At 62.9% G+C, this 57,671-nt stretch carries 51 protein-coding genes (2 of these 51 only partly in view); 25 read left to right on the top strand and 26 right to left on the bottom strand.

What is annotated here, in order from left to right:
• Window positions 1-544, bottom strand: partial view of an AraC family transcriptional regulator gene (locus NLY37_RS05020; RefSeq protein WP_023742989.1) — the 5' portion only. 287 nt of this gene lie to the left of the window's left edge; only the first 544 of its 831 coding nucleotides appear in the window; it begins with the start codon at window positions 542-544; its stop codon lies beyond the left edge, outside the window.
• 51 nt (window positions 545-595) lie between these two features.
• Between NLY37_RS05020 and NLY37_RS05025 the strand changes: the two genes are divergently transcribed.
• From NLY37_RS05025 to NLY37_RS05045, 5 genes are all read left to right on the top strand, one after another.
• A complete protein-coding gene (locus tag NLY37_RS05025; RefSeq protein WP_023742988.1) occupies window positions 596-982 on the top strand; it encodes an iron chelate uptake ABC transporter family permease subunit in 387 nt (128 codons plus the stop codon).
• A gap of 24 nt (window positions 983-1,006) precedes the next feature.
• Window positions 1,007-1,477 carry a MarR family winged helix-turn-helix transcriptional regulator gene (locus tag NLY37_RS05030; RefSeq protein WP_023705728.1) on the top strand — a complete coding sequence of 157 codons (471 nt, stop codon included), beginning with the start codon at window positions 1,007-1,009 and terminating at the stop codon, window positions 1,475-1,477.
• The gene (locus tag NLY37_RS05035; RefSeq protein ID WP_023705729.1) at window positions 1,474-2,667 is read left to right on the top strand and encodes an HlyD family secretion protein; all 1,194 of its coding nucleotides are present in this window, start codon (window positions 1,474-1,476) and stop codon (window positions 2,665-2,667) included. Before NLY37_RS05030 ends, NLY37_RS05035 begins: the two co-directional genes overlap by 4 nt.
• A 349-nt stretch (window positions 2,668-3,016) precedes the next feature.
• Window positions 3,017-4,552, top strand: coding sequence for a DHA2 family efflux MFS transporter permease subunit (locus tag NLY37_RS05040; protein WP_023705730.1), 1,536 nt, complete (start codon window positions 3,017-3,019; stop codon window positions 4,550-4,552).
• 334 nt (window positions 4,553-4,886) lie between these two features.
• Window positions 4,887-7,505: an EAL domain-containing protein gene (locus tag NLY37_RS05045; protein WP_023742987.1), complete on the top strand. Its 2,619-nt coding sequence runs from the start codon at window positions 4,887-4,889 to the stop codon at window positions 7,503-7,505.
• A 29-nt stretch (window positions 7,506-7,534) separates the two neighbouring features.
• Here NLY37_RS05045 and NLY37_RS05050 read toward each other — a convergent pair whose 3' ends face one another.
• From NLY37_RS05050 to NLY37_RS05065, 4 genes are all read right to left on the bottom strand, one after another.
• Window positions 7,535-8,065: a CAP domain-containing protein gene (locus NLY37_RS05050; protein WP_023689553.1), complete on the bottom strand. Its 531-nt coding sequence runs from the start codon at window positions 8,063-8,065 to the stop codon at window positions 7,535-7,537.
• A 146-nt stretch (window positions 8,066-8,211) separates the two neighbouring features.
• A complete protein-coding gene (locus NLY37_RS05055; RefSeq protein ID WP_023742986.1) occupies window positions 8,212-8,844 on the bottom strand; it encodes a LysE family translocator in 633 nt (210 codons plus the stop codon).
• 155 nt (window positions 8,845-8,999) lie between these two features.
• Window positions 9,000-10,973: a pilus assembly protein gene (locus NLY37_RS05060; protein ID WP_023742985.1), complete on the bottom strand. Its 1,974-nt coding sequence runs from the start codon at window positions 10,971-10,973 to the stop codon at window positions 9,000-9,002.
• Window positions 10,974-11,169: 196 nt separating this feature from the next.
• Window positions 11,170-13,065 carry a TadE/TadG family type IV pilus assembly protein gene (locus NLY37_RS05065; RefSeq protein WP_031246514.1) on the bottom strand — a complete coding sequence of 632 codons (1,896 nt, stop codon included), beginning with the start codon at window positions 13,063-13,065 and terminating at the stop codon, window positions 11,170-11,172.
• A 335-nt stretch (window positions 13,066-13,400) separates the two neighbouring features.
• Here NLY37_RS05065 and NLY37_RS05070 point away from each other — a divergent pair, with 335 nt between their 5' ends.
• Together NLY37_RS05070 and NLY37_RS05075 are read left to right on the top strand one after the other, a co-directional pair.
• Window positions 13,401-14,261 carry a TIGR01459 family HAD-type hydrolase gene (locus NLY37_RS05070; protein WP_286441684.1) on the top strand — a complete coding sequence of 287 codons (861 nt, stop codon included), beginning with the start codon at window positions 13,401-13,403 and terminating at the stop codon, window positions 14,259-14,261.
• Window positions 14,262-14,270: 9 nt separating this feature from the next.
• On the top strand, window positions 14,271-15,254 hold the full coding sequence (locus NLY37_RS05075; protein WP_023742982.1) for a bifunctional riboflavin kinase/FAD synthetase: 984 nt from the start codon (window positions 14,271-14,273) through the stop codon (window positions 15,252-15,254).
• Between the two features lie 28 nt (window positions 15,255-15,282).
• Here NLY37_RS05075 and NLY37_RS05080 read toward each other — a convergent pair whose 3' ends face one another.
• Complete coding sequence (locus NLY37_RS05080) at window positions 15,283-15,837, bottom strand: HdeD family acid-resistance protein (protein WP_023742981.1); 555 nt, start codon at window positions 15,835-15,837, stop codon at window positions 15,283-15,285.
• Between the two features lie 208 nt (window positions 15,838-16,045).
• Between NLY37_RS05080 and NLY37_RS05085 the strand changes: the two genes are divergently transcribed.
• From NLY37_RS05085 to NLY37_RS05095, 3 genes are all read left to right on the top strand, one after another.
• On the top strand, window positions 16,046-16,852 hold the full coding sequence (locus NLY37_RS05085; protein WP_031246509.1) for a MipA/OmpV family protein: 807 nt from the start codon (window positions 16,046-16,048) through the stop codon (window positions 16,850-16,852).
• Between the two features lie 234 nt (window positions 16,853-17,086).
• Window positions 17,087-20,068 carry an isoleucine--tRNA ligase gene (gene ileS, locus NLY37_RS05090; protein ID WP_023712763.1) on the top strand — a complete coding sequence of 994 codons (2,982 nt, stop codon included), beginning with the start codon at window positions 17,087-17,089 and terminating at the stop codon, window positions 20,066-20,068.
• Window positions 20,069-20,269: 201 nt separating this feature from the next.
• Entirely contained in the window at window positions 20,270-20,953 is a 684-nt protein-coding gene (locus NLY37_RS05095; RefSeq protein WP_023682973.1) for a hypothetical protein, read from the top strand.
• 28 nt (window positions 20,954-20,981) lie between these two features.
• On the opposite strand, the gene NLY37_RS05100 is transcribed toward NLY37_RS05095, so the two are convergent.
• The gene (locus tag NLY37_RS05100) at window positions 20,982-21,434 is read right to left on the bottom strand and encodes a nucleoside deaminase (protein ID WP_023724815.1); all 453 of its coding nucleotides are present in this window, start codon (window positions 21,432-21,434) and stop codon (window positions 20,982-20,984) included.
• 180 nt (window positions 21,435-21,614) lie between these two features.
• On the opposite strand from NLY37_RS05100, the gene NLY37_RS05105 reads away from it, so the two are divergent.
• The 5 genes from NLY37_RS05105 to NLY37_RS05125 all read left to right on the top strand — a co-directional run bounded on the left by NLY37_RS05105 (window position 21,615) and on the right by NLY37_RS05125 (window position 28,271).
• On the top strand, window positions 21,615-23,783 hold the full coding sequence (locus NLY37_RS05105; RefSeq protein ID WP_023742979.1) for a pseudouridine synthase: 2,169 nt from the start codon (window positions 21,615-21,617) through the stop codon (window positions 23,781-23,783).
• 47 nt (window positions 23,784-23,830) lie between these two features.
• On the top strand, window positions 23,831-24,385 hold the full coding sequence (gene rsmD / locus NLY37_RS05110) for a 16S rRNA (guanine(966)-N(2))-methyltransferase RsmD (protein WP_023671544.1): 555 nt from the start codon (window positions 23,831-23,833) through the stop codon (window positions 24,383-24,385).
• Window positions 24,386-24,481: 96 nt separating this feature from the next.
• Window positions 24,482-25,837 (top strand): M16 family metallopeptidase, encoded by a 1,356-nt coding sequence (locus NLY37_RS05115; RefSeq protein ID WP_023747744.1) that lies wholly within the window; start codon window positions 24,482-24,484, stop codon window positions 25,835-25,837.
• A 188-nt stretch (window positions 25,838-26,025) separates the two neighbouring features.
• Window positions 26,026-27,402, top strand: a complete 1,377-nt coding sequence (locus NLY37_RS05120) for a M16 family metallopeptidase (protein WP_023742978.1) — start codon at window positions 26,026-26,028, stop codon at window positions 27,400-27,402.
• On the top strand, window positions 27,399-28,271 hold the full coding sequence (locus tag NLY37_RS05125) for a patatin-like phospholipase family protein (protein WP_023742977.1): 873 nt from the start codon (window positions 27,399-27,401) through the stop codon (window positions 28,269-28,271). The genes NLY37_RS05120 and NLY37_RS05125 overlap by 4 nt, the downstream gene beginning before the upstream one ends.
• A gap of 140 nt (window positions 28,272-28,411) precedes the next feature.
• Here the strand turns inward: NLY37_RS05125 and NLY37_RS05130 are convergent, their stop codons facing one another.
• The 10 genes from NLY37_RS05130 to NLY37_RS05175 all read right to left on the bottom strand — a co-directional run bounded on the left by NLY37_RS05130 (window position 28,412) and on the right by NLY37_RS05175 (window position 38,902).
• Window positions 28,412-29,239, bottom strand: a complete 828-nt coding sequence (locus NLY37_RS05130; protein ID WP_023742976.1) for a 4'-phosphopantetheinyl transferase family protein — start codon at window positions 29,237-29,239, stop codon at window positions 28,412-28,414.
• A complete protein-coding gene (locus NLY37_RS05135) occupies window positions 29,236-29,694 on the bottom strand; it encodes a GNAT family N-acetyltransferase (RefSeq protein WP_023742975.1) in 459 nt (152 codons plus the stop codon). Before NLY37_RS05135 ends, NLY37_RS05130 begins: the two co-directional genes overlap by 4 nt.
• Window positions 29,694-33,782: a Pls/PosA family non-ribosomal peptide synthetase gene (locus NLY37_RS05140; RefSeq protein WP_023742974.1), complete on the bottom strand. Its 4,089-nt coding sequence runs from the start codon at window positions 33,780-33,782 to the stop codon at window positions 29,694-29,696. Before NLY37_RS05140 ends, NLY37_RS05135 begins: the two co-directional genes overlap by 1 nt.
• Window positions 33,783-34,090: 308 nt before the next feature.
• Window positions 34,091-34,489, bottom strand: coding sequence for an MFS transporter (locus NLY37_RS05145; protein ID WP_023742973.1), 399 nt, complete (start codon window positions 34,487-34,489; stop codon window positions 34,091-34,093).
• 2 nt (window positions 34,490-34,491) lie between these two features.
• Window positions 34,492-35,241 carry an MFS transporter gene (locus NLY37_RS05150; RefSeq protein WP_023742972.1) on the bottom strand — a complete coding sequence of 250 codons (750 nt, stop codon included), beginning with the start codon at window positions 35,239-35,241 and terminating at the stop codon, window positions 34,492-34,494.
• Between the two features lie 76 nt (window positions 35,242-35,317).
• Window positions 35,318-35,734, bottom strand: a complete 417-nt coding sequence (locus tag NLY37_RS05155) for a lipocalin-like domain-containing protein (protein WP_023742971.1) — start codon at window positions 35,732-35,734, stop codon at window positions 35,318-35,320.
• A 54-nt stretch (window positions 35,735-35,788) separates the two neighbouring features.
• Complete coding sequence (locus tag NLY37_RS05160; protein ID WP_023742970.1) at window positions 35,789-36,805, bottom strand: zinc-dependent alcohol dehydrogenase family protein; 1,017 nt, start codon at window positions 36,803-36,805, stop codon at window positions 35,789-35,791.
• Between the two features lie 24 nt (window positions 36,806-36,829).
• Complete coding sequence (locus tag NLY37_RS05165; protein WP_023742969.1) at window positions 36,830-37,225, bottom strand: (R)-mandelonitrile lyase; 396 nt, start codon at window positions 37,223-37,225, stop codon at window positions 36,830-36,832.
• A gap of 19 nt (window positions 37,226-37,244) precedes the next feature.
• The gene (locus NLY37_RS05170) at window positions 37,245-37,715 is read right to left on the bottom strand and encodes a cyclophilin-like fold protein (RefSeq protein WP_023742968.1); all 471 of its coding nucleotides are present in this window, start codon (window positions 37,713-37,715) and stop codon (window positions 37,245-37,247) included.
• Window positions 37,712-38,902: an MFS transporter gene (locus tag NLY37_RS05175; protein ID WP_031246507.1), complete on the bottom strand. Its 1,191-nt coding sequence runs from the start codon at window positions 38,900-38,902 to the stop codon at window positions 37,712-37,714. Before NLY37_RS05175 ends, NLY37_RS05170 begins: the two co-directional genes overlap by 4 nt.
• Window positions 38,903-39,050: 148 nt before the next feature.
• Between NLY37_RS05175 and NLY37_RS05180 the strand changes: the two genes are divergently transcribed.
• From NLY37_RS05180 to NLY37_RS05190, 3 genes are all read left to right on the top strand, one after another.
• On the top strand, window positions 39,051-39,944 hold the full coding sequence (locus NLY37_RS05180; RefSeq protein ID WP_023742966.1) for a LysR family transcriptional regulator: 894 nt from the start codon (window positions 39,051-39,053) through the stop codon (window positions 39,942-39,944).
• Between the two features lie 13 nt (window positions 39,945-39,957).
• Entirely contained in the window at window positions 39,958-40,353 is a 396-nt protein-coding gene (locus NLY37_RS05185; protein WP_286441714.1) for a hypothetical protein, read from the top strand.
• Window positions 40,354-40,587: 234 nt separating this feature from the next.
• Window positions 40,588-41,115 carry a hypothetical protein gene (locus tag NLY37_RS05190; protein WP_156933974.1) on the top strand — a complete coding sequence of 176 codons (528 nt, stop codon included), beginning with the start codon at window positions 40,588-40,590 and terminating at the stop codon, window positions 41,113-41,115.
• Between the two features lie 185 nt (window positions 41,116-41,300).
• On the opposite strand, the gene NLY37_RS05195 is transcribed toward NLY37_RS05190, so the two are convergent.
• The 6 genes from NLY37_RS05195 to NLY37_RS05220 all read right to left on the bottom strand — a co-directional run bounded on the left by NLY37_RS05195 (window position 41,301) and on the right by NLY37_RS05220 (window position 45,510).
• Window positions 41,301-41,933 (bottom strand): hypothetical protein, encoded by a 633-nt coding sequence (locus tag NLY37_RS05195; protein ID WP_023742963.1) that lies wholly within the window; start codon window positions 41,931-41,933, stop codon window positions 41,301-41,303.
• A gap of 49 nt (window positions 41,934-41,982) precedes the next feature.
• Window positions 41,983-42,204 (bottom strand): DCL family protein, encoded by a 222-nt coding sequence (locus NLY37_RS05200; RefSeq protein WP_023742962.1) that lies wholly within the window; start codon window positions 42,202-42,204, stop codon window positions 41,983-41,985.
• A gap of 78 nt (window positions 42,205-42,282) precedes the next feature.
• Complete coding sequence (locus tag NLY37_RS05205) at window positions 42,283-44,229, bottom strand: AAA family ATPase (RefSeq protein WP_023742961.1); 1,947 nt, start codon at window positions 44,227-44,229, stop codon at window positions 42,283-42,285.
• Window positions 44,216-44,737: an ABC-three component system middle component 5 gene (locus NLY37_RS05210; protein ID WP_023742960.1), complete on the bottom strand. Its 522-nt coding sequence runs from the start codon at window positions 44,735-44,737 to the stop codon at window positions 44,216-44,218. The genes NLY37_RS05205 and NLY37_RS05210 overlap by 14 nt, the downstream gene beginning before the upstream one ends.
• Window positions 44,734-45,315 carry an ABC-three component system protein gene (locus NLY37_RS05215; protein ID WP_023742959.1) on the bottom strand — a complete coding sequence of 194 codons (582 nt, stop codon included), beginning with the start codon at window positions 45,313-45,315 and terminating at the stop codon, window positions 44,734-44,736. The genes NLY37_RS05210 and NLY37_RS05215 overlap by 4 nt, the downstream gene beginning before the upstream one ends.
• 24 nt (window positions 45,316-45,339) lie before the next feature.
• On the bottom strand, window positions 45,340-45,510 hold the full coding sequence (locus NLY37_RS05220; RefSeq protein WP_198020714.1) for a hypothetical protein: 171 nt from the start codon (window positions 45,508-45,510) through the stop codon (window positions 45,340-45,342).
• Between the two features lie 461 nt (window positions 45,511-45,971).
• Between NLY37_RS05220 and NLY37_RS05225 the strand changes: the two genes are divergently transcribed.
• The 5 genes from NLY37_RS05225 to NLY37_RS05245 all read left to right on the top strand — a co-directional run bounded on the left by NLY37_RS05225 (window position 45,972) and on the right by NLY37_RS05245 (window position 52,446).
• Entirely contained in the window at window positions 45,972-47,027 is a 1,056-nt protein-coding gene (locus NLY37_RS05225; protein ID WP_023742956.1) for a LacI family DNA-binding transcriptional regulator, read from the top strand.
• A 67-nt stretch (window positions 47,028-47,094) separates the two neighbouring features.
• Entirely contained in the window at window positions 47,095-48,333 is a 1,239-nt protein-coding gene (locus NLY37_RS05230) for an ABC transporter substrate-binding protein (RefSeq protein WP_023715223.1), read from the top strand.
• Between the two features lie 330 nt (window positions 48,334-48,663).
• A complete protein-coding gene (locus NLY37_RS05235) occupies window positions 48,664-49,584 on the top strand; it encodes a carbohydrate ABC transporter permease (RefSeq protein ID WP_023705752.1) in 921 nt (306 codons plus the stop codon).
• Window positions 49,584-50,441, top strand: a complete 858-nt coding sequence (locus tag NLY37_RS05240; RefSeq protein ID WP_023705753.1) for a carbohydrate ABC transporter permease — start codon at window positions 49,584-49,586, stop codon at window positions 50,439-50,441. Before NLY37_RS05235 ends, NLY37_RS05240 begins: the two co-directional genes overlap by 1 nt.
• 37 nt (window positions 50,442-50,478) lie before the next feature.
• Entirely contained in the window at window positions 50,479-52,446 is a 1,968-nt protein-coding gene (locus NLY37_RS05245) for a glycoside hydrolase family 127 protein (RefSeq protein ID WP_031246506.1), read from the top strand.
• A 1-nt stretch (window position 52,447) separates the two neighbouring features.
• On the opposite strand, the gene NLY37_RS05250 is transcribed toward NLY37_RS05245, so the two are convergent.
• From NLY37_RS05250 to efp, 3 genes are all read right to left on the bottom strand, one after another.
• Window positions 52,448-53,248, bottom strand: coding sequence for an endonuclease/exonuclease/phosphatase family protein (locus NLY37_RS05250; RefSeq protein ID WP_023671569.1), 801 nt, complete (start codon window positions 53,246-53,248; stop codon window positions 52,448-52,450).
• Between the two features lie 26 nt (window positions 53,249-53,274).
• Window positions 53,275-54,735 carry a phospholipase D-like domain-containing protein gene (locus tag NLY37_RS05255; protein WP_023742953.1) on the bottom strand — a complete coding sequence of 487 codons (1,461 nt, stop codon included), beginning with the start codon at window positions 54,733-54,735 and terminating at the stop codon, window positions 53,275-53,277.
• Window positions 54,736-54,806: 71 nt separating this feature from the next.
• Window positions 54,807-55,376 carry an elongation factor P gene (gene efp / locus NLY37_RS05260; protein ID WP_023682947.1) on the bottom strand — a complete coding sequence of 190 codons (570 nt, stop codon included), beginning with the start codon at window positions 55,374-55,376 and terminating at the stop codon, window positions 54,807-54,809.
• Between the two features lie 129 nt (window positions 55,377-55,505).
• On the opposite strand from efp, the gene epmA reads away from it, so the two are divergent.
• Together epmA and NLY37_RS05270 are read left to right on the top strand one after the other, a co-directional pair.
• Window positions 55,506-56,552 (top strand): EF-P lysine aminoacylase EpmA, encoded by a 1,047-nt coding sequence (epmA, locus tag NLY37_RS05265; protein ID WP_031246505.1) that lies wholly within the window; start codon window positions 55,506-55,508, stop codon window positions 56,550-56,552.
• Between the two features lie 202 nt (window positions 56,553-56,754).
• A protein-coding gene (locus tag NLY37_RS05270; RefSeq protein WP_023712780.1) for a TldD/PmbA family protein crosses the window boundary here: on the top strand, window positions 56,755-57,671 show its 5' portion. It continues 427 nt past the right edge of the window; 917 of the gene's 1,344 nt are visible here — the first part of the coding sequence; the start codon lies at window positions 56,755-56,757; its stop codon lies off the right edge, out of view.

Genomic DNA, 57,671 nt, shown 5'->3' on the forward strand with positions numbered 1-57,671 from the left:
CATTGACGCAGACGCCATAGGCGACGTCGCCGGTCTCGCCCGGGATGTTGCCGATATAGGGCCCAAAGCGTTGCCACTGCATCGGAATGGCCGCGCTGGTTTCGCAGCTGTAGCGCTCGCCGAGGCCGGCAATGAGGAAGGGACGGCCGGTCTCGAAGCGCGGCGGCGGCAGTGAGGCGAGAAAGGACTGGTCCATCAGGATCGGCTCCACGAGATCGAGATTGCTGAGGCTGCCCTGCGCGCGCACCAGTTCCGGCGTCGTGCCGAACTGGTCGCGGAAGGCGCGGGTGAAGGCTTCGTGCGAGGCGTAGCCGGCATCGAGCGCGACCGCGAGGATGTCGGGCGCGCCGGAAGCCAGCTTGCGCGCCGCTTCGGTCAGCCGGCGCGCGCGCATATAGCCCATCACCGAACGGCCGGTGGCGGCGCCAAAGGCGCGCGTCACATGAAAGCGCGAGACGCCGCTGCTTTGCGCGACATCTTCAAGCGAGATCGCTTCCGGCAGATGGCTCTCGACAAACCACAGCGCTTTCTCGGTCGGGTTCATAGGTCTCCTCGCATTTGGCGGCACATTTTGTCGGCTTTTTGCGAGGCCAGTTTGATCGAAATTGCGCCTGTCGTAAAATCGAAGGGCGCTGGTCGACTGTGGCAGGTCACCATCGTGGAAAGCCGCTGCTGGGCGGCCTCGGCCTGGCTCGCTGGGACAATATCCGGGCGCGCTGGGTGCGGGCACCATCCTGCCTATGCCCTGTGGAACCACCGCCGGCTCGATGCCTTCCCCGCCGGCGAAAATGCCGCCGAAAGCCTAGGTGTGCCGGTGGAGAGGACGCGCAAGACGACCTTTCTTCTCGCGGCGTTCTCGACGGCAATTCACGTCTCGGTCGGGAGGTCATCCGCAACCGTCATTGACAGCGCCATGACCGCATCTGCATGGCTGCCATCCCTCTTTTTCGGCTCTGGCGCAATGCGGCACCTTGAATGGTAAGCACGCTTATAATATATACCGCTCATGGTTTCCGACGGCATAGATAGATTGGGCTTTTTGATCCACGACGTGCAGCGCCTCATGCGCAAGCGCTTCGAGGCGCGCGCCAGCGGTCTTGGCCTTTCCTCGGCACAATGGCGGCTTCTGGTTCGCGTCGCCAAGGAGGCCGGCGTCGCCCAGGCTCGCCTCGCCGAACTTCTCGAAATCGAGCCGATCAGCGTTTCACGCCTCGTCGACCGGATGGAGGAGGGCGGCTGGATCGAACGGCGCTCCGATGCAACTGACCGGCGCGTGCGCATGATCTTCCCGACAGCCAAGGCGAACGCGGCCTATGCCGAGGTCAAAAGCCTTGCTGGCGAAGTTTATGAGGAATCGCTGGTCGGCGTTTCGCCGGACGACCGCCGCGTCCTGATCCGGGCGCTGGACACCATCGTGCAAAACCTGGCGGACGGCGAGACGTCGTCCTTGAAGAGTACGGAAGGGGCAGCAGCATGAACGCGGCAGCCAAGCTAGACGAGAATGTAACCAAGATCGAGACGCCGGCACAGCCTGCCGCCGAAGCGCCTGCACAGCCGGCCGCAGCACCTGTCGCTGTGGCTCCCCCGGTGCAGCCCGCTCCGGCTCCGGTCAAGAAGCGCCGCCTCGGCCGCCTGCTGCTGATGGTCGCCCTGCCGGCGGCACTGGCCATTGGCGGGGGCTACGTCTGGGTGACTGGCGGCCGCTATCAGGAGACCGAAAACGCCAATTTGCAGCAGGCCAAGGTGTCGATCGCCTCGGACACGGCCGGCCGCATCGTTCAGGTCGGCATCTCAGACAATCAGCAGGTCAAGCAGGGCGATGTGCTGTTTGCCGTCGACCCCGAGCCCTACCGGATCGCGTTGGCGCAGGCCGACGCGGCGGTCGCAGTCGCACGCGTCGGAATCGAACAGCTGCGCGCCGCCTACAGCCAGGCACTGGCGCAGGAAAAGTCCGATGCCAGCCAGGTCGACTACGCGCAGTCGCAATATGACCGCGCCGCCGACCTTGCCCAGAAGGGCATCAACGCCAAATCGTCGCTGGACGAGGCCAAGAACGATCTCGACAAGGCCAGGCAGCAACTGGCCGTTGCCGAGCAAGGCATCATCAGCGCCAAGGCGGCTCTCGCCGGCAATCCCGATATCGAGACCGACAAGCATCCGACCGTGATGGCCGCACTCGCCGCGCGCGACAAGGCCGCCTACGATCTGGCGCAGACCACGGTCAAGGCGCCGGCCGACGGCGTCATCAGCCAGGCCTCCTCGTTCAAGGTCGGCCAGTATGTCGGTTCCGGCACGCCGCTGTTTGCGCTGGTCGAGACCGGCGACATCTGGATCGATGCCAATTTCAAGGAAACCCAGCTTACCCACATGAAGCCTGGCCAGAAGGCCGAGATCGTCGTCGACACCTATCCGGGCAGAACTTTCGAAGCCACCGTCAAGGCGATCGGCGCCGGCACCGGCGCGGAGTTTTCGCTGCTGCCAGCTCAAAACGCCACCGGCAACTGGGTCAAGGTCACGCAGCGCATTCCGGTGCGCCTGGAGCTGACCGATGCCGACGCCAAAATGGCGCTGCGCACCGGTATGAGCGCCTCGGTTACGGTGGATACCGGCGTTGCTCGCGGGTTCCCCGCTATCTTCGGCCACGCCACCGCAGGCGAAGCACAATAGACTGTGAATGGACCGTGATCTCGAAAAGCAGGAACACGGCCCGGCAGAACGCCCGCCGCAGGCGAGGTGAAGTTGAGATGACAGGATCGGTCCGACGGCAGGTTGAACGAGGGGTGGATTGGACCGGGCCGCATCGCGGCCTGCCCAGAACCTGGACCACTTCGGCGCCCATCCTTCGGACCTTGGATTTCCGGGCGGCAAGCGCCTGATGTGTCGAGACCTTCGATCGATGTAACCCCCACATCGATAGGTCGCGTCCCACCGCGATGAGGGTCTCTTCACCAGAGAAGGCCTCGCCGCCCGGAAACCTAATGTACACGTTTTTGTTACCTGTCGGAAGTTCCGCATCATGACCAAACCAGAACCTTTCAAGGAAGTGCCGCATCGCGGCCTGATCACCGTGGCGCTGATGCTGGCGACGGTCATGCAGGCGCTCGACACCACGATCGCCAATGTCGCGCTGCCGACCATGACCGGCGACCTCGGCGCGTCGCCCGACAACATCAACTGGGTGTTGACCTCCTACATCGTTGCCGCCGCGATCATGACGCCGGTGACCGGCTGGCTGGCCGACCGCTTCGGCCGCAAGGAACTGTTCCTGGCGGCGGTTGTCGGCTTCACCGTGTTCTCGATGCTGTGCGGCATTGCCTGGAGCCTGGAGAGCATTGTGTTCTTCCGGCTGATGCAGGGCGTGTTCGGCGCAGCCATCGTGCCGCTGTCGCAGACCTTCCTGCTCGACATCAACCCCAGGGAACGCCACGGCCAGGCGATGGCCATCTGGGGCGCCGGCATCATGCTGGGGCCGATCCTGGGTCCGACGCTGGGCGGTTGGCTGACCGAGAATTTCAACTGGCGCTGGGTGTTCTTCATCAATTTGCCGGTCGGCATCATCGCCTTCCTCGGCATGGCAGCCTATTTGCCGGTCATTGCCCGGCGGATACGCAGCTTCGATTTCTTCGGTTTCGCCATGATTTCGCTCGGCGTCGGCGCACTGCAGCTGCTGCTCGACCGCGGCGGCGAGGTCGACTGGTTTTCCTCGGTCGAAATCTGGATCGAGCTTGCTCTTTCGATCACCGGCTTCTGGGTGTTCATCATCCACACACTGACGGCGGAACGTCCTTTCATCGACCCCAAGATCTTCCTCGACCGCAATTTCGTCACCGGTCTGGCCTTCATCTTCGTCATGGGCGTGCTGATCCTGGCCTCGATGTCGCTGCTGCCGCCGATGCTGTCGACCATCTTCGGCTATCCGACCGTGACCATCGGCGTCGTCCTGGGGCCGCGCGGTGTCGGCACGATGATTTCGATGCTTGTCGTTGGGCGGCTCATGAGCAGGATCGACGCCCGGATCCTCGTCGTCATCGGCTTTCTGCTCACCGCGCAGTCGCTCTACACCATGTCCTCCTTCACGCCGCAGATGGACAATTGGCTGATCCTCAGCTCCGGCGTCATCCAGGGCCTCGGCATGGGCATGGTGTTCGTGCCGCTGTCGACGGTGGCCTTCGCCACGCTCGACGTGCGCTTCCGCACCGACGCCACGGCCCTGTTCAGCCTGGTTCGAAATCTCGGTTCGTCGATCGGCGTGTCGGTGGTGACGGTTCTCATGGTGCGCAACACGCAGGTCAATCACACCGAACTGTCGGCTTTCATCAACCCGTTCAACCCCAATTTGTGGGCGGCCTCGCCGGCGGCAGCAGGCGGCGATCCGACGGCACTTTCGCAGGTGGACCGCATGGTCAACATCCAGGCGATGATGATCTCCTACGTCAACGACTTCAAACTGCTGATGGTGATGACGCTGGTTGCCATTCCGTTTGTCTTCCTGCTGCGCAAGCCGAAGACCGCTCCGGCCGGCGCGGCCGCTCCTGCCGCGCATATGGATTGAGGCGGGCGCCGGTAGCGCTGGCAGCAAGCTGGTTGCCCCTGATGATTTGTTGCTCGGATGATCGTCAAAACCCGCGTGTGCAAAAGAATATCGATAATGAGCCGTTGGAAGTTGATTTGAAATGACATTTGCACCTTTGGTATCTGGTTGCTGACGCCTCCAATTCCGTTACAGTTCATCTTGAATTAGCACATCTGTAACATTGTCAGTCGACTTTCGTCTGGCACGACAGAGGCCCTTTCTTGTTTCAGGTGCCAAACCGGAGGAGGTCTGTTTGGTCACGAAGTCATCCAGAAGATCCGTCGGGGCGCGCGGGCCGGTGGGCGTAGCCGCATTGGCAAGACTGGCTGACGTTTCCTACGATACGCTCGAGGGAGAACTTCGCACGACCATTGCGGGTCTCGAAGGGCAGACCCTGCGCTTCGAGACTGCGATCGAGAATATTTCGCAAGGCATCTGCTTTTTCGATGCCGATGAACGGCTGATCCTGAGCAACCGGCGCTATGCGGAAATCTACCGCATTGCGCCCGAGGAATTGCGGCCTGGCGTGACACTGAGCGAAATAGTCGAACGCCGCGTCGCCGCCGGCACGGCGGCGACGGCCGCCGACACCTATCTCGCAACGGCTCGCTCGATCAATTCGGGCAAGGCTTCGCGGCTCTGGACCGCCAAACTTGTCGATGGTCGCACAATCCAGATCCGTAACCAGCCCATGCCCGATGGCAGTTGGATCGCCACGCATGAGGACATCACTGAACTCCTCGCCAATCGGCAGATCGTCGACGAGCGCATTTCGCTGCAGGCGCTGATCGACTGGGTGCCCGATTATCTCTGGGTCAAGGATACGCAAAGCCGTTTCGTCGTGGTCAACAGCGCCCTTGCGACCGATAGCGGCCGCAACAAGACCAGCGACATGATCGGTTTGACCGATTTTGATCTCCACCCCCCGGAAGTTGCGCGGAAATTTCGCCTGGTCGAGCAGCGCCTGCTCAAGAGCGGACAACCAGTGATCGACGCGGAAGAGTTTGTCGTCGATGCGTCGGGGAACGGCAAATGGCTTTCGTCGACGAAGGTGCCGTTGCGCAATCGCCAAAATGAAATCTTCGGCCTGGTTGGCATTGCCCACGACATCACCGCCCGCAAGCAGGCGGATGTCCTTCGCAGCGGGCAGGCGCAGATCCTCGAAATGATTGCCACGAGCGCGCCGCTGGAGGACGTGCTCGACCGCCTCATGCGCTTCGTCGAGGCTCAGTTGAAGGGGATATTCGGTTCCGTCCTGCTGCTCGACAAGGACGGCATTCATTTGCGTCACGGTGCGGCGCCGGGCCTGGCGAAAGCCTATACGAGCGCCATCGATGGGGCGGCCATCGGTCCCAAGGTGGGATCCTGCGGAACCGCCATCTACCGGCGGGAACCGGTCATTGTCACCGATATTCTGCAGGATCCGCTTTGGGACGATTACCGCGAACTGGCGGCACCCCATGGCTATCGTTCGTGCTGGTCAACCCCGATCCTGTCGCATCGGGGCGTCGTGTTGGGCGCCTTTGCCATGTATTCGATGACCGTGCGCGAACCCACCCATGCCGAGACCCGCCTGATCGAATTCACCACACACATTGCCGGCATCGCGATCGAGCGCAAATTGGCGGAAGACCAGATCCACTTCATGGCCAACCATGATGCGCTGACCGGCCTGCCCAATCGCGCTTTGCTGGAGGATCGGCTTTCCCAGGCGGTCCTCTACGCGCAGCGATACAATCGCTGGATGACGGTGGTGTTCATCGATCTCGACAATTTCAAACTGGTGAACGATACGTTTGGCCACAATGCCGGCGACGAACTCCTCAAGACCGTCGCCAGCCGTTTGGTTGGATGCGTGAAGGCCACCGACACCGTCGTGCGGCTTGGCGGCGACGAATTTGTCATCGTCCTGTTCGACCAAACCACCAATGTCGATGTGGTCTCGGAAACCCTGCAGACGATCAGGGATGCGATCGCGGAACCGGTTCTTGTCGGAGAGCATCGGCTGAGAACGACGGCCAGCATCGGCATCGCAAATTACCCGAAGGACGGGACCAGCCCGGATACGCTGTTGGCCAATGCCGACGCCGCCATGTATCGCGCCAAGGAATTCGGCCGCGACAATTTCCAGTTCTATGCCCCGGAGTTCAACTCAACGGCACATGAAAAATTCCTGCTTCAGGAGGAATTGCGAAACGCGCTCGCCCGGTCGGAATTCGCTCTGCACTATCAGCCACAGGTGGATCTGCGATCGGGGCAGGTTTTCGCCGTCGAAGCGCTGGTGCGCTGGAACCACCCAACGCGAGGCCTGGTTTCGCCGGCGATGTTCATCCCGACCGCCGAGGAGACCGGGCTGATCGTGCCGCTCGGCGACTGGATCCTGCACGAAGCCTGCCGGCAGAACAAAGCCTGGCAGCGCGCCGGTCTGTCGCCCGTAACCGTCTGCGTCAACGTGTCGGCGCGGCAGTTCCGGGAGAAGAACCTGATCGACCGCGTCGTCAACGCATTGAAGGAAAGCGGCCTGGAGGCGAGGTATCTCGAGCTCGAAGTGACGGAAAGCCTGATCATGCAGGATTTCGAGCTGGCGGTCGCAACGATGAACGGACTGCAAAAGCTCGGCGTGCAGATATCGATCGACGATTTCGGAACAGGCTATTCCAGTCTCAGCGCCCTCAAGACGTTTCCGGTGGCGCGGCTGAAGATCGACAAGTCCTTCATCAACGATCTCGCGACCGACGAGAACGATCAGGCGGTCACTGGCGCCGTGATTTCCCTGGGGCAGAAGTTGAACCTTCGGGTGCTGGCCGAAGGTGTCGAAACGGAAGACCAGGTCGCCTTCCTGCGCAAGAACAATTGTGACGAGGTGCAGGGCAATTATTTCAGCGAACCCCTGTCGGCTGGGGATATCGGCGAGCTGCTCGCGAAAGGCTGACGGCTGGCTCGCGCCGTAACCGCTGGCTGCTATTTTCCGAGCACCAGGCTCCAGTAGCGGATGGCGCTGTCGCGTCCGTCGCGTACATAGGCGAGGCCGAAGCGGCTGAAATCCGGATCGAGCATGTTGCGGCGGTGGCCGGCCGAATGCATCCAGATGTCGAACAGTTTCTGCTGGTCGAAGCGGCCCTCCGCGATGTTCTCGGCGGCGGCGCCCCGCACGCCATTGTCCTTCATCCGCGACGCGAAATCCTTTCCCCAGCCAGTCGTGTGGCTCATGCGTTCGCGTGAGGCCATATAGCCGGCCTGCTGCCGAGCGGCCTGCTCGAGCTGGGCGTCCGGCACCAGCGCCGGCAGTCCGGCCGAAGCTCGGATGCCGGCCAGCGTCGCGGTGGCCGAGGACGACACACCGGCGCCTTCGCCGGTCGGCACCGAGACCGTGCTGCAAGCAGCGAGGCCGGCCATGGCTGCAAGGCCGATCAGCAGCAGGCGCCTGTTTGGTTTTGGACTTGCTGCGCCAGAGCGGGTTTGCGCGAGCGGGTGATTGGTGCTGCAGATCATTGTCATGCGAGCCTGACTTAGCGGCGATCATGGCTTTTGCCGGGCAGGGCCGCGAAAATCTCAATCGCTGGCCTCCGTGCAGGTTCGGCCGATCGATTCGAATGGGAAGGTCGGCGGCCGATGTAGTCTCGGCGCGCTGCGTCCGATCAGCGTTGCGCGTCGGTCGCCATTTTAAGCGCCAGCGCGGCGAGCACCGTGCCCATCATCCAGCGCTGGATGACCATCCATAGCGGCCGTCCGGCAAGAAAGGTGGCGATCGAACCGGCCGTTACCGCGATGATGGCATTGACCGTCAGGCTGATCGAGATCTGCGTGGCGCCGAGCACCAGAAGCTGCGACAGCACATGGCCCTTGCCCAGCGAGATGAACTGCGGCAGCAGCGACAGATAAAGCACCGCCACCTTGGGGTTGAGCAGATTGGTCATTAGACCCATGGCGAACAGCTTGCGCGGCCTGTCCTTCGGCAGTTCGCGCACCTGGAATGGTGAGCGCCCGCCGGGCCGCACCGCTTGCCAGGCGAGCCATAGCAGATAGAGCGCGCCGGCAATGCGCAGTGCGTCGTAGGCAAACGGCACGGCAAGCAGCAGCGCGGTGATGCCCAGCGCAGCCGATACGACATAGAACAGAAAGCCGACGGCCACGCCGCCGAGCGAGATCAGCCCGGCCTTCGGGCCTTGCGACAGCGAGCGCGATATCAGGTAGATCATGTTCGGCCCGGGCGTCAGCACCATGCCCAGGCAGACCAGCGCGAAGGCGAGATGGTTGGCGGTTTCGGGCACGGGGCAATCTCCGGGAAGCGGTGACGATACCCACCACGCGTTTTGACTCACCGCAAGAGCATGATGGCCGGAGACTTTGCGCCAGCGTCGAAAAATGACGAAAGCGAAGCCGCCAATTTCCCCCGCAAGGTGGGGAAGATCAGCAGCTTCAACCCTCAGCTCACCACGCGCAGGTTCGAGAGCTCGTTGGCGATTTCCTTGAAATTGTCGGACAGCGTGGCGCCGGTCGCGTTCCAGAACAGTTTTGCAGGCTTGCTCGGGTCGGTCGGATCCTTGCGGAAGCGAGAGTCGGACGAGCACGTCTTCAGTGCCTCCATCGCGCTCTTGTCGCCGGCGTCGGTCGTCGACATGTCGAGCGCCACCGTCATCACCATGATGTTGGCCGCCTTGGCGTTGTTGCACAGCGTCGCCATCTGCTCGTTGAGCGCGGCGGTGTAGTTGCTCGACGAATAGTTGAGCTGGCCGATAGCGCTCGACGTGCCGCCAAACAGGCGGGTGACCGCAGTGCCGTTGTAGCCGACGCCGGTATAGCCATAGCCGGCATAGGTCGACTTGTTGCCGGCCGGGTCGCTGTTCACCGTCGAATAGGTGTTCTCGCCGTCGGTGAGCACGATGACCACCTTGTCGTTGCCGCGCTCGGTCTCCGGGCGGCCCTCGGTGAAGGGCTCGGTGCTGGAGACGGTGCGCCAGCCCCAGGCCATGCCTTCCGGCACATTGGTGTTGCCGTTGGGGGCCATCAGGTCGATTGCGGCCTTGATCTTGGTCAGCCCGGCGGCGTTGGCGACGTCGGTCAGCGGTGTGATCGGCGTGGTGGTGCAGCTGTAATTCGGACCGGCACCCGTCCCCAGCACCGGCGCGTTCATCGGCCGTGGCTGGAAATATTTGGCCATGTTGGATTGCCTGGTCTTGCCGGTGGTGCTCGCCGGATCGTCGTTCCACCAGCTGTTGGCCGCGCCATAGGTCTTAGGGGCCACCTCGTCGGGGTCCTGCGTTATGTACCAATGATTGCCCGGCTCGTCCGGCGCGAACATCGGCACGAACATGGTCGCGGGATCGCCGACGCCGATGCCGGTGTTGTTCGGTCCGCCGGAGGCCGGCGCGTCGGTGACATTATAGGGGTAGGGACGGACCTCGACGCAGCCCTGCCAGCTGGCGAACGGTCCGTATGTGTCGTTGTAGTCGTATTCGTTGTGGCTGTCCGAGCATGTATGATTGGCACGATATTTGTCGCAGACCACGCGTTTGCTGCCGACGATGCGCTCGTGGCTGGTGACCACCTTCATGTCGCGGTAGAGCGAGAAGCGGGTCAGCATCTGCCCCTCCTGCTCACCCCAGCCAGTGCCTTTCTTGTACCAGATGCCGCCGATCTTCTGGGCATATTTGTCGGCTGCGTTAAGCGTCGACCAGGCGAAATTCTCGTTGTGGATGGGCGACAGCCCGTAGGCGTCGATCCATGACGCGTTGTCGTTGCTGGCGCCGACATTGACCGAGGCGGCGAACGGCACCAGGCTGAACTGGACCGGCTTGTCGATCTGCTTGATCATCGCGGCCTGCAACGCAAGCGTGTCGACGAGCTGCTTGGCGGCTTGCTTGAGAAGGTCGATGCGCTTTTGTCCGGCACCCGTGCCCGTGTTCGACATCGACCCCGAATTGTCGAGCACCATGGCCACTTCCAGCGTGTTCTTCAGCCGGACTTGCGAACACACGGAGTACGTGACGTTTTCCGACGTCCTGCCGATCAGCATCGCCGCTGCCGGCAGAAAATAGGGCTTGTAGACCAGGCTGGCGCACAGCTTGACGATGCCGCCGCCGGTGGTGCTGCTGGGCAGCGTAACGCTGAGCGTCGTGTCGGCGGGATCGACGTCGTTGAGGTTTGCCTTGAAGAAGTCGAGCGCATAGGCCCGCAACTGGTCGTCGGTGGCGCCTTCCACCAGCCGGCGCGCGGTGGCGAAGTTGGCGGCGTCGAGTGCGTTGACCACCCTCTGCTTCTCGCTGACCACGCCGGTGTAGTCGACGGCCATGGCCACGCCGCCCATCAGTGGCACCATCGCCACAACGGTCATCAGAGCGTAATTGCCGCGGCGGTCGCGCCAGAAGTCACGCCGGAATGTGCGCCAGAGTTCACGCATGTGATGTAAGCGGCCCCGCCTGCGGATTCTTCAATGCCGCCACAGTTTCACAAAACGTTGAAGGATGGGTTTGGGAAACTGCTCGATTGCGCGGATAGCGCTTCACCAGGCGCTAACCAAATGCACGGACACGTGAGCAACGCCGCAACAAAACGCCCCGCCGAGGCGGAGCGCCGTGTTCAAAAGATCGCGCCGATCAGCTGACGATGCGCAGGTTCGACAGTTCGTCGGCGATTTCCTTGAAACTTTGCGACAAGGTGGCGCCGGTCGCGTTCCAGTACAGCTTCGCCGGTTTGCTCGGGTCGGTCGGATCCTTGCGGAAGCGCGAATCCGAGGAGCATTTCTTGAGCGCGTCTATGGCAGTCTTTTCCGCCGGCTTGGTGGTAACCAGGTCAAGCGAGACCGTCATCAAGAGAATGTTCGAATTCTTCGCATTGGTGCAAAGCGTTTGCATCTGCTGGTCAAGCGCGGTTGTGTAGTTGGCCGCCGTATAAGTTGTCTTGGGGACGGTCGTGTTGACGAAAAGGCGGGTCGCGGTTTCCCCCGTTTTCGGGCCGGTATAACCATAGGCGGCGTAGGTCGATCCGTCCTTAGCATAGCTGCTGGTCATGTCGTTTGTGGGGCCGATGCTGTAGGTGTTGGCGCCGTCGGTCAGCACGATGACGACTTTGTCGTTGCCCCTTTCGGTGTTCGGCCGGCCTTCTGTGAATGGCTCGTTGCTCGACACCGTCCGCCAGCCCCAGGCCAGCCCTTCCGGCACGTTGGTGTTGCCGGTCGGCGCCATGGCATTGATGGCGTCCGTCAGGATTTTCTTGCCGGCCGTGGTGGTTATGTCCTGCAACGGCGTGATCGCGGCGGTCGTGCATGCCGCATTGGGTCCATCATCAGAGCCTGCGGCCGCTGCGTCCCAGGGCTTTGTCAGAAAATACTTTCGCATATCCGCTTGGCGTTTGGGGACGGTCAGCGTGTCGGAATAATCGATCCACCAATTGTTGGCGTAACCCCATGTCGATGTGCTGGTGCGAGTTGTGTCGAGCCAGAAATTGCCGGCTTCGTCCGGGGCGAACATCGGCACGAACATGGTGGCGGGCGTGCTCGTGGTCGGCGATGTGTCGTCGTCATTATAGGGATACGGCCTCGCCTCCACGCAGCCCTTCCAGGCTTCGTATTGGGCGGTCACAGAGGTCTTGCAACTGCCGTTCGAGTTCTTTTTCGTACAGCTCGTGGCCTTCATGTCGTTTGCAAAGAGACTGAACCGCGTCGCCGTGGTATTTTGGCCGTATTGCCCGGTGCCCCAGCCACTGCCGCGCTTCCAGTAAGCACTGCCAACCTTTTCAATGTATTTATTCGAGTCATAACCAGATGACGCGTTCTTGTACATGAACTGCCAATCAAAGTTCTCGTGATGGATTGGCGAAATGCCGGTCGTATCCATCCAGGTTGCGTCCTTGTTGGCTGGGCCAACATTGACCGACGCAGAAAACGGGACCAGCGAGAACTGCACCGGCCTGGTGACCTGCCTCATTTGTGCGGCCTGGAGCGCCATCGTATTGACAAGCTCGGTAGCGGCCTTCTTGAGCAAATCTATTCGCGGCTGGCCGGTGCCGGAGCCGTTGATGCTCATGGAGCCGGAATTGTCGAGCACGAGAGACACTTCCAGCGTGTTCTTGAGGCGGATCTCGGAGCACGCGGAGGTTTTGGCATCGGTGGACGTTCTTCCGATCAGCATGGCCGCCACCGGCAGGAAATAGGGGTGGAACGTCAAACTGGCGCACAGCTTCAGCGTGCCGCCACCTGCGTTGTTGTTGGGCAGCGTCACCGTCAGGGCCGTATTGGCCGAGCTGACCTTTCCGAGATTGGCTTCGAAGAAATCCTTCGCATAGGCCTTGACTGCCGTGTCGGTCGCCCCGGTGACGATCTGCTGTGCCGTGGCAATCCCGGCGGCATCCAGCGCGTTCAGCATGTTCTGCTTTTGGCGCAAGAGGTCGGTGTAGTCGATGGCAAGCGCCAGCGCGCCCATCAAGGGCACCATGGTGATCACTGTCATCAAGGCATAGTTGCCGCGTCTGTCGTTCAGAAATCTGCGGATCATGCCTTCAGCACCCCTGCCAGGACCCAATATCGGTCCGAAGATGCCCACAAAATCGTTAAATTTCAGGTTGCTGAAATACATTCAACATCGGCCCATCTTTTCAAGGCTCGTTAACCACTCGGCCCTGGTGATCAGCGGTGCGACATTGTTTCGATCGACCGAAGCTGGGGAAGGGTGGTTCCTGCCTGTTGCAACCTTCGATCAGCCCGTTGCGCAACAGCCTCGCAAGTGCCGAAAAGCTGGTGACAGGATGAAACGCTTCGGTTAATGCGGGGCCGGTTGCGGCGGACCGTCGGCTGCAGCTCTCGCAATGATCGTCACAGCAGGTAAACGGCATGGCGGATTCGCCTGATATCATCGGCTCGCTCGCGGATTTGTCGGGCGCCTACTCGGCCATCCTGTGCGATGTCTGGGGCGTGATCCACAATGGCGAATGGCATTTTCCGGCGGCTGCCGAAGCGCTTGCCGCCGCGCGTGCGGCGAAGGTCCCGGTCGTCTTGATCACCAATTCCCCGCGCCGCAATGCCGATGTGGTGGCGCAGATGAATGCGATCGGCGTTCCCGCCGCCGCCTACGATCGCGTCGTCACCTCAGGCGATGTGACCCGCGACCTTATCGCCGAAGGCCCGCGAACAATCCTCCATATCGGCGCGGACCGCGACTTCACCCTCTATGACGGTCTCGACGTCGAGCTCGTCGAGGAGTTCGAGGCTTCCGGCGTGGTCTGCACCGGGCTGTTCGACGACGAGGTGGAAACGCCGGAGGATTACGCCGATCTGCTGCGCCGGCTGCGCGCCAGGGACCTGCCTTTCATCTGCGCCAATCCCGACATCGTGGTCGAACGCGGCGAGCGCATGATCTGGTGCGCCGGCGCCTTGGCGCGCGACTATGCCCAGCTTGGCGGCCGCACGCTGATCGCCGGAAAACCCTATGCGCCGGTCTATGACGTAGCGCTGCGGGAGGTTGCCGTGCTTCTCGGCCGCGACGTCGCGCGCTCCGAGGTGCTGGCCATCGGCGACGGCATGATGACGGACGTCAAGGGCGCCGCCGACAACGGCATCGATGTGCTTTACGTCTCGGGCGGCATTCACGCGCGCGACTATGGCGATCCCATGCAGCCGGACCCCGCCAGGCTTGCAGCCTTTCTGCAAAAGCACGGCTACCGGCCGGTCGCCGTCATTCCGAGACTGCGGTAGGATTGCTGCATGAGCGCAGCTTTCGAACACATTTCAGCAACCGCGCCGCTGCCGGCGCATTTGCGCGGCGGCGTGGTGGCGATCGGCAATTTCGACGGCGTCCATCGCGGCCACCAGGCGGTGCTCGATCGCGCGCTTGACGAAGCCGGGCGGCGCGGCGTGCCGGCGCTGGTGCTGACGTTCGAGCCGCATCCGCGCAAGGTGTTCAGGCCCGATATGCCGCTGTTCGTATTGACGCCGCCGCCGATGAAGGCGCGGCTGCTGTCGCATCTGGGCTTTGCCGCACTCGTCGAACAGCCGTTCACGCGCGCCTTTGCCGGCCTGTCGGCCGAGGCTTTCGTGACCGATGTGCTGGAGACGAACCTCGGCATCACCCATGCCGTCACCGGCTTCGATTTTCACTTCGGCAAGGACCGGCAGGGCGGTCCTGCGTTTCTGATGGCGGCAGGCGAACGCCATGGTTTCGGCGTCACCCTGGTCGACGCCTTTCGCGACGAGGGCGCCGAGGTGGTGTCGTCGAGCCGTATCCGCGAGCTGCTCTGCGAGGGAGAGGTTACCGAGGCCGCAGGCCTGCTCGGCTACCGCTTCACCGTCGAAAGCGAAGTGATCGGCGGCCAGCAGCTAGGCCGCACGCTCGGCTTCCCGACAGCCAACATGAGGCTTTCGCTGGAAACGACTCTGAAGGAAGGGATTTATGCCGTCCGCTTTCGCCGCGGCGACGGCACGCTCTATGATGGTGTCGCCAGCTTCGGGCGTCGCCCGACTGTCGACGACAATGGCGCGCCGCTGCTCGAAACCTTCGTCTTCGACTTTGCCGGCGATCTCTATGGTGAGATCTGCGACGTATCGTTCTTCGGCTTTTTGCGCCCCGAGGTGAAGTTCGATGGGCTCGATGGGCTGGTGGCACAAATGAAGCGCGACGAGGCGGAGGCGCGCGCGCTGCTGGCCGGCGTCAGGCCGCTTTCGGATCTGGACGGCGCCATCGCTTTTTGAGCCTTCCGGCCGCTACCTCTTCAAGCCCCTACTTCTTCAACGCCAGTCCGAGAGCGATGAAGCTCCAGCCCTGGAAGATCAGGTCGATGGCCAGGAACAGGCCGAGCACCCACAGGCTGTTGACCGGCCAGCCCATGGCGATGGTCAGCCCCGCCAGCACGCTGATCAGGCCCGCCGCGACGACCCAGCCCCAGCCCTTTTCCGGTCGGTGGCTATAGCCGACCCAGGCCCTGAGCGCGCCTGAAGCGACCAGCGCAACCGCCAGCAGGAAAGTCAGCACCGTCGATGCCAGCAGCGGATTATCGAAGGCAAAGAAGCCGGCAACCGCATAGAGCAGGCCGCTGAGCAGCCAATAGAAGAAGCGGCTCCAGGTCTTCACGCCGAAGGCGTGCACGATCTCGATGATGCCGGCCATCAGCATCAGCCAGCCCACGACATAGACCGAGGCGACGGTGGCGATGAACAGATTGCCGAAGGCAATGCCGCCGAAGATGAGCAGCAGCACGCCGAGCGCGACGAACCATCCCCATTTGTCTCGTGTCCGGCCGATCGCGTCTTTCAGGGTGTCACCGTGCAGGGTCATAGCCGCATCTCCTCAAAGTCACTTGCATCAAAGATCGCCTGGCTTGTCGTCGTCGCTGAGGTTAATCCCGGCGTCGGCACCCGTCCAGCGATGCCGGGCAGCTCCGAATGGGCAAGCCGCGATCTCTGTCTCGGATTTAAATCAAATTTTACCAAACGGCCGTCAAAGCTGGGGCAGGGCGCGGCTGTGTTGTGTTAGTGGAGTGACCATGAGTCCGGTCAGGAAAATGTCTGCGGTGGTGGCGGCGATCATGCTGGGTGCGCCCACTGTGGCAAATGCGGGCGAGGGTACTTCCGGCTGGCTCTCGGGCGACTGGTATCTGACGCTTGGCGCCACCGGCATGGTCGCGCCGAAATTCGAGGGCTCCAACAGCTATCTGCTCAGCGCATCGCCGATCATCTCGCTGGGCAAGGCCGGCCCGGCCGCGCGCTTTACCTCGCGCAACGACAACATCTCGCTGGCGCTGGTCGACGATGGCGGCGTCCGCGCCGGCCTGACCGGAAAATTCCTGTTTTCCCGCGACAGCAAGGATGAGCTCAAGGGCCTCGACCCGGTGCGCTGGGGCGGTGAGGTCGGCGGCTTCTTCGAAATCTATCCGACGGACTGGCTGCGCGCCCGCGCCGAACTGCGCCATGGCATTCGTGCCCATGATGGCTTTGTCGCCGACATCGCCGCCGATGCTTTCTACGACGTGACGCCGACTGTCAGAATTTCGGGCGGACCACGCGTGTCCTTTGCCTCGTCGGGCTATTTCGACTCTTATTATGGTGTCAACGCCAAGGAGGCTGCGGCCTCGGGCCTGAGCGAATACCATCCTGGCGGCGGCCTGAAATCGACCGGCCTTGGTGGCGCCATCACCTGGAAGGTGACCGATCCGATGACCGCCAGCCTGTTCGGCGAATATGCGCGCCTGATCGGCCCGGCCGCCGATTCCAGCCTGGTCAAGGAGCGCGGCGACCGTAACCAGTTCACGGTCGGCGTCTCGACCACCTATCGCTTCGACTTCGCGATGTAAGTGAATCGAACAAGAGACGCTTTATTCCTGCGGCTTTCTCGGCTAAAAGCCCGGCAATGACGAGCTTTTCGCGCCTTCGCGCGCTGACGATACGAATTACAGGCCCGGTGTTCCGGGCGGCCTGAGCGCCGCCGGAGCCGCCGGGAGTTTTGCGCGCGCCCTCGCGCTTTTTCCAAATCATGATAGTTCACGCCCGAGCTTTTACGCCCGCCGGGCAATGCACATGGCAGACCAATGACCGACACTGTTGAAACGATCGACTATTCCAAGACGCTTTACCTGCCGCAGACGGATTTCCCGATGCGCGCCGGCTTGCCTGAAAAAGAGCCGCTGCTGGTCAAGCGCTGGCAGGATATGGACCTTTACGCCAAGCTGCGCGAGGCGGCCGCCGGCCGCGAAAAATACGTGCTGCATGACGGCCCGCCCTACGCCAACGGCAACATCCATATCGGCCACGCGCTGAACAAGATCCTTAAGGACGTCATCACCCGCTCGTTCCAGATGCGCGGCTATGACTCCAATTACGTGCCCGGCTGGGACTGCCACGGCCTGCCGATCGAATGGAAGATCGAGGAACAGTACCGCGCCAAGGGCAAGAACAAGGACGAGGTGCCGGTCAACGAGTTTCGCAAGGAATGCCGCGACTTCGCCGCGAACTGGATCACGGTGCAGGGTGGCGAGTTCCAGCGGCTCGGCGTCGTCGGCGACTTCAAGAACCCCTATACGACGATGGCTTTCCACTCGGAGTCGCGCATCGCCGGGGAGTTGTTGAAGTTCGCCATGTCGGGCCAGCTCTATCGCGGCTCCAAGCCGGTAATGTGGAGCGTCGTCGAGCGCACCGCACTGGCCGAGGCCGAGATCGAATACCATGATTATGAGAGCGACACGATCTGGGTGAAGTTTCCAGTTGTGTCAGGATTTTGGAGCGTTGAGCACTTTGTATCAGACGCTGCACCGTCCATGCGCGTTCCGGAAAGCGTTGCACTTTTGGACAACGCCCACGTCGTCATCTGGACGACAACCCCGTGGACGATCCCCGGCAACCGTGCCGTCAATTATTCGTCACGGATCGGCTACGGCCTTTATGAAGTTACCGCAGCCGAAAATTCGTTCGGTCCACAGCCCGGTGAAAAGCTGATCTTTGCAGATGCGCTTGCCGAAGACTCCTCGGCCAAGGCCAAGGTCACCTTGAATCGGCTTCGCAGCGTTTCGGTCGAAGAGCTTGGAAGCCTTACACTTTCACATCCCTTCAAAGGTCTCGGCGGCGGCTACGAATTCGCCGTGCCGATGCTGGCCGGCGAGCATGTCACCGACGACGCCGGCACCGGCTTCGTCCACACCGCGCCCGGCCATGGCCGCGAGGACTTTGATGCCTGGATGGATGCGGCATCGGATTTGCGCGCACGTGGCATCGACCCTGCCATCCCCTTCACTGTAGATGATGCCGGCTTCTTCACCAGGGACGCGCCGGGTTTTGGCCCGGATCGCGAAGGCGGGGCGGCGCGCGTCATCGACGACAACGGCAAGAAGGGCAATGCCAACCAGGCGGTCATCGACGAACTGATCAAGCGCAACGCGCTGTTCGCGCGCGGCCGGCTGAAGCACAGCTATCCGCACTCGTGGCGGTCGAAGAAGCCGATCATCTTCCGCAACACGCCGCAATGGTTCGTCTATATGGACAAGGACCTCGGCGACGGCACGACGCTGCGCAGCCGTGCGCTGAAGGCGATCGACGACACACGCTTCGTGCCGGCGGCCGGCCAGAACCGCATCCGCGCCATGATCGAGGAGCGCCCGGATTGGGTCTTGTCGCGCCAGCGCGCCTGGGGCGTGCCGATCGCCGTCTTTGCCGACGAGGACGGCAATGTGCTGAAGGACGAATCCGTCAACCAGCGCATCATGGACGCATTCGAGAAGGAAGGCGCCGACGCCTGGTTCGCTGCCGGCGCCAAGGAGCGTTTCCTCGGCAATCACGATGCCTCTAAATGGAAGCAGGTGATGGACATCCTCGACGTCTGGTTCGATTCGGGCTCGACGCATGTCTTCACGCTGGAAGACCGTCCGGACCTGAAATGGCCGGCCGACGTCTATCTCGAAGGCTCCGACCAGCATCGCGGCTGGTTCCACTCCTCGCTGCTCGAAAGCTGCGGCACCAGGGGCAGGGCACCTTACGACACCGTCGTCACCCATGGCTTCACCATGGATGAGGAGGGGCGCAAGATGTCGAAATCGCTCGGCAACACCGTCGTGCCGCAGGACGTCATCAAGCAGTCCGGCGCCGACATTCTGCGGCTATGGGTGGTGACGACCGACTATTGGGAAGACCAGCGTCTCGGCAAGAACGTGCTGCAGACCAACATCGATGCCTATCGCAAGCTCAGGAACACCATCCGCTGGATGCTGGGCACGCTCGCCCATGACGATGGCGAGGAAGTGCCGCTCGAAAAGATGCCGGAGCTGGAGCGGCTGATGCTGCATCGGCTGGCCGAGCTCGATGAGGTCGTGCGCTCGGGCTACGACGCGTTCGAGTTCAAACGCATCACCCGCACTTTGCTGGACTTTATGGTGGTCGAGCTGTCGGCCTTCTATTTCGACATCAGGAAGGACGCGCTCTATTGCGAGGGGCCCGCCAGCGTGAAGCGCAAGGGCTCGGTGCAAGTGGTGCGCCACCTCTTCGACTGCCTGGTGAAATGGCTGGCCCCGATGCTGCCCTTCACTACGGAAGAAGCCTGGCTCGACCGTCATCCGGATGCTGTCTCGCTGCATCTCGACCAGTTCCCCGAGATTCCGGCCGACTGGAAGAACGAGGCGCTGGCGGAAAAATGGCGCAAGGTGCGGCAGGTTCGCCGTGTCGTCACCGGCGCGCTCGAGATCGCACGCGCTCAGAAGGTCATCGGTGCCTCGCTGGAAGCCGTGCCGGTCGTGACCCTCGACGATGCCGCGCTTGAAGCCGCGATCGCCGATGTCGACATGGCCGAAATGGCGATCACCAGCGATCTCGTCATCGCCCATGGCAAGGCGCCGGAAGGCGCCTTTGCGCTCGACGACGTCAAGGGTGTCGCGGTGGTGGTCGAAAAAGCCGAGGACCGCGGCTTGGTCAAATGCGCGCGTTCGTGGCGCTATACCGCCGATGTCGGGCAGGACGTGGAATTCCCCGACGTGTCTGCCCGCGATGCCGCCGTCCTGCATGAACTCAAGGCTCTGGGACGTTTGTGACTGCTCATAAGCCGGTGCACAAATGCCACGCCGCGTGGGCGAAAACCGCCCGCGCGTTGCCCTTAACGAGTGGTTGAGATAAACACGCGAAACTCCGGAAGACAAATTGTCGCCGGAATTCCGTCGCAAGAGCGTGGACGATGGGGACCGGGCCTTTGGCCGGTGACGATCGAGAGGCTGTCTAGAGTGGGACTTTTTGGCATGATCGACAGAACTTCCGTGCGCGTTGCGCTGCTGGCGCCGCTTGTCGCGTCCGGCCTCGCTCTGTCCGGTTGCATGGGCTCGCCTACCTACGGCACCGACAAGACGGCTGGCGAGCAGCTTGCCGGAGACCTTTCCGGCGCCTTCGCGATCACGCCCAAGCACAAGGAACAGATCGACTACAGGCCGCGTCCGGAGCTGGTAAAGCCGGCGCCGGGGCAGAAGGAAGTGCTGCCGCCGCCGCAGGAAAGCATCGAGACGGCGAGCACCGATTGGCCCGAATCGCCCGAGCAGCGCCGCGCCCGCCTGCGTGCCGACGCCACTGCCCACCAGGACGACCCGTCCTATCAGTCAGGGATCGTCGATGACGTGCAGACCGATCCGGCTTCCGTGAAGAAGGCGCTGGCGGATTCGGGCTCCAGCCACCCGCCGGCCTGGTCGCCGAAGGATTCAGACAAGGGCCGCGCCGCCGAGATCCAGCGCCGCACCGCAGAGCAAAAGCAGGGCGACCCCAACACTCGCAGATATCTGAGCGAGCCGCCTCTGGCCTATCGAGCTGCCTCCGACACGGCGCCGCAGGGCGAACTCGGCGAGGATGAATACAAGAAGGAACGCCGCCTCAAGAAGGAAGCGGCCGCCAAGGGCAAGAGCGGCGGGCTCTTCGACTGGCTGCCCTCCTGGTAGGAACCGTCGCCTTCGGTAGCTGAAGGCTCTACGTTTCGCGTCTTTCCCGAAAGAATTCCCTGAGCAGCAGCGCCGCGTCGGCCTCGGCCATGCCCGGATAGATGTCGGGCGTATGGTGGCAGGTCGGCGAGGCGAAGAAGCGCACGCCGTTGACCACCGCGCCGCCCTTCTCGTCGGCCGCGCCGAAATAGAGCCGGCGCAGCCTGGCGAAGGAAATGGCGCCTGCGCACATGGCGCAGGGTTCCAGCGTCACATAGAGGTCGTGGCCGGTCAGCCGCTCCCTGGAGAGCGTTTGGCAGGCCGCGCGGATGGCCAGCATTTCGGCATGCGCCGTCGGATCGGCAAGTTCGCGGGTGCGGTTACCGGCGGATGCCACCACCGTGTCGCCGCTGGCGATGACGGCGCCAACTGGAACTTCTCCACGCAAGGCGGCGGCTTGCGCCTCTTTCAGCGCCAGCGCCATGAAATCCGGCCGCTTCACGCGGTTTCCATTCCGATTATCTCCTCGCCACTTGGCGGTGATCCTGTTATGGAGCGCGTCAACCCGAATATCGGAACAGATTTTCGGAAATGATCATGCGCCAAATCAAAGTGCTATAGCGTCCTTTGCGCGTCCGAAAGGATGCGCCACGCTGTAGCAGCGCAACAAGGCAAAGGCCACATGGACGACAACGACAAGAAATCTCCGCGCCACAAAGGCCCGGGCAAAAGCGGCCCTGGAGCCGCGGGGCCGCGCCGCGATGGCGCCGCCGGCAAAAGCGGCAAACCCTCCTTCGGGGCCAAGAAACCCTATTCACCGCGAGGCGCCCGGCCCGCAGCGGCTGAGGGCGAGCGGCCCAAGCGCGATTTCAAAAGTGGCGACCGGCCATTCAGCAAAGGTCCGCGTTCCGAAGGCAAGCCCTTCGAAAAGCGCGAGGGACCGCGCAAGCCATATGCACCACGCGGTGACCGGCCGATGGCAGCCGAAGGCGAGCGCAAGCCGTATGAAAAGCGCGAAGGGCCGCGCAAACCCTATGCGCCGCGTGGGGATCGCCCTATGGCGGCCGAGGGTGAACGCAAGCCGTATGAAAAGCGCGAGGGGCCGCGCAAGCCTTATGCACCGCGCGGCGATCGGCCGGTTGCGGCCGATGGCGAGCGGCCAAAGCGCGATTTCAAGGGCGGCGATCGGCCATTCAGCAAGGGGCCGCGTCCCGAAGGCAAGCCTTTCGAAAAGCGTGAAGGGCCGCGCAAGCCCTACGCACCGCGTGGCGATCGGCCTGCTTCCGCCGAGGGCGAAAAGCGTTTTGACCGGCCAAAGCGCGATTTTGGCGATCGCCCGCAGCGCGACGCCGGAGATCGTCCCAAGCGTGACTTCAGCGATCGCCCCAAGCGCGATTTCGGTGGTGACCGGCCGCAAGCATCTGGCGGCGCCTTCAAGCCGCGCCCGCGTCCGGCAGATGCGGAAGAAGCCGGCGAGCGTATCGCCAAGCGGTTGGCCCGCGCCGGCCTGGCGTCGCGCCGCGACGCCGAAGACCTGATCGCGGCGGGCCGTGTCAAGGTCAACAACCGGGCTTTGACCTCGCCGGCCTTCAACGTCATGCCGGGCGACATCATCCATCTCGACGGCATGGAGATCCCGCCGATCGAGCGCACCCGCCTGTTCCTGTTTCACAAGCCGGCCGGCGTCGTTACCACCAACCGCGACCCCGAGGGCCGCAAGACCGTGTTCGACGTGCTGCCGGCCGAATTGCCGCGGCTGATGACCATCGGCCGCCTCGACATCAACACCGAAGGCCTGCTGCTGCTCACCAATGATGGCGGTCTGTCGCGCGTGCTCGAACTGCCTGCCACTGGCTGGCTGCGCCGTTACCGCGTGCGCGTTCATGGCAAGGTCGAGGAAAGCATGCTCGCAGGCCTGCGTGAAGGCATTGCCGTCGACGGCGTCTTCTACGGCGCCATCGAGGCGACGCTCGATCGTGAACAAGGCACCAACGCGTGGCTGACGATCGGCCTGCGCGAAGGCAAGAACCGCGAAGTGAAGAACATCCTTGGATCGCTCGGCCTCGACGTGACGCGGCTGATCCGTATCTCCTACGGACCGTTCCAGCTCGACGATCTCGCCGAAGGCCATGTGCTGGAGATCAAGGGCCGCGTCTTGCGCGACCAGCTCGGCGAGCGACTGGTCGAGGAATCCGGCGCCAATTTCGACGCCGAGATCATCAAGCCGTTTTCCAACCAGCCGGTGCGGCGAGAGCGTGACGTGGAGCCGGAACGGCCGAAAGTCACCCGCGAGGGTGACCATCGGCCGATCGGCGAGGGCGGTCTGATCAAGAACCGCAAGCGCCGCGAAGGCAGCCGCGACGAAGCGCTCGGCAAGCTGTCGACCAGTCCCGAAAGGGGCGCGAGGCCGGAAAAGAGCTTTGGCGAACGCGGCCCGAGACCTGAGCGCAGCGAGTTTTCGGACAAGCCGCGCAGCGAGTTTCGCGAAAAGCCGCGCGGCGATTTTGGCGACAAGCCCCGTGGAGGCTTCGGCGACAAGCCGCGCGGCGCCTTTGGTGACAAACCGCGCGGCGGCAAGAAGCCCGAGCGCGAGCAGCGGCCGATCGATCCGCCGGGCCAGCGCAAGGCTAATGTCTGGATGGCGCCGGGCGCGCGTCCGATCGGCAAGGGCAGGGCGGAAGCCGATGCCGCCAAGGCGGCTGAGGCCAAGGCGCGCAAGGCGTCGTTCAAGCCGTCCTATGGCAAGCCGGGCGGAGCCAAGCCGTTCGGCAAGCCGGGTGGCGAGCGTCCGGATGGCGGTCGGGGCGGCGAGCGGCCACGCAACGGTCCCAAGGGCCCGAGGACCAGATGATGCCGGGACTTAAATGAGATCCGGCCTTAAATGAGACCCGGGCATAAATGAGAATCGTCGGCGGCCAATTTCGCGGGCGTCCGCTGGCGACGCCGCGCGACCATGCCATCCGCCCGACGACCGACCGCGCCCGCGAGGCCGTCTTCAACGTGTTGGCGCACCGCTTTGCCGACAAGCTCGACGGCGCGCGTGTGCTCGACCTTTTCGCCGGCACCGGCGCTCTCGGCCTCGAAGCGCTGTCGCGCGGCGCTTCCTATGGCGTCTTTATCGAAGAATCGGCCGAAGGGCGCGGCCTGATCCGCACCAATGTCGAAGCTTTTGGCCTTACCGGCCGCACCAAGATCTTCCGCCGCGACGCGACCGCCCTGGGTGAGGCCGGTACGCTTGCGGCATTCGGCCTGGTCTTCGCCGATCCGCCCTATGGCAAGGGCCTTGGCGAGCGCGCCCTGCGCTCGGCCAGGGATGGCGGCTGGTTGCTGCCCGGCGCGCTCTGCGTGGTCGAGGAAGCCGCCTCGGCGCCCTTCGAGATTGGGCCGGAATTCTCGGTGGTTGATGAACGAAACTACGGCGAGACGGTGGTCCGGTTCATCGAGCTTGCGTAAGGGTGGGGCGATCGGCGCCTTCAAAATGACGCACAATTCACTTTGCCTCCGCGGCTAACCTTGCCTATCGTCGCGCGATAACAACCGGAGCCATCAATGACATTTCATACTGAATGGCTGCGGAGAGCCTTGCTCGCCACCGCGCTGACCATGGCCGGCCCGGCCCTGGCCGCGGATGATGGCAAGGTGGCCAACTTCCTGCTCGACAATGGCATGGAGGTGGTGGTCATTCCCGATCATCGCGCCCCCATCGTCACCCATATGGTGTGGTACAAGATCGGCAGCGCCGACGAGCCGCCAGGCAAGTCCGGCATAGCGCACTTCTTCGAACACCTGATGTTCAAGGCCACGACCAACCACGCCGCGGGCGAGTTCGACCGCGCCATATCGGCCATCGGCGGCTCCAACAACGCCTTCACCTCATATGACTACACTGCCTTCCACGAGACGGTGGCGCCCTCGGCACTTGGTGAGATGATGAGCTTCGAGGCCGATCGCATGCGCAACCTCATCTTGACCGACGAGGTCATCAAGACCGAGCGCGACGTGATCCTGGAAGAGCGCCGCGCGCGCATCGACAGCAATCCGCAGGCGGTGCTCGACGAAGAGGTCGACGCGACGCTCTGGCAGAACCAGCCCTACCGCATTCCGGTGATCGGCTGGATGCAGGAGATGGAGCAGTTGAACCGCACCGATGCGGTTGCCTTCTATGACAAATACTACCGCCCCAATAATGCGGTGCTGATCGTGGCCGGCGATGTCGAGCCGGAGGTCGTGAAGGCGCTGGCCGAAAAAACCTATGGCAAGGTCGCGCGCGGTCCCGACCTGCCCCCGCGCATCCGCCCGGTCGAGCCGGAGCAGAACACCAAGCGCACGGTGACGCTCACCGATGGGCGCGTTTCGGTGCCGAGCTTTTCGACGCAATGGGTGGTTCCGTCCTACCACACGGCAAAACCCGGCGAGGCCGAGGCGCTCGACCTGCTGGGAGAGATCCTTGGCGGCGGCAGCCGCAGCAGGCTCTACCAGCAACTCGTGGTCAAGCAAGGCATCGCATCGGCGACCGGCGCCTTCTTCCAGGGTACGATGCTCGACGCCACCAATTTCACCGTCTATGGCGCGCCGCGCGGCGACGCCAAGCTGAGCGACGTCGAGGCGGCCGTCGAGGCCGAGATCGCCCGCATCGTCAAGGACGGCGTCACCGCGGACGAGCTGGAGAAGGCCAAGGCCCGCTATATCAGGGCCATGATCTTCGCCCGCGACAAGCAGGACGAGATGGCCAATCTCTACGGCGCCGAGCTCGCCACCGGCGGCAACGTCAGGGATATCGAGGAATGGCCGGACCGCATTCGCAAGGTCACCGCCGATGAGATCAAGGCGGTCGCCGCACGCTATCTGCTGCTCGATCGTACGACGACCGGCTATCTCTTGCCGCAGCAACAGGCGGGGAATTGATGATGACGAGATTGAGCGTTAGCGCTGTCCCTCACCTGCCTGCCGGCATCCTCTCCCCCTATAGTGACGGGGAGAGGGGCGCTGTCATCGTCGATTTCGCCAACCATCAGCGTCGTAAGAAGAGCGCCAGCGTCGCGGCGAGACCCCTTCTCCCCGTCACTATACGGGGAGAAGTGCCCGGCAGCGGGATGAGGGGCGGAGCTGACCTTGGCGATCAATGGCCTGATGCGATTACTCATAGGCGCATCGCGGTTCTCCACGCCCTCGCCACACTGTTCCTCGGCATCTTCTTCCTCATCCTGCCGGCGCTTGCCGCGCACGCGATGGACATCCAACCGGTGACCTCGTCAAAGGGCGTCAATGCCTGGCTGGTCGAGGACCACTCCATTCCGATCATCGCCATCCGCTTCGTCTTCGATGGCGGCTCGACGCAGGATCCGGCGGGGCGGGAAGGGTTGGTCAATCTGATGACCGGCCTGTTCGACGAGGGCGCCGGCGACCTCGACAGCGAGGCCTTCCAGATCAAGCTTGACGATGCCGGCGCAGAGATGGGCTTCGAAGCGGCGCGCGACGGCACCTATGGCGCGATGCGGATGCTGGCCGAGCAGAAGGATGCGGCCTTCGACCTGCTCAGGCTGGCGGTCACCAGCCCGCGCTTCGACCAGGCGCCGATCGACCGCATCCGCGCCCAGATCCTGTCCGGCATCATCGCCAATGAGCGTGACCCCAACACCGTCGCGCAAACCAAATGGCTGCGCGCCATCTATGGCGAACATCCGTATTCCAGGCCCGACCAGGGCACCAAGGACAGCATCGCCACCATCACGGCAGCGGATCTGGCTGCCTTCCACAAGGCCAATTTCGCCCGCAGCGGCCTGCATGTTGCGGTGGTCGGCGACATAGATGCCGCGACGCTGAAACGGAAGCTCGATGAGGTCTTCGGCGATCTGCCGGAAAAGCAGGTGCTGCAACCGGTTGCCGATACCGAGCTGAAGCTCGGCCAGCAGCTCGAGGTCGACTACGACCTGCCGCAGACCTCGCTGCAGTTTGCCTATCCCGGTGTGAAGCGCGATGCGCCGGATTTCTTCCCTGCGGTGCTGATGAACCAGATTCTCGGCGGCGGCACCTTCACCTCGCGCCTCTATGACGAGGTGCGGGAAAAGCGCGGCCTGGCCTATTCCGTCGATTCCAACCTGGTCGATCACCAGCATTCCAACGCGCTGATCATCACCACGGCGACGCGTTCCGACCGCGCCGCCGAGACGCTCGCCATCGTCAAGGACGTGGTCAAGAAGATGGCCGAGGAGGGGCCGACCGAGGCCGAGCTGGACGCGACCAAGAAATACATGGTCGGCTCCTATGCGATCAGCAATCTGGATTCTTCCAGCGCCATTGCCGCGACCCTGGTGGAATTGCAGCTCGACAATCTCGGCATCGACTACGTGCAGCGCCGCGCGGCCCTCATCAACGGCGTGACGCTCGATCAGGTCAAGGCGGCGGCGAAGAAGCTGCTGACGCCGGCGCCCGCGATCATGAGCATCGGGCCGAAGCTGGAGGCCAAATGACGAGCTCCACCTCGGGCCCCACCTTCGGCATCGCCTTTGGCGGCGGCGGCGCGCGCGGCCTCGCCCACATCCACATCGTCGAGGCGCTCGACGAACTCGGAATCAAGCCGGTGGCCATTGCCGGCTCCTCGATCGGCGCCATCATGGGCGCCGGCATGGCGTCGGGCATGAGCGGCAAGGACATCGAGACCTATGCCCGCTCAATCCTCGGCCGCCGCGCCGAGGTGGCGGCGCGCATGTGGCGCTCGCGTCCCGGCACCATCGCCGAGGCGATGCAGGGCGGCATCCGCGTGAGCCAGTTCAACATAGAGCGCATCTTGAAGGCGTTCCTGCCGGAAGCCATCCCGGAAACCTTCGCCGAGCTGAAAATCCCGCTGAAGGTGACGGCGACGGACTATTTCGGTCACAAGCTGGCCGTCTTCGACGAGGGCGACCTGCATTCGGCGCTCGCCGCCTCGGCTGCCATTCCCGCGGTGTTCCGCCCGGTGACGCGCGACGACCGCGTGCTGATCGACGGCGGCATCTACAATCCGGTGCCGTTCGACCTCATCGAAAACGCCGCCGACATCATCATCGCCATCGACGTCGTCGGCGCGCCGAGCGAGGCCGAGCGCAAGCACCCGACCACGGTCGACCTGATGTATGGCGCCACGCAATTGATGATGCAGTCGATCATCGCCCACAAGCTGAACCAGCGCCCCCCCGACATACTGATCCGCCCGCCAGTGTCAAAATACCGCGTGCTCGATTTCATGAAGATCGACACGCTGCTGGCCGAGACGCAGGAGGTCAAGGACGAACTGAAGCGCGAGGTGGAAAGAGTGGTCGAGGCGCATGCCAAGGGCAAGCGGGGGAAGAAAGCAGGGTGAGCTGCCGATCTCCCCCCTCGAGGGGAGATGGCCGGCGGACCAGAGGGGGTCGTCTCGCGTGAAGCTCGACCTCCTACGGTCGATAGGAGGTTGCGTCAGGACGGACCGACCGCCTCTGTCGCCTTCGGCGACATCTCCCCTCAAGGGGAGATTACCCACCAGCGTCTCACACCCTCCCAGCCGCATATTCCAGCGCCACGACGCCATTGCTGAACTGTACGGTCGAGACAGGCTCCTTGCGACCGCTCTGCGAAAAAAATGCGCTTTGTTGAGCAGTTGTCGGGCGCTGGTCCATTCGCGCTTAAAGGGGGGCTTCGGACACCATCGACAAACGCCAGAACGACCACACACGGAGCAACGCAGTAAACCAGTCTCGCTCTGCGGCCCGTCTTCGTCACAGCGTCGCTTGCGTCGAGATCGACGGTGATGTCCTCATAGCCCAGCACTTCGCCATCAAGCGGGTAGGCGGCCTTGTAGACAGCTTCCTTGGCGGCAAAAAGGATGCGACCGGCAAGATACGGGTCGGTTGCGTCGATCCGGTCAGCGGGGACTGCAACCAGCGCGAAGATGTCGTCGGGCAGGGGCAAAGCGGGCTCGATATCGATGCCGAGCGAGGCGACGTGGGAGAGCGGCGCGACGGCCGCCACGGCCATCTCGTCGTCGTGAGCCAGCGACCCCGTTACTCCATGAGGCCATACCGGTGCGCCGGAGGAGCCGCGGAGGATAGCGACGTCGTTCAAGCCCATATCCGCCAGCAGCTCGTGCGCGATCCACCGCGCCGCGCCACTCGCCCGCCGCATCAGCGGCAGGCGTGACGGGATGGAGCGTGCTTCCTGCGGCAGCAAATGGTTCTCATCGCCTTCGCGGATCGTGCGGCATCCGATCCGAACGCCGGCCGGTGCCATGGCGGCCATCGCCGCCAGCAGATGCGCCGACAGGCTGGCGCCGGCATCGAGCGACCGTGTCATGGCTGGCCGCCCGGCAGAGCGAGTTCGGCGATCATTTCCCCGTCCTCGTCCAGTCCCTCTTCGACGAAACCGGCAGCGCGATAGAGGCGGCGTGCCGCTTCATTCCCAGGTTCGTAGCAGATCGAAACGTGGCTGATGTGGCCGAGCCGCATGATTTCATCCAGCACTTCGCGCAAAGCGGCCTTGCCGTAGCCTTGGCCCTGATGGACGCGATCGATCATGAAGCGGTAGATCCGCGCCTCGTCGTCGTCCTGCGGCGCCTCGTACATCAGGAAACCGACGACGCGATCGCCTGCCATGACGACGCGCGGCCGAGCGTCCCCGTCGGTTTCGGCTTCGTCCAGCGACTCCGCATTGCTGGCGACGAAATCCATCTGATCCGCAGCCATTTCCAGAGCCGCGACCAGGGCCCGGTTGGCCCCGGTCACCGAAACGAGGCGGATGTCTGCGCTCATCAAGCCGTTGCCTTGACGCTATCCTCCGGCACCGGCGTGACGAAGCGATGCAGCTTGGCCGGGTTGCCCCGCCAGATCGAGTTGGGCTCCAGCTCTTCGCCCTTCATCACGAAGGAGTCCGCATCGACCATCGAGCCTTTGCCCATCACCACGCCGTAGTGGACAAAGGCGGAAGGCCCGAGCGTGCAGCCATCGCAGATGCGGATGAAATCGGACTTGAACGCGCCTTCTTCCAGCGAATGGGCCTGGATCACGCAGCCCTCGTTGAGCGTAACGTCGTCGCCGATCTCGACCAGCGAACGCTCGGTCAAATTGCTGCCGCCATCATAGACCCGGCTGCCGACCTTGACGCCGAGCAGGCGCAGGATCATCGGCCGGAACGGCGTGCCGGCGAACAGGCGCACGATGGGCGAATCCGCCAGCTTCCAGTGGCGTTCGTGGCGCCAGAAGGCGACGTCGTAGATCGTCGTCATCTGCGGCTTCAGCCGGCCAAAGCCAAGGCTTGCCCGCTCGACCAGAATGTAGAACGGAATGGTGATCGCCGAGGTCAAAAGCACGGCGGCGAACAGGGCGACCTCCGCCCATTCCGTATAGTAGTTCAGCGCCCGGTCCCAGATCGCCAGCGTGACGAACAGCATGACCCATTGCGTTGCCAGGAACAGAAGAATGGTCACCAGGTTGTGGCGGTTCTTGTGCGGGATGCGCCGGCGCCGGTCGGCCTCGTCGACGCCGGCGATAAGCTCCTTGTCGCGGTTCACCATGCGCGGGATTTCAAACGCAGGCGAACCGAGAAGGCCGACATTCTCGCGCACCGGCCCATCGATGGGGATCATCACCTTGGTGCCGAGCAGCACGTTGTCGCCGGTGCGGCCGTCCGGCGGATAGTAGATGTTGTTGCCGAGATAGTTGCGTTCGCCGATGCGCGTCGGCTCGAGCCTGAAGGCCGAGGCGGATTTGTGCATGTTGATCATGAACAGTCCGTCCGAGACCATGGTCTCGGTGCCGATCTCGCACAGAAGCGGGTTTTCGTGCTGCTGGTTGGAGCCGAAATTGGAGCCGGTCTGCACCACTCTGTTGAGGTTCCAGCCGATGGCGCGCATGTAGTGCACGATTGCCGAGCTGTCGCCGGCCAGGAGCCCGAGCACGCGGGAATTGCTGGCGAATTCGGCGACGGTCTGCAGCCAGTAGCGGAAACCGTAAAGCGTGTAGGTGCGGCCCGGCTTCAAGATCAGGCTCGTCAGGCGCGGCACCAGCGTCGCTGCGAGGAAAGCCGCCGCGATATAGCCGAAAAGCGTGACCGTGGTGCCGATTGCGACAAGGCCGATCGTCTCCTGATAGTCGTCGCCGACATATTCCCAGTAGCTGTGGAACAGGAGCGGCAGCGGGGTGACGAGGCCAAACAGGCCGATCAGCTGCAGCGCTTCATAGAGGAAGCGCCGGACCTGGTAAGGATTGACATTGCGCACCTTGCAATAGTCCGCCGTGGTCGGCACCGCCGGCGATCCATGCCAGTGCTCGCCGTCCGGGATGCTTTGGCCGCGATGCAGCGAGGACGAATGGCCGAGCTGGGCGCCGTCGCCGATCCTGGTGTCGATGTCGAGCGTGGAGCCGACGCCGACGAAGGCATCGCGGCCGATGGTCAGCGGTCCGGTATGGATGTAACCGGCCTCGGCCCTGAAGCCGAGGATCATCGATTCCTTGCGCAGGATGGTGTTGGCGCCGATGGAAATAAGATCCGTGCAGACGGGCACGGACTTCGATTCGATGACGGCGTTTTTGCCCAGCTTGGTGCCGAGCAGCTGCAGATAGAGGCTGTAGAGCGGGCTGCCGCGGAACAGCACGACGGGTGCGGTGCGGATCAACGTCTTGACCACCCAGAAGCGGAAGTAGCGCACGCCCCAGATCGGAAACGCCTCGGCCTTCCAGCGGCCGATGAGCACCCATTTCGCCAGGACGGCAAAGCCCGACATGCCGAAGAACACGGCGGCCGAGAGCGCCACGCACCGGATATAGAGCTGCAGCGGATCGTCGAGCGCGTCATACATCCAGTTGAGGCCGTCATTGATCGCCCAGAGCGCCACGTAGCTGTAGAGGCCGTAGAACGAAAGCTGCGCCGCGCCGCAGGTCCAGTAGGCGAAATTCGAGGCCCGGCGGGTGAGGACCGGCTCGTTGGTTGCCGTCGTCATCTCCTCCGCTACCCCCAGATGCAGCGCCAGGCGCGCCACTGTGGGATAGAGATAGATGTCGCGCATCGACGTCGTCGCCCATTCCTTCCTGGTGCGCACGCGCGCGCAGAAATGCGCCATCAGCAAGGAGTTGGCGCCGAGATCGTCGAAGAAGTGATCCTCGACCGACACCGCGTCGAATTTCAGCACCGTGGCCAGCGCTTCCGCCAGGAATCGCTCGTCCTCATTGCCGGGCGGCACCATCGTGCGATCGGCCGAAAGCCGGACGCTCGTCGGTTTCGGCAGTTGGCGCAGGTCTACCTTGTTGGAGACGGTCATCGGGATGGCGGGCAGCTCCTCCAGATAGGCGGGCACCATATAGTCCGGCAGCCGCCGCTTCATCGTCTGGGCGAGATCCGCACGGGAAACCGCCGCTACGCCGGTTTTAAGCGCGTAATAGGCAACGAGTTCGACGCGGCCGGGCTCGATCTCCCAGGTGGTGACGGCGGCCTGCGCGATCTCGGGCTGGTCGAGCAGCACCGCCTCGATCTCGCCGAGCTCGATGCGATATCCGCGAATCTTCACCTGCGTGTCGATGCGCCCGGCATACTCGATCTCGCCGCTATCGTTGATCCGGCCAAGATCGCCGGTGCGGTAGATGCGCTGCGACGGGTTGTTCGGCAGGCCGACGAAATCGGCGATGAATTTCTGGTCGGTCAGGTCCGGCCGGTTCAGATAACCGACGGCGAGCCCGATGCCGGCAATGCCGATCTCGCCCAGTTCACCGGGCTCGGCAAGTTGCGGCAGCGAAGCGTCGAGAATGACGATCGAGTAAGTCGGCAACGGCGCGCCGATCGTGACGGGACGGTCCGGCGTCAGCGCCCCCATCGTTGCGGTGACGGTCGCCTCGGTCGGCCCGTAGGTGTTGAGGATTTGGCGCCCCGGCTTCGACCAGCGCACCACCAGATTGTGCGGGCAGGCCTCGCCGCCCACCAAAAGCGTGCGCAGGCTGGGAACGTCCGATGCCATCGACGACAACAATGTCGGGCTGCAGGCCATGCAGGTGATGTCATGGAGGCGCAGGAAATCCGCCAGTTCCTCGCCCACCAGCGGCATCTGGCCAGGTGCCGGCACCACCGTCGCACCGGCGACGAACGGCACCCAGATCTCTTCGGAGGAAAAGTCGAAGGCAATGGTCATGCCCTGATAGACCCGGTCGCCCGGCCGGTAGCCATAGGAGGCGGCCGCGACGTGTATGAAATTGACGAAACTCTGGTGCGTGATGACCACGCCCTTGGGCTTGCCGGTGGTGCCCGAGGTATAGAGGATGTAGCAAATGTCGTCGGTCGCCTGCTGCTTCAGCGGCGCGGGCGACTGTGCGGAGATTTCGGCGGCCGCGCTGTCGATCAGCACATGGGGAACGGGCAGTTGACCGGCGCGCGACGCATAGGCGGCGATGGTGACGATCATGCTGACGGCGGCGTCTTCGATGATCAGCGCCATCCGCTCCTGCGGAAACGCGGTGGCCAGCGGCACGAAGGCAGCCCCCGCCTTCATCACCGCCAGCAACGCCACATAGGTCTCCGCCGACCGGTCGAGAATGAGCCCAACCCGGTGGCCCGGCCGCACGCCGTGCTTGATCAGCATGCGGGCGAACCGGTTGGCGCGGCTGTTCAGCTCCTGATAGGTCCAGACGCGCCCGTCGGAGATCACCGCCGGCAGTGCGGCAAACGTTACGGCGAGCTGCTCGAACACCGTATCGAGCCGCTCGCCCGGCTGCCCGGCAAAGTCGGCGCCCGTCAGGACCTGGCCGTTCCTTGCCGGGCCGCGAGCGATCCGTGCCAGCGCATCGATGCCTGGCAGGCCGCCGATCGGTGTTGCCGCGTCGCTGTCCAGTTCGGCGATATCGTAGTCCATTTCCATACTTTCTCGTCCTCGCCGGGCATTGCCCGGCTGTTCATGCCGCCGCCGCTGGAGGAGGCACTGCGCCGCCGCTGCGATTTTGTTGATGGAGGGCTTCCAAAAAGGAAGAACCCGGAATCCCGACCGGGAAGCTTATGCCACCCGATCTTTTCGCCGGTTTTTCCGAACTGTTGAATTTTGTTTCTGGAGTGTGTCTGGGCGGGGATTTGCCGGGGCCTCGTTGACCCTTGCGGGGAGGGGTTCAGCCTCCGTGGCGACCCGGAAAGAGACTATGAGCGAACCTCATGCAGACGGCGCCGGCGAGCTGTCTACAATGGAGCGTTACGGCGACCCAGCAGCAGAGCGATGCCCAACGCCGGAAGCGTTGCCGCCGCAACGGCGAAGAAGACGAATTGCAGCCCGGTCGACGCGGCGACCAGGCCGAGCGCCGGACTGCCGAAGCCGAGCGCCACGTCGAGGAAGACGGTATAGAGTCCCATTGCCAGGCCGCGGCTGCGCGACGGAAGACGGCTTACGGCCTCGGCGCCGAGGCCGGGATAGACCAGCGAGTAGCCGAGGCCAGTCAGACCAGCTCCAATCGCGGCGACAACAGGCCCGGTCGCAAGCCAGATCAGCATCAGCCCTGCCGCCTCGACCGCGACGAAGATCACAGCGACGCGTGCGCCCCCAAGCCTGTCGGGCAGGTGGCCGAAGCACAGCCTTGCCACGATCAGCGACGCGGCATAGGCCGTGAAGGGAAGCCATACCGGCTGCCAGCCCGCTCGGCGAAGAGCAGGGCGGCGAAGCCCAGAATAGCACCATAGCCGAGGCTGCTGAAAGCAGCTCCGACGCCAGGAAGCCAGACCGCTTTCGCCACGCTCCTCCACGACTGCGGCGCGCTACTCGCGACAGCGCTGGTGCCGCGCATCGGCAGGATGGCAAGCAGCGTCGCCAGCGGCAGGATGATCGTCGCGAGTGCGATCGCGGTGAAACCGCTCGCTGCATAAAGCGCAGATCCGGCCGGCGCTCCCAGCGCGAGCGCCGCAAACATCGCCGTGCCCACCCAGGCTATGACTTTTCCGGAGTTCTGTCCGCCCGCAACGGAGAGGCCCCAGGCGACGCCGCCGGTGATGATGAAGCTCTCGGACGCGCCCAGTACCGCCCGTCCGGCGAACAGCGCGGATGCGGACGCTACCGGCCGGTCGAGCAATGCCAGCGAGCCGAGGTAAAATAGCCCGGCAAGGGCAGCGGCAATGAGGCCGATGACGACAGCGCGCTTGCCGCCGCGTCCATCGGCATAGTTTCCAGCCCCGATGCGCGACAGCATCGAGGCGACGAACTGGCTGCCCGTCACCAGTCCCACTGCGAAGGGGCCGAAGCCAAGCTGCTGGTGAAGATGCAGCGGCAGGACGGGTAGCGCCAGGCCGATCAGCAGGAAGCCGGCGAAGACAGCCGCCATGATCGGCACCAGTTCCGCCATGACGCCATTTCGGTCTGAAATCCGCGCCATTCTGGCCATCGGTAATCCAACTGTTCGGATCAGTAGCGTTCGTAGGTCACGCGCCAGCCTTCGGCCGGGTTGTCCGGCGTAGGACGAGTTTGTTGTCCGAGACCTCGAATTTGCGTTTCATGCTCTTCCCGACAAGGTTGCGGACCAGGGAGGACTCGATGGTGATGACGAAGGTCTTGTCCTGGTCGTTGATGGCGACCGGCCCGTAATAGGCTTCGTAGCCATTCGCCGTGTAAGGCGTGTCCGGCGCCTTGGGGTCGGGGTTCTGCGCCTGCACCGAGAGGGTGCCGGCCTCGGTGAAGATGACCTGGCCGGAATAGGGCACGGGCTTCAGGTTTCCCTCTGCCCCGGCCTCGAGCGAAATCATGCGCCATGCGCCGATGATCGCGGACTCTTGCGAGAAAGCCGGCGTGGCGACCGAAAGCGCAAGCGCAAGGGCGGCAATCTTCAATCCCATCGTCATATGTTGTTCCTTTTCTGAGTTTTGGTGCGCACAGGCCGTCCGCCCGATTGCTGCTCATACCGAAAGCATGACCTTGATGGCGCGACGCTCGTCCATGGCGCGGTAGCCTTCAGCGACCTCGGCCAACGGCAGCTTGAGGTCGAAGACCTTGCCGGGCTTGATCCGACCTTGCAGCACACGGTCCATCAGGTCGGGCAGGAAACGGCGCACCGGCGCCGGGCCGCCCAGCATGCGTTTCTGGCCGAAGAATAGTTTTTGGCCGTCGAAGTTCACGCCATGCGGCACGCCGACATAGCCGATGGTGCCGCCGGGGCGGGAGCAGGCCAGCGCCTGGTCGAAGGATTCTCCCGTGCCGACGCATTCCAGCACGGAGTCCGCGCCGACGCCCTTGGTGAGTTCCTTGATGAGGGCCACGCCTTCCTCGCCGCGCTCGGCGACGATGTCGGTGGCGCCGAACTCGCGGGCGAGCTTTTGGCGGCTGGCGTGCCGGCTCATGGCGATGATGCGCTCGGCGCCCATCTCCTTGGCCGCAAGCACGCCCATCAGGCCGACCGCGCCGTCGCCGACCACCACCACCGTCGATCCTTCGCGGACCTCGGCTGCGTCGGCCGCGTACCAGCCGGTGCCGAGCACATCGGACACAGCCAGCAGGTCAGGGATGAGTTCGGCCGGCGGCACCTCGGCGGTGGCGACCAGTGTGCCATCGGCCAACGGCACGCGGGCGTAAGGCGCCTGCGCGCCCGACATGAACTCGCGCTGCACGCAAGACGACTGGAAGCCGAAGCGGCAATGCGGGCAGGTATTGTCCGAGAGGCAGAATGACCCGACGACGAACTGGCCGGGGCGGACCGTGCGCACCTCTGCGCCGACCTCGACGACGATGCCGCAATATTCGTGGCCCATATGCATCGGCCCGGCGACCGGCTGCAGCCCGCGATAGGGCCACAGGTCCGAGCCGCAGATGCAGCTTGCCGACAGCTTGATGATGGCGTCCGTCGGCCGCATGATTTTCGGATCGGCGATTTCCTCGCAGCGGATGTCGCCCGGTTTGTGAAGAACGGTTGCAAGCATGTTGGTTCCTTTCGAGGGGAGAGATCAGGCGCCGTAGTCGGCGTCGCCGACATGTTCCAGCCAGTCCACGACCTTGCCATCCTTGACCTCCTGGAGGGCGATGTGGGTCATGGCGGTCCGAGGCGACGCGCCGTGCCAGTGCTTTTCGCCGGGCGCGAACCAGACGACGTCGCCCGGACGGATTTCCTCGACCGGGCCACCCTCGCGCTGAACTCGGCCGAGGCCGGAGACGACGATCAGCGTCTGGCCGAGCGGATGCGTGTGCCAGGCGGTGCGGGCGCCGGGCTCGAAGGTCACCTGTGCGCCTTGAACCCGCTCGGCGTCGAAGGGATTGAAGAGCGGATCGATCCGCACCGTTCCGGTGAACCAGTCAGGTGGTCCCTTGCCGGAAGGCCTGGTGCCGGCGCGAAGAATGTCCATGGTGATCTCCTTTGCGTCCTCAAATGCGCTCGATGCGAAGCGGGAATTTGCCGCGAATGTGCAGGGCCCGCTCGCCCTCGTCGAAGCGGCCAAGCCTGATCAGCCCGGGATGGCGGTAGTCGGCGTAGAACATGGCCAGGTTGCCCCAAGGCATGAAATAGCACAGGTCGTAGGGTTGCTCGTCGGCGAACGGACCGCTTCCCTCCTCGGTCAGCTTGCGCGGCAGATAGGCGATCTTCTCGTTGTGGGCGTAGTCCTCGGTCTCGACGTCGAGCGGCAGCATGGAGAAGAAGTCGCGCGCCGACGGATTGTCGTAGAGCGTGGCGGCCATGGTGCGGCCGTTGAAAACCATCCTGATCTTCATGTCGGTGGGCTCCTGGCTGACGGGAGATTGGTCTTCCTGGCTGGCGGCTGTGCGAGGCAGGGCCGCCACCGCGAGCGCGACGCCGAGCAATGTCCGGCGGCTGAGCGGCGCATGTTCGTTCGTCACGGCAAAGACCTCCGGGCCATATGCGCTGCGGCAAGGGCGGCGAGCGCCGATCCGCAGAGCAGCACCGCGCCCAGGGTGAACGGTCCCCACCAGCCGACCGTATCGAACAGCGTGCCGCCGATCGCGGCGCCGCCGGTGATGGCGAGCTGGATGACGGCTACCTGCAACCCGCCGCCGGCCTCTGCGTCGTTCGGCAACGTTCGGCTGAGCCACGTGCCCCAACCGACCGGCGCGGCCATGCCGAAAAAGCCCCAGGCAACCAGCAGCAGCGCTGTGGGACCCGGGAGTGCACCGAGGGCGATGAGCGCGGCGGCCAGCGCAGCCATGACCAGCGGGATGACGATGAGGATGCTGAACAGACGCGCGCGCAAAAGCCGGCCGACGCACCATGTGCCGAGCACCCCGGCCAGCCCCATCGCCAGCAGGACCGCCGAGAGGGCGGCGATATCGAGCCGGGTGACGTTCTCGAGGAAGGGCCGCAGATAGGTGAAGAGCGCGAACTGACCCATGAACAGCATCATGATCGACGCCATGCCGGTGGCGACGCGAAGACGGCCGAGCAGCGCCAGCGGGTTGCCGGCACGTTTCCTCCGGCGCGGCGGCAGCGCCGGCAGGCTTGTCCACTGCCAGGCCAGCGCCAGGAGACCAAACGGCACGACGAGGAAGAAAGCGCCGCGCCAGCCGAGATAGGCGCCAAGGAAACTGCCCAGCGGCGCCGCGATGGTGGCCGCAATGGCATTGCCGGCGTTCAGCATGGCGAGACCCTTCGGAACCATGTCTTGCGGCACGAGGCGCATGACGATCGCGGTCGACATCGACCAGAACCCGCCGATCGCGATGCCGAGCAGCGCCCGGCCGACCATGAGCAACGCGTAGTTCGGGGCGAAGGTGACAGCCAGACCGGACACGATGAGGAGGAGGGTGAAGCCGGTCACGACCAGTCGGCGGTCGATGTGGCGCGTGAGGCCGGCGACCAGCAGGCTGGTCACGACGGCGAAAGCGCCCGAAATCGAGATCGCCTGTCCCGCGCGGCCCTCGGTGATGCCGAGATCGGCCGCTAGGGGCGACAGCAGGCTGACCGGCATGAATTCCGATGCGATGAGCACGAAAACACACAGCGCCATCGACAACACCGCGCCCCATGCGGCGCGGTTTTCAACAAGCCTTGTGTCGTATGTGGTTTCCATGATTGGCATCCTGGCAAAGCGACCGGACGGATCAGCCGCCAATCCCCATCGCTGCCAGAAGATATTGCAGGGGAACCCATTTAAGTAGACTAAGCAATCCGCATGGACTTATCTGCTCATGATATGAATGTCCGACGGGAGGTGCCCTATGCAGCGCGATGGCATGAAGGATCTGCTCTGGTTCGTGGCGGTCGCCCGGGAGCGCAGTTTCACCAGGGCGGCGGCAAAGCTCGGAACCTCGCAGTCGACCCTGAGTTCGACAATCAAGGAGCTTGAGGCTCGTCTTGGCGTCCGCCTGCTGACGCGTACGACGCGGAGCGTCTCTCCGACCGAGGCCGGCGAGCGACTTTTCCAATCTCTCGTTCCGCGCTTCGAGGAAATCGAATCCGACCTCGCAAGCCTGGTGGCCTTTCGCGACAAGCCCTCCGGAACGGTCCGCATCACCCTGTCCGACCATGCGCTCCAGACGACCGTCTGGCCGAAGCTCCAGCCCTTGCTCAACGACAACCCCGACGTGCGCGTCGAGCTCTACAGCGACAACGGCATGAAGAACATTGTGGAGGAGCGCTTCGACGCAGGCGTGCGGCTTGGCGAGAGCATCGACAGGGATATGATCGCAGTGCGCATCGGGCCCGATTGGAGGCTCGTGGCCGTGGCTTCGCCGGACTACTTTTCCCGCCATCCGGTTCCGACCGTTCCCCAGGATCTGGTCGATCATGACTGCATCAATATGCGGCAGGCGACGTTCGGCGGATTGTATGCCTGGGAATTCGCCAGGGATGGCCGCGACCTCCGTGTGCGGGTGGAAGGCCAACTCACCTTCAATTCGTCCATTCCCATGATCGAGGCTGCGACAAGCGGCTTCGGGATCGCCTACGTCCCGGAAAACCTCGTCAGCCACCACATCGTCGAGGGACGCCTCAGGCTCGTGCTTGACGACTGGAGCCCGCCTTTTGCCGGCTATCACCTCTACTATCCGAGCAGACGACAGCTCTCCCCTGCGATGGCGGTGATCATCGACGCGCTCCGCCATCGCATCTGACCGCAGGGACTGTTTGGATCATGAAGCTGACCTTGATAGATGGCAGGTCTACCTGGGCATCGCCCGGCTGTTCATGCCGCCGCTGGAGGAGGCACTGCGCCGCCGCTGCGATTTTGTTGGTGGAAGCCTTCCAAAAAAGGAAGAACCCGGAATCCCGACTGGGAAGCTTATGCCACCCGATCTTTTCGCCGGTTTTTCCGAACTGTTGAATTTTGTTTCTGGAGTGTGTCTGGGACGGGCTTGGCCGGCTGCTCGTTGGACATTGCGAGGGAGGGAATGCTGCAGCGCGCCTCACTTGCTCTTTGGCATCGATATACCGCGTGCTCGATTTGATAAAGATACCAAGGATAACCTCAAGCAGGAGATTCAGAAGGCGGTTGAGGCGAGGGCGGCAAGCGGAAGCGGGTAGCCGGTTCGACCGGCCGCCTATGACCCCAGACCAGACTCGCACAGGTGAAGGAGTACAGAACTGTTTGCGCTTCATCTTAGCCAAACGCGGTTGCTTGCGCCGACCTAAAAAGCGGCCGTTGACGCTGGCTGATCCCTAATAATGATGTAGTAGTGATGAGTCGACTTTCTTGGAGGAGTCATGGCGGGCCACCGCAGCATCAGGACACTAGCCGGGGACGGTAGGACGCGTGAAGTGAAGCACTGGTCCGAGTGGCTGAAACGTGTGCCCGCGATTAGGCGCAAGTTTTGCCGTTGGTCTAGTGATTTCGATCCATTCTACTGGAATGAGGCAGCCAGCGTGGCCGTTCTCGCAAACGCTGCATCTCAGGCTGGTTACTTGGCACATACCGAGTATGTCGCACTGAAGCGGGATTCAACGCGCGGCAGGCCATTCCGGCAGGGGCGGTGCGACTTGTGGGTCGCCGACGTCCAAGACGGGATTTCGTGGGCATTTGAGGTCAAGCAGCACTTCGCCGCCTCCAAGATACGGCAGGCGACGTTTGATTCAAGACTAGAACGGGCACGTAGAGATGCAAGTCACGTCGATCGCGAGGAAGCTGATCAACGTGTAGGCTGCCTTATTATGGTGCCGGGCGAACATACCTCTGAGTCGGAAGAGCTTGTCACTCATTTCGACAGCCTTTGTAAAAACGCGGATGTGGCGTTTCGCTTAAATGGGGGACTGCGCTCTATTTGGCTGGCGTTTGCGCTCGTTACTTAAAGAATAGACATTGTGGTCAGTGGCAACCAGGTAGGCCACGAGCGGACTGTCGGAAAACGGCACTCCAATGCTGCTTGACCGCAACGCGCCTCATGTCGGTCGTTTGGTAAATGTTGGACTTTATCTCAAAGCAGTCATCGCCTAGGCGTACCAATTAGGCCTTCGAAAAGTCGGCCGTATCCCCATTAAGCGGCCAGATCGTTAAACTTCCTCATGAAGGCGCCCTGGAGCGATGCGTCGACCGTCAACGCCAAGCCGTAATCGTTGATATAGCCTTCGATAGTGGCCTGAAAGCTATCACGATAGACGATTTTCTTCTTACAATCGACGGGAACAGCGCCCGTAACCCAAATAATCCAGCCGTCCTTCGTTCTCGCCTCGTGCAGGAGCGCACAGCGAACATTGATGTAAAAATCTTCTGCGTCCCCTTCCGAAAATAGCTGGTCGAAAGGTGAGGTCTGGAACAGGAAATCGACAAAAAGTTTGCGGCTGTTTTGATATTCGTGCGGAGATTGAGCGTTCTTGTGCCTATATTTTTTCCCAGCACGCGTCGCCGCAAGAAACTCGATCAGCGCACACTGAACCGAAACGATGGTGAAGCCTTCGCCTTCCCATCTGCCGTTATCTCGCAGCATCCCTATAGGCCCAAGGTAGCGGCTCTGCAGTCTGGCGAGAAGATAGGTGTTGAAGGCTTCAGCCCAAACATTAGCATCGCCGCCAGGCACGAGAACCTTGGCAAATTTGGTCCAATCATTTTTCGTCTTGCCGGGAGCGATAATTTCGGACCGAGCGCTTGCAGCGGCAGCTATTTGGCTCAAGGCTGAACTCCTGACTGGCCGCTCAAGCGCACATGCACCGTCATGGCCGCTACACGCAGCTCTTGTAAGAGAACCGCTCCTCGGAGCCGTCTGTCCGCAATACCCAAAAACACTTAGTTCCATAGTCGGCCGACCGCACATCAAAGCTGCGTATGCCCGACCCTATCTTGGTTCTGGCCTCAGGGTGACGTTTAAGCGCTTCCGCGAGAAACGCCACGTCAGCCGCGCTTACAGCATCCCCCGGACGATAGCGATTGAGCATGATCTTCATGAATGCAAGCGCATCTGTCTTCCTCTCAAATTGGTACCCTGCAATCTCTAGGGGTTGTGCATTCGCCACCGACGTCTCCTAGGCTTGCTTAGAGCCATCGACCTTGCGCGGAAGAAAACCCAGGGTTCCTTCCTCTCGCGTAGAATGTCTCCCGACAAACAGCTCTGGCCTTATGTCAGGCCAGGGCATTGCGGTGGCAAGGATTATCTGGTGCTCGACGGGCGCCTGGTCAGAAATCTCGATAACCTGCTTCTGGAAGTTATGGCTTCGTGCCTGCTCAATCCCCTTGTCCTCGGTGATATCGATCATAAGGAACCGAGGGTGGCGAAACTGCCGATCATACAGGGCCGCCTTGAGGAAGCCGACTAGAAACGCGGCCTTCAGCACAACGCGGGAGCTGGCAGAGAAATAGGTATGCTCGTCTACCGTGATCGTGTTTTTCGCGAAGGAGAATAGAACATGCTCCGGGTTCTCGAAGGAATCCTGTCGTTTGAGATCGCCACGAAGGATTTCGATGATGTTCTTTTCAATACTGGCCTTTGCGGTCCGAAGTCGATCGGTTTGGCTAAGCTGGAGGCCACTGATGCGAGTTCCTAGCGCCTGAATGTCCTGATCCAGCTGCGACTTTCTGGCTGATAGATCGCCGATCTTGTTGGCAAGTTTCACTTGCGCTTCTATGTCCTCGATCGATTTGTCAATGTAGCCAAGCCTTCGCTGCATCTCACGGATTTCCTCGCGAGCTTTCGATGTTGGCACCGAACTGAGATCGGCGAGCTCCTTCGCCTTAAGCCGCCAAGCTGCTTGCAGCGCGTTTAGTTGAACCTGATGGGTTTTGAGACGCTCGGCTCTGATGTCCTGCAGCCGCTCGGACTGTTTTACTTGTATCGAAAGCTCGTTTATTATTCCGACGACCCGGTCTCGCCCACGTTCAGTGTCGAGCGGCGTCTTGCACAGATGGCACGCTTCAACGTCATGGTCATGATCAATGATCTCAGCATAACACGCCGGGCACGTTCCAAAGTGAACAGTGCCGACGACTTCGGCGGCAAGGTCAGCGTCGCGCAAAGCCTCAAGGCGTGCGTTTAGGGTTTTTATAAAAGCAGATGAATCCGAGAGCTCGAATTCCACGGAATCCACGTCGGCCTGCATCTGGCCGATGTCTACTTGCAGCTTCTGTACCTGCTTGTAGACGTCCCTTTGAGCATGAAGTGTAATCTTGTCGGACGACTGACTGGAATAGAACCCTTCCTCGGCTAGCAGGAGCTGGGCTGAGACAGCATCCCGCTCTTCGACCAACCCTTTGCGGCGTTGCTCGATCCAGTCGAGCGTCATGCTTTCGTCGCCACCACCAACGACCCTGAATATGCTTTTTAATTCAGCGGAGACGTCTGTAAATTCGCGCTCCTTCGTTCGTTTCAGCTGTTGCAGTTCGTAGATTTCGGTGTCGAACGCACCGCATAGCAGGTTGCCTACAGCCTCACGCAGGTTCTCGGGATCGTAACCCTCAAACCGGAAAAGGCTCTCGGTCGGCGACAGCTGATCGGCGTACAGAAGGCGGAGAATCTGATGAATAGTAATGCTGGACGTGCCTTCCACGGCGACGTCCGGCATGTCGAGGAGGCGATAGATTGCCTGAGAGAAACTCTCTTGGTTCTTTGAGCGAGCGTAGGAGTATCGATGCCACGCCTCGATTGGAGCCGAAACAGCTTGCTCATAGCGCCCGCCGAAGATTTCCATCGCAGATTGTGATGAGGCATCGATCTGACGGCGAAGGACGGCCGGATTTCCATTGAACTCCACCTCCAGCCACACATGCTCACACAACAGCGCATGCTCGCTCCAAGCCGAGCGATCGAGATCGCCCCCTAGCCCAAAGAAAACAAAGTTCATGATCGTCGATTTGCCTGAGGAGTTGTCTCCGCGGATAACGTTGACACCGGTATGAAACGCCTCGTCGTAGAGGATAAAGGCTCCGCGCTTCACGATAAGGCGCTTAACGATGAGACAGGGATCATACCGAGTCATATCGGTACTCCAAAAGCCCTGTTCTATCCTTCAGTCCGTCACGGCCTCCGAGCGGGTAACGCGCCTTAATCTGGCACAGGATATCTACGACATCTTTCATGCGGGTGTTCAATTCTGAACAGCGCAGCTTCACCGTTACCGGGAGCGCATCGGTAGCGAATTTAACCTCGTTCGAGTCCCATGCGTCGGAAGCGAGGTAGCCACTGTGGACGAGGCTGGCCGCCGCCGCCCTTTGGAAAGGTTCCATTCGGGCAAAAATGGTGCTGTCGTCCGGCATCGCGCCGTATGGAGCCTGATCTTCATAGGATCGGCTTATCTTTCTCCAGCCCGTATCGCTCGAGAAAAGCTTCATCGCTTGAAGCCGAAATGGGAAGAGAAGATAAAAGTCCAATATGCGCAAAGTGTCGAACGGCAATTTGGCGCCGATATCGCAGGCGAGATGAAGTCTCAGGAATCTGAAGGCCGCATGGTAAGGGTCAAAGGCCTCGTTGTAGGTGAGCTGCGTCATGCCGCCGCCGCGCCTTGATGCCACTTGATGAAACACTGTTCCGCCAGCCAGTACACCATTCCCTGAACGAGGTTATGGTTCACGGACATCAGCTCGCCGCCGCATTCTTCAACAATTGGATTCACAATGCGGTCGATCACAAGAGCATTTATTTCTTCCAGATTCCTATTCGGAATTTGACTGTAGATCACCTGATTAAACTCGTTCTCGGCCCTGGCGAGGATGTGAACGAAAATTTGCTGAGCCGATGAATATAGAGACCACCTCTCCAGCAGCTTCGCGAACATTTCTTTCTTCTCGATTGCCTCATCATAATAATCAAAGCGCCCGCTCGCTTTGAGCTTGGCTTCGAGTCCGTCAATCCCATCGGCGGCACGACGGGTATGGTATCGCGCCAACTCGTCCATAGTCGTCTGGGTCTGTTCGCTGCAGTCGTACTGTTCCTTCAACTTGAGAAGCAGTTTTTCGACCAAGCCCTTTTTTGGTTCAAAGTTATAGTAGTCGCGACCCGCAATGTTGCCGCCTGCTTGGGCGCCTTGCTGGTTGGAAATCGTACCGTCTTGGTCCGCGATGTTCATGGATGATATCGTGCCGCCAGCAAGCTAGCGCTTGTCTCGGCCCACAATGTCTCCACCGGCACGCGCACCCGACTGGTCGGTCGCCGTACCATGGCGGTCAGCGCGCACGTTCTTGGTGAAATGGAAGGTCAGCAGAGAGCCGCCAATCGCACCTGCAAGCAAACCCCCAAGAAAATTCCAAATATCAAAAGCCATTCGATTCCCCCCGATATCCGATCCCCAACAACGTTTGCCCGCCTTTTTGCCTAGTTGCAAACAGTTTTAGGATTGTGCACCACATTGCCTTAGTAGTCGCGAGAGGGCACAGGACCTTTCACGTGCGCAGAATGAACCGGGGTTAGGGCTCAACGTCATCCCATTGTTGGACGGCTATAGCGTCCATGCTGCCGCGAACCTGCCAGCCACTTTCGGCCCAAGGGCGACATCAGAATATCTAATCGTCAAATGACCGCTTCTGGCGCAAAGGTTCATGACGAACAAACGCGTCGATCGCGTCGCCACCGCCATCCCCCTCTTGCCATCCCGGAATTCTCATCCTAGTCTCCCTTGAGAAAACGTTTTCCCAAACCCCGCAGCATCCGTCGATCCCCCGCATCGACACGCCGCGGCCCAGTAAGAGAAAACCTTTTCCCAAACCGAGGACCAACACCCTAACCATGGCCTCCGACACGCCACCACCCGCCAAGACCCCCGTCACCCTGCGTGAAGTCGCGGCGATGGCTGGTGTCAGTGTGGCCACGGCCTCGAAGGCGCTGAACGGGCAGGGGCGGATGACGGCCGAGACGCGGCAGCGCATTCGCGAGACGGCGCAGCGGCTCGGCTTTCGCCCCAACAGCCTGGCGCAGAGCCTGCTGCGGCGGCGCTCCTTCACCGTCGGCCTGTTGACCAATGATACCTATGGCCGCTTTTCGCTGCCGGTCATGTCGGGCATTTCGGATGCGTTGGTCGACGCCGGTGTCTCGGTGTTCATGTGCAATGTCGAGGACGACCCGCGGCTGGCGCAGCTGCATGTCGAGGCGATGCTGGACAAGCGCATCGACGGCATCATCGCCAGCGGCAAGCGCATCGACCGCCATTTGCCGGTCGACCTCGCCAATCTCGGCGTGCCGGTGATCTACGCCTTCAGCCAGCCCGATCCCGGCGCCATCGCCTTCGTCTCCGACGATGCCGGCGGCGCGCGGCTGGCGGTCGAGCATCTTTGCCGCCTCGGGCGGCGGCGCATCGCCCATGTCAGCGGTCCCGAAAGTTTTGCCGTGGTGAATGAGCGGGCGCAGGCTTTTCGCGATGTGCTGGCCGCGCACGGCCTGCCTGTGAGCGAGCCCTTGCTCGGTTCGTGGTCGGAAGCCTGGGGGCATGAAGCCGTCGGAAAGCTGTTCGACGGCCCAACGCTCTTCAACAACAAGGGAGAGAAACCCGATGCCGTGTTCTGCGGCAACGACCAGATCGCGCGCGGCGTCATCGATGCGCTGCGCGAGCGCGGCTTAGGCGTGCCTGATGATGTCGGCGTCATCGGCTTCGACAATTGGGAGATCGTGGCCGAGGCGACCCGCCCGTCGCTGACCTCGGTCGACATGAACCTGGCAGCGCTCGGCCGCGAGGCCGGCCTCACACTGCTTTCGCTCGTCGGCGGCCAACCCGCCGCGCCGGGCATTCGAAAACTGCCGTGCCGGCTGGTGGTGCGTCAGTCATGCGGCCGTCCGCCGGACGGCTAGGAGAACGCGCGGCGCGATCCAAGAGCGCCGCAACAGGGAGGAGAACAGAACCATGAGGAGGAAAACCATGAAGACCATGATTACCGGGTTCGCGCTCGCCGCGAGCATCATTGCCTTGCCTGCAATGGCCGCCGACACCGCCAACATCTGGGTTCGCGCCGACGGCTCGAACTTCATGCCGCGCATCGTCGATGCTTTCAACAAGGGCCATGAGAACCAGGTCAAGCTGGACATCATTCCCAATGCCGAGATCATCCCGAAATATGGCGCCGCCGCCGCCGGCGGCACGGCGCCAGACGCGCTGTCGCTCGACCTGATCTACACGCCGTCCTTTGCCGCCGCCGGCCAGCTCGAAGACATCACCGACTGGGCGAAATCGCTGCCTTATTTCGCCAGCCTCTCGCCGGCGCATGTCAAGACCGGCACCTACAAGGACCACATTTACGGGCTGCCGTTCTCGGCCGACGCCTCGGTGCTGATCTGGAACAAGAAACTGTTCAAGCAGGCGGGTCTCGATCCCGACAAGGGGCCGGCCAACTGGGCCGAGATCGAGGCCGATGCCGAAAAGGTCAACGCGCTTGGCGGCGACATCAAGGGCTTCTACTTCTCCGGCAATTGCGGCGGCTGCAACATCTTCACCTTCACGCCGCTGATCTGGGCCTCGGGCGGCGACATCCTCTCAGAGGACGGCTCGAAGGCGACTCTGGACAGCCCGCAGCTGCGCGGCGCCATCGACCTCTACCGCTCGATGGTCAAGAAGGATCTGGTGCCGGCCGGCGCGCAGACCGACACCGGCGCCAATTTCTTTGCCGCCTTCGCCACCGGCAATATCGGCATTTCGCCGTCCGGCGCCTTCGCCATCGGCGCACTCAACACGCAGTATCCGGATATCGACTATGGCGTCACCTTCCTGCCGGGCAAGGACAGCGGCTGGTCTTCGTTTGCCGGCGGCGACAATTTCGTCGTCACCAAGGGCACCAAGAAGCTCGCCGTGGTGAAGGAGTTTCTCGACTTCGCCTATTCGCTCGAAGGCCAGACCATCCTGGCCAAATACGGCAGCCTGCCGGTGCGCGGCGACATCGCCAAGGAGGCGCTGAAAGATCTCGATCCGCGCTACCAGATCGCCGCCGAAGCCATGGCCAAGGGCCGCACGCCCTATTCCGTGGTGTTCAACGACCTGATCAACTCGGCCAACGGTCCGTGGACGCAAATGATCAACGAGGTCGTCTTCGGCGACGACGTCGATGGCGCCATCGCCAATGCACAAGAGACCATGCAGTCGATCATCGACCAGGCGCAGAAATAAGGACTGGCCGGCGGCGAGGGCGGTGCAACGCCCCTGCCGTCGCGGGTCCTGATCCGGCCGCCCGGTCCGTCTCCCTGGACGGGCGGCCGGCGCTCCTTACCCTCCCCCTTGTGGGGAGGGTCGCTGCGAAGCAGCGGGGTGGGGGAGGTGTGTCCCACCGCCCTACGAGATCCAACGGAAGAGCAGCATGACCCCTGGCATTCTCAATCATCGCACCGACGCCCTACCTCTCCCTTGTGGGGAGGTCGGACCGCAGGTTCGGGTGGGGGGCCGGCGCCGCACCCCCACCCCGCTGCTGCGCAGCGACCCTCCCCACAAGGGGGAGGGTAAATGACCGCAATCACCACCACCCCGCCACGCGCCAGAAAACTGGTCGGTGCCGGCCGCCGGCAGTGGATCGGCCTGCTCTATGTCGCGCCGGCCGTGGCGCTGGTCGTCGTATTCTTCATCATCCCGCTCGGCATGACGGCCTGGATGTCGCTGCACAACTGGCCGCTGATGGGCGAGCATTTTTACATCGGTTTCGACAATTACCGGGCGATCCTGCGCGACAACCGTTTTTGGAACGCGCTGAGCTTCACCGCCTACTACACCGTGATCGTCACCATCGTGATCTTCGCCGTCGCCTTTCCGCTGGCGCTGTTCATCGAAAAGCCCAGGCGGCTGACCGGCTTTTACCGGACATCCTTCTTCATGCCGGCGGTCGTCGGCTTCGCCTCGGCCAGCCTGCTGTGGTCGTGGCTGCTCAATGTCGATTCCGGCCTGTTCAGCCCTGCCGCCTACGATTTCGGCCTGACGGCGAAAAAGTTCAACCTGCTGGCGACCTTCCAGCCGGCCTTCTGGTCGATCATCGCCATGGTCGTCTGGAAGGTGGCGGGCTTCACCATGATCATCCTGATGACCGGCCTGCAGTCGATCCCGACCGATCTGCAGGAAGCCGCGATGATCGACGGGGCAGGGCCGTTCGCGCGCTTTCGCGCCATCACCCTGCCGCTGATGCGCCGCACGCTGGCGCTGGCGCTGATCCTGTCGATCGCCGGCTCGATCCTGGCCTTCGACCAGTTCTACATCATCCTGCGCGGCGGCCCGCGCAACCAGACGCTGACCGCCGTCTACTGGATTTTCAACCAGTCCTTCGTCTCGTTCAAGCTCGGCTATGGCGCGGCGCTGTCGATGATCCTGCTGGCCATACTGGTGGCGCTCAGCCTGGTTCAGCTCTGGCTGCTGCGCAAGCCGGAGGGCATCGACTGATGGCGCAGGCAAGAAGCCGCAGCAGCCGCCTCTGGCTCAGGATCGCCGAGCATTCGACCGGCATGATCGCCTCAGTGCTGTTCATCGCGCCGATCGTCTGGGCCGTGCTGTCGACCTTCAAGCCGGCGCAGGAGGCGCGCCAGCCGCCGCTGCCGCCATGGCCGACGACAGGCTTCTCGGTCGAGAACTACCGCACGCTCGACACCTTTGGCGACGGCCTCTGGCTGCCGGCGCAAAACAGCCTCTATGTCGCCTCGATGACGGTGATCCTGTCGGTGATCGTCAGCGTGCTCGCCGGCTACGGCTTTTCGCGCTTCCGCTTTCCGATGAAGGATGTGCTCTTCATCGTCATCCTGTCGACGATCATGATCCCGTTCCAGTCGATCCTGACGCCGATCTTCCTGGTGCTGACCAAGGTCGGCCTGCACAACACGCTGACCGGGCTGGTCCTGGTCTACGTCACGCTGCAACTGCCGTTCTCGATCTTCATGATGCGCAACGCCTTCGACGCGGTGCCGCGCGAGATCGAGGAGGCCGCGCGCATGGATGGCGCCAACAACGTCACCATGCTGCTGAAGGTGATGCTGCCTTTGGTCTGGCCGGGCATCGTCACCATCGCGCTGTTCGCCTTCCTCGGCGCCTGGAACGAATTCCTGGCCGCACTCGTGCTGATGACCGACCAGTCCAAATTCACGCTGCCGATCATGATGACGGCGCTTCAGTCGGGCCGCTTCGGCGCCATCGACTGGGGCGCCGTGCAGGCGGGCGTCACCGTGATGATGGTGCCGTGCCTGGTGCTCTTCCTGCTGCTGCAGCGCTTCTACATCCGCGGCCTGATGGCCGGCGCGGTGAAATGACCCGCCGTGAATGACCAAAATCCAACGGAGTGACACGATGACAGCCAAACCATCCGCCAAGCCCGGCAAACTCGCCTTCCGCCCACTGCCGGTGCCGCAGGTCGATGTGCGCGGCTTCTGGGGCGACCGTGTCGATGCCGTGGCGTCGCGCACCGCCGACATCCTCTACGAGCGCTGTGTCGAGGCGCGCATGCTGGAGCAGATCGACCCGGACCGGCCCTCGCCGGGCGTCGTCATTCCGTTCCATTCGCCGTCGCCCGACGAGGCGGCCAGCCCCGGCTTCACCGGCTCGACGGTGACCACGCAGATGTTCTGGGACTCCGATTGGGGCAAGACCATCGAGACCGCGGCCTATTCGCTCTACCGGCGCAAGAACGCGGCACTCGAGAAGAAGATCGATGCCGTCATCGACCTCTACGGCAGACTGCAGCAGGAAGACGGTTATCTCTCCAGCTGGTACCAGCGCATCCAGCCCGGCAAGCGCTGGACCAATCTGCGCGATTGCCACGAGCTCTACTGCGCCGGCCATCTGATCGAAGGCGCGGTCGCCTACTACCAGGCCACCGGCAAGCGCAAGCTGCTGGATATCATGTGCCGCTATGTCGACCATATCGCCGACACCTTCGGTCCGGAGCCGGGCAAGAAGAAGGGCTATTGCGGCCATGAGGAGATCGAGCTGGCGCTGGTCAAGCTGGCGCGGGCGACCGGCGAGCAGAAATATATGGACCTGGCCAGGTATTTCATCGACCAGCGCGGGCAACAGCCGCATTATTTCGACGAGGAGGCGCGTGCGCGCGGCGCCGATCCGAAGGCCTATCATTTCAAGACCTATGAGTACAACCAGTCGCACAAGCCGGTGCGCGAGCAGGACAAGGTCGTCGGCCATGCGGTCAGGGCGATGTACCTCTATTCCGGCATGGCCGACATCGCCACCGAATATGGCGACGCTACGCTCAGGGTAGCGCTCGACCGGCTGTGGAACGATCTCACCACCAAGAACCTCTATATCACCGGCGGCCTCGGGCCGTCGGCGCACAATGAGGGCTTTACCAGCGACTACGACCTGCCCAACGAAACCGCCTATGCCGAGACCTGTGCCTCGGTCGGCCTGGTGTTCTGGGCCAGCCGCATGCTCGGCATGGGTCCCAACGCCCGCTACGCCGACATGATGGAGCGGGCGCTCTACAACGGCTCGATCTCCGGCCTGTCGCTCGACGGCTCGCTGTTCTTCTACGAGAACCCGTTGGAGAGCCGGGGCAGGCACAATCGCTGGAAATGGCATCGCTGCCCCTGTTGCCCGCCCAATATCGGCCGCATGGTCGCCTCCATCGGCAGCTATTTCTACTCCCTGTCGGACGACGCGCTGGCCGTTCATCTCTACGGCGACAGCACCGCGCGCTTCGACATATCGAACCGGGCGGTCAGTCTGATTCAGACCAGCAATTATCCTTGGGATGGCGCGGTCTCGATCCGGATCGAAGCCGAAGCTCCGGTGGAATTCACCTTGCACCTGCGCGTCCCGTCCTGGTGCGGCAAGGCGGCGCTCAAGATCAACGGCGCCGCGGTCGATCTGGACGGCATCACCAGCGACGGCTATGCCGCGATCCGGCGCGAGTGGCGCCAGGGCGACCGGGTCGAACTCGATCTCGAAATGTCGATCGCCCGTCTGTTCGCCAATCCGGAAGTGCGTCAGGACATCGGCCGCGTCGCACTTGCGCGCGGTCCGCTGATCTATTGCGTCGAGGAGACCGACAATGCCGGCCAGTTGCATCGGATCGCTCTGCCGCGAACGGCAAAAATCGAGGCGCATGCCGAGCCGAACCTGCTCGGCGGCATCGTCACGCTTTCGGCACTTGCCAGCAAGGAAGCCCAGGAAAACTGGGAAACCGGGCTCTATCGCACCGATCCGCCGGCGGTGAGCGAGACGAAAATCACCGCCGTCCCGTACTTTGCCTGGGACAACCGTGAACCCGGCGAGATGCTGGTCTGGCTGCGGGACGGATGAGTTAGAGGCTGACAAACGCAGTCAGCGGCAAATGATCCGACGCAACCCGCGACAGCGGCGTATCATGGGCTTCCACCGACGAGACCATGCCGTGCCGGTTGGCCATGATCCGGTCGAGCGCCAGCACCGGCAGGCCTGAGGGAAAAGTCGGCACCGCCGCCGGCGTGAAACCAAAGGTGGCGTGCAGCGTCTTGAGCGCCGAGCGGTTGCCCAGCCGCCATTCGTTGAGGTCGCCGAGCAGCAAGGTCGGCCTTTCATCCTGGTTGCTCATGATGTCGAGCACGACGCGGGCCTGCTCCGAACGCGAGCGGCGCAACAGGCCGAGATGCGCGGCGATGACGCGCAGAGTGCGCGTTTCGTCGAGGTCGATCTCGGCTACCAGCGCGCCGCGGGGCTCCAGTCCCGGAAGCTTGATCTGATGGACGTCGCGCACGGTGCCGCGCTTGAACAAAAGCACGTTGCCGCGCCAGCCATGGCCCTTGCCGCTTCCGGAAACCGGCACCGGCACAAGCCCGGTTTCATGTTCGATCCGGGCAAGGTCGAGCAGCCCGGCGCGGTCACCGAAGCGATTGTCGGCTTCCTGCAGCGCGATGACGTCGGGGCCGATCTCGCGGATGACGCGGGCGGTCCGTTCGGGATCGAACCTGCGGTCGGTGCCGATGCATTTGTGGACGTTGTAGGAGGCGACCACCATCTGGGCGCCTTCAATGTGCTTGCGCGGCGTCGCGTTCGCCTTGCGCGCTTTCCTGCCGCGGATCGACAGGAGCACTGTTTCAGGAAGGCTGCGTCCGTTTATGTCCATAGGCCTGCGTTCAATCTGTCCTGATTCTAAAGATAGGGCGATCCCAGCCATAACAACCGGTCAAAAACCCGGATGACAAATGGCCGCGCTGTTAGGGTTGCGAGTGTGACGGGTTTGGCGGAAGCGATTGCCGCTCCGATGCGCCCCTCGATCTCGGCGGCAAAGCCGGTATCCAGCACCTCCAGGTCGATTTCGAAATTCAGCCGCAGCGACCGGGCGTCGAGGTTGGAGGAGCCGACATAGGCCCAGACGCCATCGACCGACAACAGCTTCGAATGGTCGAACGACCCCTCATGCCGCCAGACGCGGCAATAGTGCTTCAGCACCTGGTCGTACTGCGCCGTCATGGCGCGGCCGACCAGGAAGAGATTGTTGACCGCGGGCACGACTATGTCGATCTCGACGCCGCGCCGGGCCGCCGTGACCAGCGCGCTGACAAATTCCCGGTCCGGCAGGAAATAGGGCGACATGATGCGGATCGATTTGCGGGCGACGGAAAATGCCCCCATCAGCAATTTGTGGTTGGTTTCGATGCTGGCGTCCGGCCCCGACGCCACGGCCCGCACCAGGATCGGCTGACCGGGTGGCGGCGAGGGCTTTTCTACGTGCCAGACCTCGTCCTTGAGGGCCTCGTTGCCGGCAAAACGCCAGTCTTCGGCGGCAACCGCGAACAGGTCGGCCACGACGGGCCCCGTGACCTGGAAATGCGTATCCGCCGAACTGGCGCTGCCGGCGAATTCGGCCGAGAATCCCTTGCGGATGTTCATGCCTCCCGTGAACGCCACCACACCGTCGACGATCAGGATTTTCCTGTGCGTCCTCAAATTCGCATAGGGAAGTCTCAGGCCCATGACGATGTTGCCGTTGAAGAGATCGACGGTGACGCCGGCTTCCCGGAGTGTCCCAAGGATGCTGGGCACGGAATAGCGCACGCCGACCGCATCGATCAGCACGCGAACCGTCACACCGCGCCGGACCGCGCCGGCCAGCGATTCGACAAAACGTCGTCCGATCTCGTCATTGTCGAAGATGTAGGTCTCGAGCAGAATGCTGCGCTGTGCGCTGTCTATCGCCCGGCACATTGCTGCGTAAGCTTCGTCGCCGGTCCTGAGGATCGTGATCGTGTTTGCCGACGTCAGTGCGCGCCGCGCCACCCTGTCGCCTAGCGTCTTCAGGCCGGCAAAGCGCTGGCCGAATTCGGCTGAGATGAGTGTTTCGAGCGCAATGTCGTGGTCGTGTTTGGCTGTCTCGGCTTCACCGGCGACGGGCCGCATGGCGCTGATCGTGGCGCGGCGGATGCGGTTGATGCCGGCAATGGCATAGATGATCGCGCCAAGGAATGGCGACAAGATCATCACGCCGACCCAGCCGGTGGCGGCGCGCACGTCTTCCTTGGTCATGATTGCGTGGACGATGCCGATGGCGGCCATCAGCATCGGAATGATCACAAGGATCAGAGGCCAGTAGGTCACAAAGGTCTGCCACATCGGCAGGACTATCGAGCCAGCGGCCGCAGAAGGCAATGCAACGGATCAACCAGGACGGAGGCGCTCGCGCCTCAGTCCTTCGCCCGCTCCACATAAGCGCCATCGGCCGTCATCACCACCACGCGGGTACCCGGCGCGATGTGCGGCGGCACCAGCGTGCGCACGCCGTTGGAAAGCACGGCCGGCTTGTAGGACGAGGACGCCGTCTGGCCTTTCGTCGTCGGCTCCGTCTCGACCACTTCGAAAGTAGCGCGCTGCGGCAGCACCAGGGCTATGGCGATGCCGTTGAACTGCGAGATCTGCACCGCCATGCCTTCGAGCAGGTAGGGCGCCATGTCGCCGACCACGCTTTCCGGCACCGCGACCTGGTCGTAGCTTTCCGGGTTCATGAAGTGATACCCCTCGGCGTCGGCGTAGAGGAAGGTGTGCTCGCGCTCCTCGACATAGGCGCGCTCGACCTGTTCGGTGGTGCGGTAACGCTCCGAAACCTTCACCCCGTCGGAGATGCGGCGCATGTCGAGCTGCGTCACCGGCGTGCCCTTGCCAGGGTGGATGTTTTCGGCAAAGAGGATGACGTAAAGCTTGCCGTCCTTGTCGACGACATTGCCCTTACGGAGCGAACTGGCGATGACCTTCACCACGGTTTTCAATCCTAGACTTCGTTGGCCTGAAACGATCGTTCGGCGCAAATCGGCTGCGAGAGCCGTCGCCGTAGCGCATCTTGGCCCGAACCGCCAGCCCTGTCAGCAATTCCGTTGTTCGGCAAAGCCATGACCGAGGCTTCGCCCTGGTGGACGCCGGACGTTCACGCCGACCGCCGGCCGCGGCTGATGGCGCGCAACGCCATAGCTGCCGCCATGCGCGGCTGGTTTGGCGAGCGCGACTTCATCGAGGTGGAGACGGCGGCGCTGCAGATATCACCGGGCAATGAGGCGCATCTCTCAGCCTTTGCCACCGAGGCTATCGGTTCTGACGGGGAGCGCCGGCCGCTCTATCTCCACACCTCGCCGGAGTTCGCCTGCAAGAAGCTGCTTGCCGCCGGCGAGCGGCGCATCTTCAGCCTGGGCGCCGTCTGGCGCAACCGCGAGCGCGGCCCTTTGCATCACCCGGAGTTCACCATGCTGGAATGGTATCGGGTCGGCGAAACCTATGAGAGCCTGATGGCTGATTGCGCCGAACTGCTGAAGCTCGCGGCTGAGCGGGCCGGCGCCAAAACCTTCCGCTTTCGCGGCCGCGAGGCCGATCCGTTTGCCGAGCCGGAACGCGTGAGCGTGGCGGAAGCTTTTGCGCGTTACGCCGGCATCGATCTTCTTGCCACCGTTTCTGCCGATGGCGGCACAGACCGCGCCGCACTCCATGATGCTCTGGTCAAGGCCGGCCTGCGCACGGCCGACGATGACAACTGGGCCGATTTGTTCAGCCGGGTAATGGTCGAGAAGGTCGAACCGGTGCTGGGGCAGGGGCGGGCCACCATCTTGTACGGCTATCCGATCTCGGAAGCGGCGCTCGCCCGGCCGAGCGCGGAGGACCAGCGCGTGGCCGAGCGCTTCGAGCTCTATTGCTGCGGCGTCGAGCTCGCCAATGCTTTTGGCGAACTGACCGATCCGGCCGAGCAGCGCCGGCGCTTTGCCGCCGAGATGGACGAGAAGGAGCGCGTCTATGGCGAGCGCTATCCGCTGGATGAGGATTTTCTCGCCGCCCTCGCCATCATGCCGCAAGCCAGCGGCTCGGCGCTCGGCTTCGACCGGCTGGTGATGCTGGCAACGGGCGCGACGAGGATCGATGACGTGATCTGGACGCCGGCCGCCACTCCTTGACGGAAATCGGCCTCGGTTAAACTCACAAACCGGTCAAGCCGCGCGTCTCTGGCGGCCGCCGCCGCGGATAGCTTTCGCGCTCCGCTCGGGCGCTATGCCGCAGCGGGACAATTGTCCGTGCGCCATTGCACAAGCCGCATTGGGACAATAGATGGTGCAACAGCCGCTACCGCCCGGCGCGGCTTCAGCCAGGACCACGCGCATGACCGATACATCAGAGGCAGCGAAATTGACCGACCGCGTCGCGGCACTGGTCGAGGCTGCCAAGCGGGCCGGCGCCGACGCCGCCGACGCGGTTGCCGTGCGCGGCCGTTCGATCGGCGTGTCGGTGCGGCTGGGAAAGGTCGAGAACACCGAAGCGTCCGAGGGCGACGATGTCTCGCTGCGCGTCTTCGTCGGCAACCGGGTGGCGAGCGTCTCGGCGACGGCGGCATCGGACCCCAAGGCGCTGGCTGAGCGCGCCGTGGCCATGGCCAAAGTCTCGCCCGAGGACCCCTATCAGGGTCTCGCCGATCCGGCTTTGCTGGTTGGCAAGGTGCGCGACCTCGATCTGTTCGACGCCACCGAGGTTTCGGCCGATCAGTTGAAGGAAGCGGCCCTTGCCGCCGAGGAAGCGGCCCTTGCAGTCAAGGGTGTCACCAATTCGGCCGGCAGCGGCGCCAGCGCAGGCCTCGGCGGGCTGGTGCTTGCCACGTCGGACGGCTTCGTCGGCCACTATGTCGCGTCGCGCTTTTCGCGTTCGGCCAGCGTGATTGCGGGTGAGGGCACCGGCATGGAGCGCGACTACGAATACTCCTCGAACCAGCATTTTTCCGATCTCGACGCGCCGGAGCTGATCGGCCGCAAGGCCGGCGAGCGCGCCGTGCGCCGCCTCGGCGCCCGCAAGGCGGCGACCGGTCCGGTCAACGTGGTGTTCGATCCGCGCGTCGCGCGCGGCATTGCCGGCCATCTCGCCGGCGCCATCAACGGCGCTTCGGTGGCGCGCAAGACCAGTTTTTTGCGCGAGATGATGGGCAAGCAGGTTGCGTCGGCTGCCATCACCGTCACCGACGAACCGCTGCGGCGTCGCGGTCAGGCCTCGCGCCCGTTCGACGGCGAAGGCGTCGAGGGCGAAAAGCT

The sequence above is a fragment of the Mesorhizobium sp. C395A genome (genome assembly GCF_030323205.1).
In the GTDB taxonomy this organism is placed as follows: Bacteria; Pseudomonadota; Alphaproteobacteria; order Rhizobiales; family Rhizobiaceae; genus Mesorhizobium.

Bases quoted from the DNA above. Each gene is read 5' to 3' on its own strand.
- NLY37_RS05030 (WP_023705728.1), top strand. From the start codon at position 1,007: ATGGTTTCCGACGGCATAGATAGATTGGGCTTTTTGATCCACGACGTG.
- NLY37_RS05035 (WP_023705729.1), top strand. From the start codon at position 1,474: ATGAACGCGGCAGCCAAGCTAGACGAGAATGTAACCAAGATCGAGACG.
- NLY37_RS05040 (WP_023705730.1), top strand. From the start codon at position 3,017: ATGACCAAACCAGAACCTTTCAAGGAAGTGCCGCATCGCGGCCTGATC.
- NLY37_RS05050 (WP_023689553.1), bottom strand. From the start codon at position 8,065: ATGATCTGCAGCACCAATCACCCGCTCGCGCAAACCCGCTCTGGCGCA.
- NLY37_RS05060 (WP_023742985.1), bottom strand. From the start codon at position 10,973: ATGCGTGAACTCTGGCGCACATTCCGGCGTGACTTCTGGCGCGACCGC.
- NLY37_RS05065 (WP_031246514.1), bottom strand. From the start codon at position 13,065: ATGATCCGCAGATTTCTGAACGACAGACGCGGCAACTATGCCTTGATG.
- NLY37_RS05070 (WP_286441684.1), top strand. From the start codon at position 13,401: ATGGCGGATTCGCCTGATATCATCGGCTCGCTCGCGGATTTGTCGGGC.
- NLY37_RS05075 (WP_023742982.1), top strand. From the start codon at position 14,271: ATGAGCGCAGCTTTCGAACACATTTCAGCAACCGCGCCGCTGCCGGCG.
- NLY37_RS05080 (WP_023742981.1), bottom strand. From the start codon at position 15,837: ATGACCCTGCACGGTGACACCCTGAAAGACGCGATCGGCCGGACACGA.
- NLY37_RS05085 (WP_031246509.1), top strand. From the start codon at position 16,046: ATGAGTCCGGTCAGGAAAATGTCTGCGGTGGTGGCGGCGATCATGCTG.
- ileS (WP_023712763.1), top strand. From the start codon at position 17,087: ATGACCGACACTGTTGAAACGATCGACTATTCCAAGACGCTTTACCTG.
- NLY37_RS05095 (WP_023682973.1), top strand. From the start codon at position 20,270: ATGATCGACAGAACTTCCGTGCGCGTTGCGCTGCTGGCGCCGCTTGTC.
- NLY37_RS05105 (WP_023742979.1), top strand. From the start codon at position 21,615: ATGGACGACAACGACAAGAAATCTCCGCGCCACAAAGGCCCGGGCAAA.
- rsmD (WP_023671544.1), top strand. From the start codon at position 23,831: ATGAGAATCGTCGGCGGCCAATTTCGCGGGCGTCCGCTGGCGACGCCG.
- NLY37_RS05115 (WP_023747744.1), top strand. From the start codon at position 24,482: ATGACATTTCATACTGAATGGCTGCGGAGAGCCTTGCTCGCCACCGCG.
- NLY37_RS05120 (WP_023742978.1), top strand. From the start codon at position 26,026: ATGAGGGGCGGAGCTGACCTTGGCGATCAATGGCCTGATGCGATTACT.
- NLY37_RS05125 (WP_023742977.1), top strand. From the start codon at position 27,399: ATGACGAGCTCCACCTCGGGCCCCACCTTCGGCATCGCCTTTGGCGGC.
- NLY37_RS05130 (WP_023742976.1), bottom strand. From the start codon at position 29,239: ATGACACGGTCGCTCGATGCCGGCGCCAGCCTGTCGGCGCATCTGCTG.
- NLY37_RS05135 (WP_023742975.1), bottom strand. From the start codon at position 29,694: ATGAGCGCAGACATCCGCCTCGTTTCGGTGACCGGGGCCAACCGGGCC.
- NLY37_RS05140 (WP_023742974.1), bottom strand. From the start codon at position 33,782: ATGGAAATGGACTACGATATCGCCGAACTGGACAGCGACGCGGCAACA.
- NLY37_RS05150 (WP_023742972.1), bottom strand. From the start codon at position 35,241: ATGGCGGAACTGGTGCCGATCATGGCGGCTGTCTTCGCCGGCTTCCTG.
- NLY37_RS05155 (WP_023742971.1), bottom strand. From the start codon at position 35,734: ATGACGATGGGATTGAAGATTGCCGCCCTTGCGCTTGCGCTTTCGGTC.
- NLY37_RS05160 (WP_023742970.1), bottom strand. From the start codon at position 36,805: ATGCTTGCAACCGTTCTTCACAAACCGGGCGACATCCGCTGCGAGGAA.
- NLY37_RS05165 (WP_023742969.1), bottom strand. From the start codon at position 37,225: ATGGACATTCTTCGCGCCGGCACCAGGCCTTCCGGCAAGGGACCACCT.
- NLY37_RS05175 (WP_031246507.1), bottom strand. From the start codon at position 38,902: ATGGAAACCACATACGACACAAGGCTTGTTGAAAACCGCGCCGCATGG.
- NLY37_RS05180 (WP_023742966.1), top strand. From the start codon at position 39,051: ATGCAGCGCGATGGCATGAAGGATCTGCTCTGGTTCGTGGCGGTCGCC.
- NLY37_RS05200 (WP_023742962.1), bottom strand. From the start codon at position 42,204: ATGAAGATCATGCTCAATCGCTATCGTCCGGGGGATGCTGTAAGCGCG.
- NLY37_RS05205 (WP_023742961.1), bottom strand. From the start codon at position 44,229: ATGACTCGGTATGATCCCTGTCTCATCGTTAAGCGCCTTATCGTGAAG.
- NLY37_RS05210 (WP_023742960.1), bottom strand. From the start codon at position 44,737: ATGACGCAGCTCACCTACAACGAGGCCTTTGACCCTTACCATGCGGCC.
- NLY37_RS05215 (WP_023742959.1), bottom strand. From the start codon at position 45,315: ATGAACATCGCGGACCAAGACGGTACGATTTCCAACCAGCAAGGCGCC.
- NLY37_RS05220 (WP_198020714.1), bottom strand. From the start codon at position 45,510: ATGGCTTTTGATATTTGGAATTTTCTTGGGGGTTTGCTTGCAGGTGCG.
- NLY37_RS05225 (WP_023742956.1), top strand. From the start codon at position 45,972: ATGGCCTCCGACACGCCACCACCCGCCAAGACCCCCGTCACCCTGCGT.
- NLY37_RS05230 (WP_023715223.1), top strand. From the start codon at position 47,095: ATGAAGACCATGATTACCGGGTTCGCGCTCGCCGCGAGCATCATTGCC.
- NLY37_RS05235 (WP_023705752.1), top strand. From the start codon at position 48,664: ATGACCGCAATCACCACCACCCCGCCACGCGCCAGAAAACTGGTCGGT.
- NLY37_RS05240 (WP_023705753.1), top strand. From the start codon at position 49,584: ATGGCGCAGGCAAGAAGCCGCAGCAGCCGCCTCTGGCTCAGGATCGCC.
- NLY37_RS05245 (WP_031246506.1), top strand. From the start codon at position 50,479: ATGACAGCCAAACCATCCGCCAAGCCCGGCAAACTCGCCTTCCGCCCA.
- NLY37_RS05250 (WP_023671569.1), bottom strand. From the start codon at position 53,248: ATGGACATAAACGGACGCAGCCTTCCTGAAACAGTGCTCCTGTCGATC.
- NLY37_RS05255 (WP_023742953.1), bottom strand. From the start codon at position 54,735: ATGTGGCAGACCTTTGTGACCTACTGGCCTCTGATCCTTGTGATCATT.
- epmA (WP_031246505.1), top strand. From the start codon at position 55,506: ATGACCGAGGCTTCGCCCTGGTGGACGCCGGACGTTCACGCCGACCGC.